Raw genomic sequence first — 57671 nt, 5'->3', positions numbered from 1 at the left:
TACTTTTTTTAATTTTTGGACCGTTTTTTGTAACCCGTTTAAAAAACATGAACTAAACCTAATTATTTACAATGATGAAAAAAGCATTTTATTACCTAACATTTTTTATAACTGTATGTTCTTTTGCCCAAACCAAAGTTGGTACAGTTCGTTTTAATGATGTGGACAATTTCGGAGAAACAGAATTAATGTTAAATGGTGCCGGCTTAAGAGATAAATTATATGCTCTTGCTCTATATCTAGATTTTGAAGTTGATGGTGTTGAAGATGGCGTAATGGTAGCAGAAAAAGATGATACTATGGCGATTACCATAAAAGTCACTTCTTCTCTCGGATCAGATGATTTAAAGGATCTTATCAGAAACGGTCTTGAAGTAGCTACAAATGGTAATAGCTATAAACTAGAAAAGGAAATACGCGAATTTATAGCCCTACTTCCTGCCGATATAAAAAAATGGGATATCTTCAGAATTTTACATACCAAAGGCGGACAACTTTCAGTATACAAGAACAAAACACTTCTTGGTACCATGAAAAGCCAGGAATTTAAAACTGCTTTGTTTAAAATTTGGCTCGGTGAAAATCCAGTGGATTATGATTTAAAAGAAAACTTACTTGCGTCATACGAGGCGAATCCAGTCTTAGGAAAGTGGAAGATGATCGACAAGAAAACAGGAGTTGCACTTAGTGTAATGCAGTTATATATGATCGATAACAAGATTTTTGGTGCTATCGAAAGAATGCTTAGAGATTCTGAAAGAGACGACGTTTGCTATGATTGTACAGGTGAAGATAAGAATAAGAAGATCGAAGGAATGGTCGTGATAAAAGGATTACGATTAGTTGGAGACAAATATGCAGGAGGAACTTATACAAACATTAGAGACGGAAAAGTTTCAGAATGCCAAATCTGGACAGATGCAGAAAAACGCGATGTACTTTTCGTAAAATATAAGGGAAGTGGAGGAGTTCACGAATGGAGAAGAGTAAAAGAAAGTAAAAAATAAATACTATTTTTTTGATATAACAAAAACCCTTGATAAAATGTCAAGGGTTTTTTGTTATTATCTATAAACATTCTGCATTATCTCTTACTTTTGCAAAAGTTATGAGTGAAAAGAAAAAGGATATAAGAGCATTAACAAAAGATCAATTAAGATCTTTCTTCGAAGAGATCGGGGATAAACCTTTTAGAGGAAATCAGGTTTACGAGTGGTTATGGAGTAAAGGAGCCCATCACTTTGAGGATATGACAAATATATCTAAGGCTACCAGGAAAATACTCGAAGAGAATTTTGTTATCAATCACATTCATGTTGATCAAATGCAGCGTAGTACCGATGGTACCATCAAAAATGCGGTTAGATTGCATGACGGGCTAGTCGTAGAATCGGTTTTAATTCCAACACCTACCAGAACTACAGCATGTGTGTCTTCTCAGGTTGGTTGTAGTTTGGATTGTAAATTTTGTGCAACAGCAAGATTAAAGAGGATGCGCAATCTAAATCCGGATGAGATTTATGACCAGGTAGTAGCAATAGATAAAGAAAGTAGGTTATATCATAATAGGCCCCTATCTAATATTGTTTTTATGGGAATGGGGGAACCATTAATGAACTATAATAATGTTCTTAAGGCTATTGATAAGATTATTTCTTCTGAAGGTTTAGGGATGTCTCCCAAACGAATTACACTCTCAACATCAGGAGTTCCAAAGATGATAAAGAAAATGGCAGATGATGAGGTGAAATTCAAACTTGCTGTTTCATTACATTCTGCTATAGACGAAGTTCGAACCTCTATAATGCCTTTTAACGAAACATTTCCCTTGTCAGATCTTAGAGAAGCATTAGAATATTGGTATGCCAAGACTAAAAGCAGAATAACCTATGAGTATGTAGTTTGGGACAAGATCAATGATCGAAAAGAAGATATTGATGCACTTATTAGGTTTTGCTCCTATGTGCCTTGTAAGGTTAATTTAATAGAATATAACCCAATAGATGATGGCGAGTTTCAGCAAGCTTCCAATCGAGCAATTGATAATTATATAACGGCATTAGAATCCAAAGGAATTGTAGTAAACGTTCGTAGAAGTAGGGGGAAAGATATTGATGCAGCATGCGGCCAATTGGCAAATAAAACATGATTTTTCTTTATTAACACGAATACCTGTTTACAACAAACAATTTATACTATCTTCGTACCAAGTTAGAAATCAGAATTATTGTCTCGTATTGAAAGTTGTTGAGCAAATAAAACTGCCTATTATTGATGAAATGGAACTTTTTGAACAAAAGTTTTCACAGTCAATGTCTTCAAAGGTGGCATTACTAAACAGAATTACGCACTATATCGTTAACCGGAAAGGGAAGCAAATGCGTCCCATGTTTGTTTTTTTGGTTGCCAAAATGGTTTCAGGAGGAGAAACCAACGAAAGAACTTATCGTGGAGCCTCAGTAATAGAACTTATTCATACCGCCACACTTGTTCATGATGATGTTGTAGATGACTCCAATCGCAGACGTGGTTTCTTTTCTATAAATGCATTATGGAAAAATAAAATAGCTGTACTTGTAGGAGATTATTTGCTTTCCAAAGGACTGTTATTATCTATTGATCATGGAGATTTTGATCTTTTAAAGATCATTTCGGTTGCAGTTCGGGAAATGAGCGAAGGAGAGCTGTTACAAATTGAGAAAGCCAGAAACTTAGATATTACTGAAAAGGTGTATTATGAAATAATACGGCAGAAGACGGCCACATTAATTGCAGCCTGTTGTAGTTTGGGAGCCTGTTCTGTCTCGCCAGATTCTGAAGATGTCCAAAAAATGCGAAAATTTGGAGAATTGATAGGCATGGCATTTCAAATAAAAGATGATCTTTTTGATTATGGCGATACGGCTATAGGAAAACCTACGGGAATCGATATTAAAGAGCAAAAAATGACGCTCCCCTTGATTTATACACTCAATACTTGTGCAAAAGAGAAGAAAAAATGGCTTATCAACTCTGTAAAAAATCATAACAAAGATAAAAAAAGAGTCAAAGAGGTAATTGCTTTTGTAAAGGAATCGGGTGGTTTGGAATATGCTATCAAAGTAATGCACCGATTTAAAGATAACGCCCTTTCTATCCTCTCAGAATATCCCGAATCTGATTATAAATCCTCTTTGGAATTAATGGTTGATTATGTAATTGATCGAAAAAAATAAATTTTTCTGGACAAAAAGTAACAATTTAACCTTCTGTAAAACAGTTTCTTATGTTAATTTTGTAACTACGGATCGAAATTTGATAAATAAAATTTTGAACCCTGGGCAACCATTTTGATTTTTATCACGTCTATGTTAATAGAAGGTCGAAACAATTAATTTTTAGTATTGAAAATTATTCAATTTTATAAAAACGAAACTCAGCTTATTAAGAAAGCGGCAAATCAGCATCGAGATGCGCAACATCAGTTGTATAACCAATATGCTCCAAAAATGCTTAGCGTTTGTCGACAGTATATAAGAGATATACATTTTGCCGAGGAAGTGATGTTAGGAGGTTTTCTAAAGGTATTTCAGAATTTAAGCAATTTCAAGTTTGAAGGTAGTTTTGAAGGATGGATACGCAGAATTATGGTAAACGAATCCATTTCATTTTTAAGAAAGGAAAAACAAATTTTCTTTACCGAGGAAATAACAGGTTATACCGAGGAATCCTGGAATAATATTAATACAGAACTTGAGGTAGAACAAATACAAGAATTAATTGACAGTCTACCCGAAGGATATAGAATGGTGTTTGTATTATATGCTGTAGAAGGATACAAACATAGCGAAATAGCTAAAACATTGGGAATTTCAGAAAGTACATCAAAATCACAATTGTTTAAGGCTAGAAAATTGCTACAGCAAAAATTAAACCAACAAAATAAGATAAGTAATGGCGCCATTGAAATTTGAAGAGAAGATAAAAGAAAAGCTTGAGCAACGCGCTATAGAACCTTCTATGGGATCTTGGGAGAAACTTTCAGGACAGTTGGATCAGGTTCAGAATCAAAAAAAAGGGAATAAAATGATTTGGTGGTATAGTTTGGCTGCCGTATTTGTAGGAGTCTTAATACTTACATCATTGTTCTATAACCCGGTTTCTGAAGATGTAAATCCGCAATTTGTTGATCGAACTAAAGAAAATACAGAGCAAAAAGATACCGAAATCGTACAGGAAAATAAAGAAGAACCACCGCAGATCATCGAAAAAGAAAATGTGGTGATCGATATTCAAAAATCTAAAGATGAGGTTGTTGATGTCTCAGAAAGTAACACCAAATTGATCAAGAAAGGGAATGAAGGTTTTTCAAAAGTTACGCCCGATAGCGCTCCTTCAAAAGATATAGATGAACAGCCAAAAGAAGTAACAGAAATCGCACAGACCAATGAAGAAACTGTTGATCTAATAGAACAAAAACAAAAACAAGAGATATCAATAAATAGAGAAATAATTGATAATAAAGTGGCAGATATTGTAGCGAAAGTAGAAGAGCTTCAAAAAAATAATACCGAAGTTACCGATGAGGAAATCAACGCATTGCTACGAAAAGCACAAAGAGATATTACAACTCAAAAAATATTAAAATCTAATACGGTAAGCGCATCGGCACTTCTTCAAGACGTTGAAGAAGAAATCGATGAAACTTTTAAGCAACGAGTTTTTGAAGCGCTTAAAGCTGGTTTCCAAAAAGTGAAAACTGCCGTAGCAGAAAGGGAAAATTAAATTTATTCATCAATCAATCTTTTGGTTTCCCTCCTTTTGGGGGGAAGCCTTACAGAATCAAAATTCAAAAAATAATGAAGACGTTACTTACAATTGCCACATTGTTGGCCATGGCTCTTTTTGTCCAATTTGTAAATGCTCAAGAAGACCTTAATAATGACAAAATCGAAAAGCTTAAGGCACAAAAAGAAGTACTAATTACAGCAGAAAAGGAGGCGCTGAAAAAAGAAGTTGAAGCGATAAACCAAAGACTGGATAATAACGAAATTACTATCGAAGAAGCTCAGAAACTTAAAGAAGAGGCGGCAAAGGTTCATGCGCTTAATATCGAAAACGGAATGGCCATTTTGGACAACAGAATAGCGCTTTTAGAACGTAATGGGACCGAGCTTCTTGGAACCGATACTAATAAAGTTACCATAGGTTTGGGAGCAAAAGATTATGACGATGGGGATGTTTTGTTTGGAATTAATATAAAGAGAGCAAATGATGATGACGAGGTAAAATACGATCGTAGAACATCTTCTAATCTAGTGTTGGCATTTGGACTAAATAATACTATTGTAGATGGGCAGTCGCTAGATGACTCAGATTACAAGATATTAGGTAGTAGATTTTTTGAGATAGGGTGGGTATGGAATACCAGGGTCTTTAAAAATTCTAATTTTTTGAGATTGAAATATGGAATCTCATATACTTCAAATGGTCTGAAACCTACAGATAACAGGTACTTTGTTGATAATGGTGACCAAACCGACCTTGAAGAGTTTCCATTTAATCTAAGTAAATCAAAATTTAGAATGGATAATATTGTTGTGCCAGTTCATTTCGAGTTTGGCCCTTCAAAAGTCGTAAAAACAGATAAAAGTATTCGGTATTATACAGCACGTAAGTTTAGAATGGGGCTAGGAGGATATTTGGGAGCCAATATAAGTACACGACAAAAATTGAAATATAGAGAAAATGGAAATCGTATTAAAGATAAAATCAAAAGAGATTACAATACCAGTGATTTGATTTATGGTTTGAGTACCTATATTGGTTTCGGAGACATGTCCTTGTATCTAAAATACGATTTGTCACCTGTGTTTAAAGATGCAGAGATTGAACAAAATAATGTGTCATTAGGATTACGTTTTGACCTTTAATCGATGATTTTGTTTCACTAACAACCTTTATTCGTGTTAATTATTTGGTTGACCAATAGATAGGACAGCTATTAGTATAGTTAAAGAAGTGTTAATTGATTAGCTTGCGAAAGGAGTGGTATCCAGATACCACTCCTTTCTTACTTTTTGAAAATACTTGGTTTAACTAAAGAGTTTGAACCTTGCTATAACTGCTACCCTATCAAATCAATGTAGTAATGACCATGTACTCAACATGTTAAATATTTCACCAAAAAAATCTATTTGTTAAATATATAAATCAGGATTAAATCCTTTGTTTTGTTACGGTTTTGGCGTAACGATTTGATTGTAAGTATTTTATGACATGTTATTTTTTTGTTTCTTTATTAAATAGTATATATTTAACAAACATTGTTAAACCTGTTCTTTCCTAAAAAAAAACTTAAAATATGCTCATACTTTTTAATCACAATTATTGTGATCTCTATACTAATTATGTTTAAATAAACAATTAACCAAATTTCACACAAATGAAAACAAAACTCTTTTATGTAACACTTTTTATGTTTTGTAGTTTTGGTCTTTTTGCTCAAAAAGGACCGATGAAAGCCAGCTCATGGAGCCAGGCTGTTTATGTTAGAAATGTTCCGGCATTATCAGAAATGACAAATATTATTTCTGCCGAAGGAATGGTCAAACACGGCCAGGAGAAGCGCAGAGGTAAAAACACATTTGTCCCTGGTAAAGGATTTCCTCTTGCAGGACAAAAGGATCCGTTAATGTCGGTTCAGCAAAAAGCTGCAAAAATGGCCATCTCTACCGAAATTGCTTCTTTTACAGCACACCAGGGTTTTAGTACTCCTACCGATCCCACAGGAGCAATAGGACCCAATCATTATGTATATGCATTCAATTCTGGTTTTGGTATTCGGGACCGAAATGGTAATGTATTATTGGCAGAAGCTTCTTTGGCTACTATTTTCCCGGGAGAAAGTCTTGGAGACCCAATAGTGGTGTATGATAATTTTGCCGAGCGTTTTATCATTATGCAGTTTAGTAATACCCCTAATGGGTTCTTAATTGCAGTAGGACAAGGGCCAGATCCGGTTAACGACGGATGGTTCACGTATAGATTTAATACGGGGTCCTTCCCAGATTATGAAAAACTTTCTATCTGGAGTGACGGGTACTATATTACAGCAAACAAAGATCAGAATAACCCAAGTGGTAATGATGTTGTATTTGCTGTTGAAAGAGACAAAATGTTGGTAGGTGATGCTACTGCAGGATTAATTGGATTCCCATTACCAGGAGCAGAAACCAATGGGTTCTACAGCCCTGGTGGATCTAATGCTACGGGAGCAACATTACCACCTGTTGGAGTAGGACATTCTATATTGTACCTACAGGATGATAGCTGGAGCGGAATTTCTCAGGACCATATTAAAGTATGGACAACCGATGTAAATTGGGCAAACCCAGGAAGCTCTACTATTTCGCAACCGCAAGAAATCATTACGGCGCCTTTTGATAGCGTATTTGATGGTGGATCATTCTCGAACTTACCGCAACCTTCGGGGCCAGACATCGATGCGTTACAAGCAACGATGATGTACATGACCAATTATAGACGTTTTGGTACGCATAACTCTATGGTACTTAATTTTGCAGTAGACTTAGATGGTAACGATAACCTTTCGGGTATTCGTTGGTATGAGCTTAGACAAACTGCAGATGGGCAACCTTGGACAATTTTCCAGGAAGGAACCTATGCACAACCTGATGGATTAAGCGCATTTTGTGGTAGTATGGCTATGGATGCACAAGGTAACATCGGACTTGGATACAGTGTGGTAAGCACATCGGTATTTCCTTCACTACGATATACGGGTAGACTTGCAAGTGACCCACTTGGTACCATGACTCTTGCAGAGCAAGTGAGTATTACCGGAACACAGTCAAACCCTTCTTTACGATATGGGGATTATGCGCATATGACTATTGATCCAACAGATGATGCTACTTTTTGGCACATTGGAGAATTTTTTGACGCTGGTTTTAGAAAAAACCACGTAGTAGCTTTCAGGTTACAGCCTGACACTCCAGATACCGAGGCGCCTACGGCACCTACAAATTTGGCATCTTCGGCAGTTGCTGAGTCTTCACTAACACTTAGCTGGGACCCTTCTACAGATAATATTGGAGTAACAGGATATGATGTATACCAGGATGGTGCCGTAATAGGAACCGTAGCGGGTACTACCATCGATGTAACTGGATTAACAGCTAGTACAACCTATGATTTCTTTGTTATTGCCAAAGATGCGGCAGGCAATGAATCTGCAGCCAGTGCAACTTTATCGGTGACTACATCGGCTCCAGATACTCAAGCGCCTTCAGTTCCAGCCAATTTGGTATCATCAAATGTCGCTGCAAATCAAGTAACGCTAAGCTGGGATGCTTCTACAGATAATGTAGGAGTAACCGAATATGATGTTCTTCAGGATGGCGTTGTTGTAGATACTGTAAGTGATACTACAGCTACAGTTACGGGGCTGTCTGCAGAAACGACTTACGAATTCACTGTAATTGCAAAAGATGCAGCAGGCAATGCTTCTGCAGCCAGTGCACCACTTAGTGTAACCACACCGGCAGCCACAGGATGTTTGGGTGGTATTGCAGCTCCTTATAGTGAGAGTTTTGAATCGAACCTAGGGGGTTGGACACAAAATTCTGGAGATGATCTTGACTGGACACGTGATGCCAATGGAACACCTTCTAGAAATACAGGACCATCAAGTGCAGATGACGGATCATTCTATATTTATGTAGAAGCATCTGGAAACGGAACTGGATATCCTAATAAACAAGCGATCCTTACGTCTCCTTGTTTTGATCTGGGAGCAGCAACTTCGGCTACTTTCTCTTTCAGATATCATATGTTTGGAGCAAATGACTTTGGATCGTTGGATGTAGAAGCTAGTAATGATGAGGGCGCTACCTGGACAAGCATTTGGAACAGAAGCGGAAACCAAGGAAACTCTTGGCAAACAGCAACTATCGATCTTGCCGCTTACCTGGGAACAGGTGTGCAATTACGATTTAACCGTGTTACCGGTGGAACCTGGAGAGCCGATGCCGCGATTGATGCAGTATCACTTACTACAGATTCTGGTCCTGGAGGAGACTGTGCCGATGCAGATTTAACGTTGAGTATCACTTTTGATAACTACCCTCAAGAAACATCTTGGACACTAGAAGATGCCGGAGGTAATATAGTAGCTTCTGAAAGTTATTCTACTGCAAATCCAGATGGATCAACAGTAACCGAAAGCATTACAGGCCTGGCATCTGGTACCTATACCTTCACAATGTTTGATTCTTTTGGTGATGGTATCTGTTGTGGGTTTGGTAACGGTTCGTATACCTTATCAAGTAGTGCAGGAACTATCGTTTCTGGAGGTGAGTTTACAAGTTCTGATGCTACAACTTTCTGTGTAGAAAGTGCTGCGCGTAGCTTGGATACTTATCCTTTAACAGATCTTAATGATAAAGTGAACCTGTTCAAATTATATCCTGTACCTGCAAAGAATATCTTAAACATTTCTGTGGATAAAGAAGCTATCCAAAATGTAGAAATCTTCTCGATGTATGGACAACGTATTTATCAAGGAACCGAGTCGCAAATTAATGTGAGTGCTTTCCAGGCCGGAACGTATTTTGTACGAATCTCTGGAAAAGGAGAAAGTCTTGTAACTCGAGAGTTTGTTAAATTGTAAAAAGTAAGATTTTACAGAGAGAATAGTTACTATTCTTTTTAAAGATACAAGCCTGGTAGGAAAACAACCTACCAGGCTTTTTTTTGTTTGGTTGAAATTGTAACGTTACAAATTAGGTGCACTCTGTACTAATGGAAGCAGAAGATTAAGCGTATCCTGCCGTTTCTATATTTGTATGTTGACGATAGAAGCCAAACTGAAACCCCACAGCTTTTATATATACAAAACTTTGTAGTGCACTATCATATTCTATAGGTGCACCAAGATCTCGCATGATATTAATAGCTCTGTATAATTTGGTTTTTGAGATATGTAAACGATCAGACAGCTCCAAAGGTGTCCCGGTAGCTTTTAATCTTACCAGTTGATCGATACGTTTTATAAGTTCTATTTGTTTAATAACATTCATTTGACTCGCCTTTCAGTTTTTTTGTTTTCGGGTTTACTTTTTATTTCTGTGTATAGTGTTGCTGTATAGCTAGTTAACACTAATTGACATTGAGTAATGTGTTGTAGACGCCCGTAAATAAAGAAACATGAGAAGGTGAAGAATAGCTAGTTGTATTCATAAGATAGTGAGTAGGTGTATTAGTAATTCAATTTTTCCATGTCAAACCTACTATTAAAATGTATATGAATCAATAGGGGTAAGGGGGGAAAAATCCCCTTTAACATCTTTTTTTTGTTGTGTGGTTGTTATTTTGGGATAAACAACACAAAATATATAGGAATTAAATGAAATAATTTGATTGTAAAATCTCAATGTTGGTTAACCATAGTAAGTTTTTTTATCTTTCACTTAGCCATGTAGGTCTTAAAAATTAAAGTATAAAAAAACAGCTACATTACTGTAGCTGCTTACTTATATGTTTAGTTAATTCACTTTCATCATTTCTATTTTAGAATCCATAACATCACTTATTGCATACCCCGATCGGGTCATTTTCCAGTTTGATGCCTTATGGGCTTGCCCCGAGGTAGTTTCCTATTGGATCAGAAGAATCTTTTATGATAGATCAAAATCATCATTCAATGCTTGATTCACTTCTTTTTTATCGTTGAGTCTGCGCTCTACCGATAGATTATATTGCTCGGTAAGCGCATTAAGATTACCAATGTAGGTTTTAAATGGCCCGAATCCTTTTGTTTTGGCATGAATAAAGATCCAATCTAATACTTCTCTTAAAGACATGGTGGTTTGTTTTCGTAACTCGGTAATACTTAAATCAGATTGGTTTTGTTGTTGTTCTTTTATACGATCTTTAAAAATAGTATCAAATTTTTGATGTGCGGTTTTCATTTCATTAAAATGCTTACGCTGATTCAAATTGTCTATAGCATCACGTAACGGTGTATTTGTTTCTATTTCTTCGATAATTTCATCGAAGACACCCCCTTGTTGATTATAAGCCATATCATAGATGTCTTTGCCGTGTTTTGTAAATACTTTATAGACCAAAGTAGCTTGATTGCGATCATGATCATCACCAGAAAAATCTGCGATAAGTTTAATACTGCGTTGTAGAAGTTTGATACCATTATCCCGAAGCCCATCTAATTGTGCAAGTTCTGGAGTAAGGATACTTCCTCTGTTCTTTTTGTAAATCGTTTTAAAAGCTTCATAATCTGTCATAAGTTGGTCTACATAAGTTCGAAGCTCCATGGCATCGAGATCTTGTTCTTGGCTAAGTTCTATGAAAGTACGGGTGTACTTTGAAAATTCTCCGTTCTTAAAACTTTTTAATTGTGGAATGACTAATACATTGTTCATAAGTTATATTTATTTAAATTATTTAGAATGATTCTACACCTGGGAAAAACGCCCCGGAAAACCCGGGATCATTTTCCTGCTCTGGAAAAACGTGCCGGGTTTTCCGGCAACATATTCCTTGCTCGGAAAGTTGTGCCGGAATTTCCGGCAACACATTCTGATGGGATAATAAGCTGCCGGAGTTTCAAGCTTGTTTTTCCTTAAAAATTATCCAATGATAGGTGCTGCGAGTTTCATTTTTCGATACTGGGAAGAAAAAAGTAAATTTTTTAAGCTTTTTTTAGGACGAGACACCTAAACGCTAAAAAGAAAGACAAAGAACTTGCCTTGTATTTTGAAAGAAAATTGAAAGAAGGAAAGAATAAAATGTTAATCCTAAACAATATCAGAAATAAACTTTTAAATCGAGTATTTGCCGTAATAAAAAGGCAGCAACCCTATGTAGATACACATAAATTTGCTGCCTGATTTTACTAAAATTTATTTGTCTTTATCCATAGAATGCGCTAGCGGGGGCGGATTACAAATCCGAGCTATCAGAGTGCTTAATTCCCTAAATCAAACATCTTCTTGGATCTTTCGTACTCTAAAAGCTTTAAAGCTTCTTTGGTTTTTGGATACATTTTGGAACTAAATAAAACTAGAATTTTATCAATTTCGACATTTATAAAATGACAAAGTTCTTCAAAAGATTCAACCTTAGTCAAATCTCTATTTTTATCGTCTTGTATAAGTGTCTTTACGAGTAATAGATCGAATTTTTCTTTTTCATCATCGCATCGATTTATATCTAAATGAAAGAAAGATTTGTCACCTTTAAATGTAAGCTCTATCTCTTTATCACTGTAACTTATTTGAAAATTGCCAAAATTTTCAGATAATTCTTTTTTACCTATAGAGAAGCCTTTTTTATTCAAGGAATCTGCTAAAATTAAATAAGTGTATATCATAATTATTGTTTTCTAAGCCATTTACCGTCTTTACTAACCTTGTATCCATTTTTGAATAAATGTCTTACTTCTTTTTCAAGATAACTTCCAGGTTTTACTTTATTTAACGGTGTAGCTAACCTAACATCATCCCCCGCTGGCGCAAGTTTGCAACTTGTGCGCAACACAAAACTAGACCAAAATACAACAAGCCAGTTTCATTTTTTGAAACCGGCTTGTTATTCTCTTTCTTACTCTTGCCGCCACTAGTCATAGCCTTAAATCCGTATGTCTGGTTAAATTTAGATTTACTTATATTGATTTAATAGAAAAAGAGCTAAGGTTTTTAAGTTTCTAGATATGATCCTTAGATTTTTCTTCAAATCGTTATTCTCTATTTGTTTTTTGAGGAAAAGGGATATATGATTTAGCCCCAACTTTGTTGGGGTTTGTTTTTTGAATAAATCATTTGGGGCTGTTACTATGGTTATCTATGTTTTAAAATGAATATTTCCATATATCTTCAACTTATACTGCCTAGATGTTTTGATCCATTTAGCAGGTATATTAATAAATCTAAATATGAATTTTTTGATCCTAAAATTAGCTTTAAGACTCTTAAACTGCTTAGAGAATAACGTAATGATATAATGATATAGATTGCTACACATTGCCGTAAAAATCATGAATACCGTGTTCTGTTCTAACTTAGAAAAAGGTAGATGATTCCAGCCAAAGTCATTTTTTATAACATCAAACTCTTTTTCTATTGTTCCTCGTTGGTTGTAAAAAAACACAATCTCATCCATGTTCTTATCCCAATCATTTGTTAGAATAGCAGAATAAAGGTAGGCCTCATTTGTAAAAAGATTAACCTGCTTATCCTTTCTTTCTATTTTAGATACCACCAGACGATAAGTTTGAAGAAGTTTTGGGGCTATTGTATCTCTATTGGCTCTAATAAAGGGTTTAAATTGTGTTTCGCCACGATATATAACCTCTGTTGAGCTTTCGATTCTTTGCCAATTATCAATAGCATTTATCGCCCTACTTAGCGCAGCACTCATCCGAGTTTTTATATAAAAATGTTTAGCCTTTCTACTAGCTAAATTTACGACTTCGTATAAATAAGAACCACTATCAGCCCTAAAAGCATCAATCTTTATATTATGTTGATCCAATAAATTGAACATTCTAGTAACTGTTTGATCTTGTAAGGTTCTTGGGTTGCTATTACCGTTTCTATTTTCAACATAAACAATATGATTTCCTATCATGCCTACTCCAGGAGCATATCCATATTCTTTTTTATAGGTATTAGCACTATCCGCTTTGTTGGTAAAAATTATAGTATTATCATAATCTAAGGTTAATTCTTTATTAGAAAGTACTTTTAATGATGTTAGCATCTTTAAATTTAACGCATTGATCTTCTTATTAATACTAAATTGATGTAAGCTTTGTCCTCTAGGAGTTTTCAAAATCATCTTAGGCAAAGACAATTCTTTAAACCTATCGAGAACCCTATCGGGACTGGGCACATTTAAAAAGCGATTATCCTTTAGATGATCATGGAAATTACCTGCTAAGTCTTCAATGCAATCGCCACCACAGAAATAAATAGACCAAAAAGAATATAATAAGTCTTTCCATGAGTATTTACATTGAGCGGGTAATTTGGGTAAGTATTCCCGCAATAGTTTTCCTATTTGTTTGTTCTCAAACTCCTGTAAAACAAAATTTAAGCCACCAAATGAACTTATATGTGAAGAATTAACTATTTTCATATCAGTGTTTTGTCGCAACACCAAGTTAGGTGAAAACACACAAAACCGCAAACCTTTGTAAACAAATAGTTTGCGGTTGTTTTTTATAATAGACATACCGATTTAAGGCATAGACTAGCGGGAGCGGGGTTAATCAACAACTTGTTCTTTTGCAATCAGTTTTTTAAAATCATCACTGACTTCATCTGACTTCTTAACAAAAACCCCTCCTATACTCGCATTAGTACCTGTGATAGACGATTCAAAATAATAATTACTTCCTTCTACATTAATGATCTTCGTTATGGCTTTTTTGGTCATATCAGGTTCGGGAAGATTTCCCAATTTAAGTACCTTATAATAACTAAGTTCATATTTACAATCGTCTATCATTCTTATTTTATTTAGATAAACAATCCCATACGTATCACTTTTTTCTAATTGCCAATTACCCATTCTTTCTATCATAACTGTACCATATTCATATTTCATCTCAAAGGTGCCTTGTAAAAAACCTTCACAATTTTGAGCATTAATTGGAGGATAGTAAAATAGTAATGTTAATAATATGTATTTCATAATAATCTATCAATATTTAAAACTCTTTCATAATTAAACCTAACCCAATAATAATAAGGCCTATTCCGGCAACCCTGAGTTTAAAGGAGAGGGCTCCCTTAGATTCTTTTTTCATGTAATACTCATAATAAATTATAACGAGTATCCCCAATACTATTAGTAGGCATCCAATAATTATATTTATAATATTCATTTTAACAATTTAATCAACCCTATTCTTGTTCTATTTTTTCTTCAATTGCAGGAATAACTACGTTTTCATAAAAAATGATATGTGCATCTATTGCTTGCTCTATTGTTTCATCAGCTCCTGGAGCATTTTTAACAGCTGTACTTACACCACCACTCACTGCTTCTGTTATAACTCTTTTTGTTGCACTTTTGTAATTACCTTCTGCTACATCCATAATTATATTTGTTGTAGTACCAATAGTAGATAAGGTAGCTCCTGTACCCGCAACAACTGGTGCTGCTGGACCTGTTAATGGAGCTGCTATAACTAGAGCATCTCCTGTAATTTCCGCTCCATCAGCTCCATCTCTTACAACTTCTTTAGCAGTATTAGAAGCTTCTTCTCCGATTTTATCAACTGATTCGGATATAGTCATTGCATCCTGAACTTGATTAATATTATGATTAGCAACTTTTACATTATTTTTTTCTTTACCTGTTTTTAAAACTTCAACTCTATTTTCAACGGCCCCTCCTAACTTACTTCTTGCTTGAGAAACATTATTCTCAAATTCTGCTGCTTTTTGAGCAATATATACAGCAATATCTAAACCGAGTAATTCTGCCCCTTCAAGTTCAACACCCATCCCCATTTTATTCTCTTGAAAAGCATACGTAGAGTTATAGGTATAATCTTCTGCTAATGGATCTATCTGCCAGAACCTACCCGTTGCAGGATCACTTACACGATATCTCCACTCGTGTGTATTTAATCCAAAATCTTCAGTAAATTCTTGTCCTTGGTATGTTTTAAGATTATTCTTAGCTCCGCTTATGGTATTGTTATACCCTTTGTGTTGTAGCCCAAAAGGATAGTAGTTTTGCTCTCTGCGGATTTCTGATGTTGTAATACTACCATCTTTATTAGCATCTGAATACGTAACTCTAGTATTTCCCCAGATATCTTTTAACTGATAGATGTACTTATATCCGTCTGCCTCTTTCTCTATATAACCCTCGGTATGCTGTATCGAGTGAATTTCTCCATTCTTGTATACATAATTACCGGCATACTCGGTGATTAAAGAACTTCCCTCTGTTACGATCTTTGATAGCTTCGCTCCAGTGGCGTCGTAAATATAAGAAATTGTTCCTGTACCCTCGCTATTACTTATCGAAACTGTGTTGGGTAAATTAAGGTGGTTGTATGTAATACTTGAGATACCTTTGTTACGGTCTATAATCATGTTACCGTTGGCATCGTAGTCGTAGTCATCGTTGGTTTTGTTTACATCATTAAATCCTTGAGCAGCAGTGGTGCCATCGGTTACCGATAGTAACTTGTTGCTAGTGGCTGCATAGTCATAGGTGAGCATATCCATAGTTCCAAAAGAAGAGGCTCCCAAATGACCTACTCTATCCAGCGATAGGATGTTCCCCATTTTATCATAGGTGATATTGGATACATCAAAATTACCGCTATGGCTATTGGCTGTGGTTAATCGGTTTAAAGCATCGTATTGATAATCATACCAGCGATGGTAGTTGTCATTGGCTGTTTTCCATTCAGTTCTACTTATGTTTCCGTTATACAAGGGATTGGTTCCTTGATTGTAGCCAATGGCAAACCCAAAAACATCGTTCCCCAATGCATTTACATCGTTAATCCCTTTGAGCCATCCACGAATGTTGTAACGATAATCTACATTCTGCAAGCCGCCTCCTACTTTTTTAGAGAGGAGTTGTCCTAAGGCATCATAACTATTTTCTACAATTATCTCGGCATTGGTGTCACTTGTAGCACCTCCTAATGCTTTGGCATTAAATGTTATTCCCGGTGCCGCAACAAAACTAAACCCGGGTAATAGGGTAATAGTGGATTCCTCGATTGTACTACTGCTGATAACCGCTTCATTTAATGTAACTGCTGTTCCCACATCATCATTACAAATTTCTAATGTATGGTCTCCTACACATTGTTTTTGAGATACCAAACGATTTACATGATCATACTCAAAAGTATCAATGGTTACAATAGCTGCATGGCTACCTTTGGTATGGGTGGTTTTGGTTTGTAGTACCTTGCCTGCAAAATCAAGCTTAGTTTCTATGATATCTGTAGTATCCAGGTATTCATTATGACTGGCTACATAGATCGGTCTTCCTTTTTGGTCATAATAGGTAACCGTGGTGATCCAATAGGAAGTATTTAATACTTTTACTTTACCACCTGTTGACAGGGATTTGGTACGGTCGCTGGTGCCTACCCCATAGACCGTACCTGGATTATCCATCCCTGCTATATCAAAATTGTAATCGTCATAGTAGTTGATTGTTAATACCTCTCCATTTTGTACATTAGGATATCCACCATTGGTATACTGCATGGTCACACCCCCAATCATTACGGCATTGCCACGTTCTACCCAAAGGTCATTAGAATATGCATTGACTTCACCTTGTATAATGTTTCGTTCTCTGTTGTCGGAGATCTTTCCTGTATAGGCGACTCTACCCAACGCATCATACTTGGTAAACAGCCAGGCAGATTCTGCCTTTAAAAGCGTATCCTGCGTCATGATGGGTTGATCCAGCTTATTGTAGACAATGTATTCCCATCCTTTACCGGGGATCTTTTTTTCGATCAGTCGGTTACGATAATCGTATTTGTATTGGTAGCACAGCTCGTTAAGCTCGATAGCAGAAACCCCATCGGTTACATCTACTTTGGGAGGGATCACAAACGTTTTGTTCCCAAAATCATCATAGACATAATAGGTGTCATGAGAGCCATCGTCACTTGTTCCGCCGCTTCCTCCGGTAGCTGCTGCGCTAGTTTGTGCATAAGCTCTTTTCAGGATCACACGTCCTTGTTTGTCTTTGTATTCTTTGGTAGTATGGTTGTTCCCATCGGCCTCGGTCCAGTTTTCATCCTTGGTAACGGTTACATACAAATCATTGGCAAGATGTGTACCGTCTTGAACAAGGGTAGGCATTTCGGTATTGTTATCGGTAAAAGTGACCTCAAAATATACCACTTCCTCCGCTTGATTGGTTTGCCAATCAAATTTGATGGTATGATCGGCATTGCTATTGGGATCGGCTTTCCAATCTTTTCCCGGTGCGCCTTGCTCTAGGACACGGTTCAATGGGGAGGCTTCAAATACACGCTCGCTATAAGCATTAACCTGTGTTGGATCGTTGATCCCTTCAAAGTCGGCTGCATACTTGTTTAGATAATAGCTGTTAATATCATTAGTGACATTTACGGTTTTATAAGCTCCATTCCCTTCATTGATAAAAGGCAAGTATTGTTTGGCTTGTCGTCCCAGGGCGTCATACTCGATATGGGTGATGATATCTTCTATTTCTTTTTTGGGAGCCTCGATAAGCTCGGAAATTGAATTTTCGGTTCCATCTAATTTCTGTAGCCCTGGATTCCAAAAGAATTGGTTGGTATTGATATCGGTACTATAATACAAATAGCTTCTGAATGCTGATGTAACTACATCATCGTTCCACTTAAACTCATTACCATCTATTACACGATTACCATTCAGATCATAAACGCCACTAATACCCAGATCGCTTCCAGTATAGTTGTAAGGGTGTATTATTCCAACAATTAGGTACCAGGTATCTAACTGGGGTAAATCACCATGCCAGAAGTATGGATTATTGTGCCTTGATCCTATAAGAGTACTTACGTTACGCGTTCCATGATACGTAGATCCATTTTGTGATCCTGTACGTTTTACCCAGACGGTATAACGATACCCGACATTTTTATCGACCTCAAAATAATCAGTATTCCAACCCCCGTCTGCATCATGATCAATATCGTTACCGCATTGCCATAGTAATGAGAATTCTCCTCCGGGATCAAGCCCTATTACTCTGTTGTTTTCTGATGTCTTTCCATTTTGGTTAAAAAAAGGTGTACTTCCCGAACCTGGGATCCAATCTGAAGGGAAAATATTTTTAATCGAACCAAGGGCGCCACCTTTAATAGCTACCTGTTGTTTGGGTCTTCCCAGTCCGTCGTAATAGGCTACGCTTTCAATGACATCTTTGTTGAATTTTACCTGATCAGGATCGGTTACTGCAGTTTGATAGGCCTTGGTATAGACATAGTTTTCGTTGCTTAAAGTCACTGGCTGATAAGGGCGATAGCGACATCCGTTATACGGTCCGGCTTCATTAGGGCATAGATCTTGGGCATTGGTAACATAGCCACTGGGCATTTCACTATAGTATACACTTTGGTTCGGATCTCCAAAGTTATCTCCATCGGCATCGTTGTAAAACGTTTGAGGTGCTATATTGGTGATCAAATGGGTAGAATCGTTATAATCGTCATCATTGCGAACATAATCAGTAGGTTGTTCACATTGTATTTTGGTGATGTTTTTATTCCCCCATCCGTCTCCATCATCATCATGATACCACACTGTATTGGGATGTAAAGTAGCATCATTATCATTACAATCCCCTAATGGTTTTACTACTAGGCTATATCCCGATCCAGGATTGCTACATTGCTTTTTGGTGGTACTAGCAAACCCATCGCTATCACTGTTTTTATACCAGATGGTATTGGGATGTATCGCGGCATTACCATCATTACAATCTCCCAAAGGTTTTGCTACTCGGCTATATCCTGATCCAGGATAACTACACTGTTTTTTGGTGGTACTTGCAAAACCGTCCCCATCACTATCTTTATACCAGATCGTATTGGGGTTAACGTTAGCATTAAGATCATCACAGTCTCCTAAAGGTTTTATCGTAAGGGTATATCCTGGCCCTGGTTTGTTACATTGTGTTTTGGTGAGACTGGCAAACCCATCCCCATCACCGTCCTTATACCAAACGGTGCCCGGGTGAAGCGCAGCATTGTTATCATTACAGTCTCCTAATGGAGTTAAGGTTCTGGTATATCCTGATCCGGGACTGGTACATTGTGTTTTAGTAGAGATTGCAGAACGATCCCCGTCGGCATCTTTAAACCAGACTGTATTGGGGTTAATGGCTGAATTACCATCATTACAGTCACTACTGTTGGTTACATACCCGCCAGGTCGATGACTGCGATATACCTTGTTGTTTGGGTTTCCAAAGGTATCATTATCGGCATCTCTATAAAAATTGCGAGGAGCGATGTTGGTGATCAAATTGGTACTATCATCATAGTCACCTGCTCTTTTTACATAACCTGATACATAGTAACAACTTACTCTTTTTACATTTGCATTTCCCCAGCTATCGCCATCAGCATCACGGTACCAGGTAATAGGATTTATGATGGTAGGATCATTGTCGTTACAATCTCCCCCTTGGGTGATATACCCTGGAGGTCGAGAATTGCGGCAAACGACGGAACTATTATTTCCGTATCCATCCCCATCCCCATCAAGATAATAGGCTCTACCGGCATCATCGTTACCGCAGGGATCAAAAACGAGTTGGCTGTAACTTAAGCTTGGAAGGCACAGTAGCCATCCCAGTATAATGTATATATATGTATGTTTCATCTTTGTAGTGGTGGATTAGTTTTTGTAGTGATATTTATTTTCAGAAACCAGGTGACCTTGAGCATCTTTAACATGGTGCAAGCGACCCAAATCGTCATAGGTATAATACATAGTATACCCTCTTGGATCAGTCATACTGGTTACTCCTACCTGTGGATCGTAGGTGTAGGTGGTGATTGTAGCATCGGGATAGGAGTCTCTTAAAGCGTTTAAAGCCGTTCGAAGTGTATTTTCACTACTTTCAGAGTTATCACTATCAGATAGTGTTTTTAAGTTTGAAATTTCCGTAGAAGAAAGTGCTGCATAGGTTAGGTTTTCTAGCTTTGCTATTGGGTATTGATTCTTATACCCCCAGATATAGCTTATTGGTGTACCATCCTTGGCTTGCACTTCTACGGGATTACCGTGATCATATTCTGTATAGATAATGCGGTCTTCCAAATTGCCTGCAGCTTTTGCGGTCTGGATTTTTTCAGGAAAAATATTGCCTGCCCATTTGGTGTTATTAAAAACTGTCTTTCGTTTAGAAAGTTGTTTTTCCGGATCTCCATTTTTTAGAAAAAAATCTGTAATCTCAATCGGAGTCGCTATTCGATTTTCTATGATCAGAGCTTCTTCAGCTGCGGTTGGGTTTTGCAGATCCAATGGATACAACGTCCTTGTAATTCTGGTATTATTTTGACCTACCGAAGTTTTTGTCTCTATAGGCATATTATGGTTGGTTCCATAGCTATAGGTAACTTTTTGTACGACAGAGTCCACCTGGTTGGCATTATAAAAATAGTCCTTATTTAGGCTCTCGTTCAACCTGGTTTTAAACTTATAGAAACGGATGTTATTGTCACTATTTCCTTGTACCGTTCTCCAACCCGAGATGACAAGATTATCTCCTGTGGATGCACACTCTCTACCAAAGCCATGAGTAGAAGTCATATAGGTGAGTTGTTTTAAACTTGGGTTATGATACCCTGGGACAGCCACTGTACAGATATCCACCCATGTGGTTCCTCCATAAAAACTAGTTCCTGTAGTTACTACCGATTTTTCAAAATCATACAGGTTTTGGCTTTGCGTTACTATTTTTCCGGTAGTATCGTAGACGGTCTTCTTTTTTAATTGACCAATAAGGGGGTTGGTTGCTACATAAGGTTCTCCAAGCTTTGGGTAGTACAAATTGGAAATTCCCGGATATACCGAATTACTAACGAAGAATTCCTGGTCGTAATATTCGTAAAGAGTAGATCCTAGGGGATTACCTGCAGTGTCTTCTAATACCTCCAGTACTTTGGGAAACGTAATTTCATTAGGTGTTTTGCCATATATGTTACTAGTTTGTCGTTCAAGGGTGTCATAATACCCCTCATAAGGAGATTTGTAGCATTCTGCACCAATATTTCCAGCAGTTCTTTTGATGGTGTGCAATTGCGTATATTGTTGAACACTAAAATCCTGATAATCGAATGTTCTTATATGTTGTTGACCTTCATTGGTTTTGTCGACAATTTTATTTAATAAAGGACTGTTGTTCCAAAGCGTTCTTTCTACTTTTTTGAAATATCTTCGGGACATACTTACCGTTTTTCCTAAATAACTATTGGCAATAAACACCTTATAACTGCCTGGAGGAAGAAACCAATTTCCTTGACTAGAGAATACGATTTGTGTAGAACCTGTGGTGGGGATTCCATGCGTGTAATACACAATATCACTACTACCGCTATCGATCATTGCCTTAATTTCGCAATAGGTTTTACTATTATCTGGGGTTGAGTTGTTTACATAGTTATCATAACATACTGTAAAACCTGAAGGCTCGGTACCCCCGTTAAATGGAACATCTTTGCATTCTCCCGGGCATAAAGTAAGTGTAATATCAAAACCATGTACCTCGATACATCCGTTTTCCAACATAGTGTAATTAGGAGAGGGACCTGCTGTTGCAGGGGTACTCTTATAAATTGCCATAAAAAACATGCGCCCATCCTGAGCATAATTCCCTTCTGAAGTAGCACTATAAAAATACCCGGTATTTTCGGTCATGATTTCATCATTATCAACCGTAAAATCTACAGTACTGGTTTTTGGGAACTCCCAGAAACCATCATCGCAATTATAGTCTGATTCTTGAGCCGTTGGATCAGAACCGCTGCCAACACTACCAAGAGATTGCGAAAAAGTCTCTATTTCTTGTATGGTACCTAACTCATACCTGTTTTCATTTAACTCAAAACTGGTAGAACCGCCGGTTGGATAATAAATTTCCTGTAACATTCCTTTAATCTTAGCACTAAAGAGCGGTTCACGATTGGCTCCTAAGTATACTTTTCCTGTTGCATCTATGTATTTTGGGATCAAACTGGTGTTTCCTTCGCCATTACTTCCATTGTAATACCCTTGGTTATCAATAGCCAAAGACTTGCGACTAGGTAGGATGTTACCTCCTCTATACTCAAATCTATACGATTGCTTTTGGGTAGGGTTTGTAGATACGATCCCAGATCCACTTGTGTTATTTCCTTCTATGGAGATAGAGTCCAGTTTTAACCTATAGTCTTCTTCTGTTTTGTGTGAAGAGTTGCTGGTAAAATAGGAGTGATGAAGATAAAAGGTCTTTAAACGCTTCGCTCCATATGTAACGGCTATTTGATCTAGCTTTTTTCTTCCTGAAAGGTCCTGACGATTTGTATTGTGATAGAACACTATGCGGTCAATATTATTAAGGGAAATGCTGGATAGAATAGGTTGTTTTATCCTAAAATCCGTCATATTGGATGTAGTGATCGATGTATGTTGCGTAGGGTCGTAAGTAAGTGTTCTTCCACAGTTTGAAAGAGGGTTTCTGGCTGCCTGCTGATTATAATAAATCTGAGGTTGATCCCAATATTTGGCTGGCGAATAGTTAAATTCAAAAACATCTTTACCGTTGGTAGATACTATTTTTGATAAATACCAGGAAGAGTTATACACTCTGGTTCCTTCGTTAGCTTCTGAAGAGAAAGTAGTGGTGGTTTCTTCGGGAATTGTGAAATGATAAACTGTACCCAGAGTATTAGTAATTACCCAACTTTGGATACTACCTAGGTTATTGGTGGTATAGGTCGCTTTAATGTCGGAGTCTTTAAGGCTAATAGCATCCCCGGTATTATAATCGATGACAATCGAACCGGATAAACCAGGAGCCGAAAAATTAAAGATATCAGGCATCAGGTCTACTTCACCTATACCGTGATCATCTCTTATATTACGATACTTATTAATTTGAGACAACTCGTGTTCGTAATTCTCAAAATTAAGATAAGCATCATTTTCAGGAGATCTGAGTGTACTCAAGTAGTTATTGAATGAAATAATATCGGGATCGCTAATCTTGTTCGCTGGTGCTCCTGATAGGGCATCGTCGGGCAAATCATGTACCTGCCTGCTTACGACACCTCCTGCCTGTAGGTTCCACCCGGCTCCAACACTGGTAGAGATACTTTGTACCTTAATGGCAGAGGCATCATAAGATACTGATATGGGTACAGAAAATTCCCTTCCCTGAATGGTATGTATCGGCACCGAAACATTCGGTTTGCCTGTGTAATACGATATAGGTATGTTACCATATCTTGTAAACGCTTCGGCTTCAGGTGAGTTGGGTACTTGAACCAAAGCATTGGCATCAAATTGATCTTGTGATGTTCCTGTTCCGGAAGTTTGTGCTGAGCCTATAATACTGGTCATCAGCATCACATATCCCAATAGTTGTTTCATAAAATAATTATTTTGTTACGATTGACTTTTTAATTTTGCCGGTGATGAACCGATCCCTTTTTTTGTTCGGGTGCAATATTAACTCATCCCAGTTTCATTTTTTGAGACTGAGAATTTTTTTTTTTTCGTTTTTTTACAATGTGACAAGAGCTTTTTTATTGGCTCCTGGAACATTCCTGTAAATCGCCTTTCAAAAGGAGGCTTGTTAGTTCCTTTCCTTAGAAAGAAGGGCTGGGGATTGCAAATCCGAGATCGGGATAGTTTTATAAGAATCAATCAAAAAATACATAGACCTCTATATCCAAGATTATGTTATTTTTGCGTAAGGGATAGAGGTGGCATCCTTTTTTGTATGTTATGATCTCTTTATTCATTGTAGTAAAGTTTTTGTATAAAAAAGATATAACCGAAAGCCCGGTCACCCTGTTGGTAAACAGGTGATACGCCAAATAAAAATAAATCAACTTAGTTAGGGTAACTGCACTTTTATTATGATCCATAAGTCCACTATAGATGCCGTATTTGATGCCGCTCGCCTCGAAGAAGTGATTGGGGATTTTGTGCAGTTAAAAAAGGCAGGAAGTAATTTTAAGGGATTGAGTCCTTTTAGTGATGAAAAGACGCCTTCTTTTATGGTTTCGCCCGTAAAACAGATCTGGAAAGATTTTTCGAGCGGAAAGGGAGGGAACGTGGTAGCGTTTTTGATGGAGCATGAGCATTTTACCTATCCCGAAGCAATAAAATATTTGGCCAAGAAATATAATATTGAAGTCGAGGAGACCGAGCAAACCAACGAACAAAAGCAACAGGCAGACGAACGGGAGAGTATGTACCTGGTAAGTGAGTTTGCCAATACTTTTTTTCAAAATACACTGCACAAAACTGAGCAAGGTAAGGCTATAGGATTGACCTATTTTAAAGAACGCGGTTTTACTGAAGAAACGATAAAAAAGTTTGGATTGGGGTATTCTCCAGATTCTTGGGATGCCTTTACCACAGAAGCCATAAAGAAGGGCTATAAGTTGGAATACCTCGAAAAGACCGGGCTTACTATTGTGAAAGAAGAAAAACAATTTGACCGTTTTAAAGGAAGGGTGATGTTTCCTATCCAATCTATGTCTGGTAGGGTATTGGGTTTTGGAGGAAGGATCCTGACCAATGAGAAAAAGGCTGCCAAATACCTTAATTCTCCCGAGAGCGACATTTATCACAAGAGTAAAGTTTTATACGGGATCTATCATGCAAAACAATCTATTGCCAAAGAAGATAATTGTTTCCTGGTAGAAGGATATACCGATGTTATTCAATTTAATCAAACCGGTGTAAAAAATGTGGTATCGTCATCGGGAACTGCATTAACAACAGATCAAATACGTTTGGTAAGCAGGCTTACCAAAAATATTACGGTACTGTTTGATAGTGATGCAGCAGGAATGCGAGCTTCTATAAGAGGAATAGATCTTATTCTTGAGCAGGGCATGAATGTAAAAGTTTGTAGTTTCCCCGAAGGGGAAGATCCCGATAGTTTTGCAAAGCAGAATACACTAGAAGAGCTTACGGTCTATCTTGAGGAAAATGTTCAGGATTTTATAAGTTTCAAAGCTTCGCTATTACAGCAAGAATCAAAGGATGATCCTATAAAAAAGGCCGAGCTTATTAGGGATATGGTGACCAGTATCTCCAAGATTCCCGATGTGATTAAGCGTGAAATTTATGTGCGTGAGTGTTCGCGTATTATGGATATTTCTGAAGATGTGCTGTTTGATACCTTGGCGCAAATACGTAATGAGGATGCCAGGGACCAGCGCAAGCAACAAAAGACCGAGCGCAAGAAATCGTTCGAGGTAGTAAAGACTGAAACGCAACAGGCTCCAAAGGTAAATCGACAATATGAATTAGAGCGTAAGATTATTGAGATATTGTTGCTGTATGGTAAAAAAGAAGAGGAGTTTGAAGATTTAATCCTTAAAGAAAATGATGAAGGAGAACTTGTGCATGAACTAGAGCGATATACGGCTAAGGTTTTTGAAAAGATATATCTTGATTTGCAAGAGGACGAAATAGAATTCACCAATAATGACTTTAAAGCATTATATACACTTCTTATCGAACAGCTTAATCAAGAGGAGGATTTTAAATTAGAAAATTTTATCAATCATATTGATCCCGAGGTTGCTTCAGAGATCACCTCGATTTTGATGACCGAAGATAAGCATTCTTTAAGTAGATGGCACGATAAAGAGATACATGTTAAATTGAAAGAAAATAATGTATCGACATATGTGCATGATGTAATTCTAAACTTAAGGGGCGTGTTGGTTGCTCAAAAAATAGAAGAGCTTAAACAAGCTATAACATCCTCAGAGAATAACGAAGGTAACCACGAAATCCTTCAGGATATTGGTGATTACCTTCTTTTAAGAAAAATATTGTCTGAAAAACTAAATCGAGTAGTTTAGCTAATATGTAACAGCCTTGATTGATGGATCAAATCAGCAAGGTTGTCGACTTTTAATTTTTTTAGCAGTCTTGTTTTGTAAGTACTTACAGTTTTTTCGTTAATGGATAAAGTGGTTGCAATATCTTTATTTCTTTTACCCGAAGATAAAAGATTTAGAACCTCAATTTCTCGTGAAGATAATTTCTTATACTTCACTACCATGTTATTTTCACTTGCGTTCCCGTTTGCCAATTGTTGTGTAAGATTGTCATTAAGATAAATACCCCCTCTTGCTACACGCTCAATTGCTTTCTTGAGTATTTTGGTGGGAACGGTTTTAGATAAATAGGCTGAGGCTCCGGCTTTTATTGCACTTAGCGCATACATTTCTTCAGGATGTGAACTAAAGATAATCACTTTTATTCCGGTAAATTCTTTTTTGATGGTTCTCAAAGCCATAATCCCATTAATTTGTGGAAGATCCAACTCCATAATAAGTACATCAGGGGTTGTGGCTTTCAAAACATCATACATTTCGTTTCCGTTACTTACTTTACCAATGATCTCAAAATCTTCTGAGTGGCGAAATAAAGAAACGATCCCTTTCCTAGTAATTGGATGATGATCAGCGATTAATACGGTTGTCATTCTTGTTTACGATTGTTAATGTTAGTTTAATTTTAAAGTTTTAACATCTGTTTAGGCTAGGGGTAACTTTTATCTTGCTGCAAAATTACTAAGAACTAGTCCTCGTAAACTTTTTTTTATCGATTTATCGACAAAGTGTTGATTATAATAGATTAACGGGTATTTTACATACCGGAATTGGGTTCATTTTATGTTGGTTTACGGTATTTAGCCTGGTGTAAATTCTAAAAACTTCTTGTTCTCTTCCTGTAAAATCATCAATTTTTTGGCCATTATCTTGCATTTTCATGGCCCATTCTAGCTCGTCATAACTGGCCCCTATTTGATCCTCGTCACTTCGACTATCACCAAATAATCCATCGGTAGGAGCGGCTATTTGTATAGAGTTAGGTACTTTAAGTGCTTTTCCGATAGCATATACTTCACTTTTGAGTAAATCGGCTATCGGACTCAAATCAACACCGCCGTCTCCATATTTTGTAAAAAAACCAACGCCAAAGTCTTCTACTTTATTTCCGGTTCCTGCTACCAGATATTTGTGTAGCCCTGCAAAATAGTAGAGTGTAGTCATTCTTAAACGTGCTCTGGTATTGGCAAGAGAAAGGTCTAATTGTGCACTTGGTTCTACAGCTGGAACGGCAGATTTCATTTCTTCAAATACCGGGGTGAGATCAACGCTTATATCAGATACATTTGGAAATCGCTCTTTTAATTGTGCAATGTGTTCCTGGGCTCTGTTAACCTGGCTTTGTGCCTGGTGAATAGGCATTTCAACACAAAGTGTTTTTAAACCTGTGTTTGCACATAACGAAGAAGTAACCGCACTATCAATTCCTCCACTAACTCCAACAACAAAACCTTCTATATTTGCGTTTGTTGCATACTCTTTTAGCCAATTTGTGATATGGTTAATTACTTTTTCTACTTGCATTTTTTAGTGTATATTATTTGATTTATAATAGATGTCCATGTATAAATAATGTTATGTTTACATTCTCAATTCGTAAACCGATACATTATCTTTGTGATCATAAAATTAATAAAAAAAGATGGCGTTCTATAGGAATAGAAATTATTTGATGGGATCTTATAAAATGGGGATGAAAACTGCGATATTTTTAAAATTTATATTCATCGTTTGTTTTTTGGTTTCTTGCAATAAAGAAAGTAAAGTCGAAAAAGAAGTTGCCAAAATTCCGGTAGAAATCAATATTGAGCGTTTTGACCGATCATTTGCAGGTTTGACTGAAGAGAATTTGCCGAAGTTAAAGGTAGAATATCCTTTTTTATTTTCAGAAAAATATGCAGATAGTACATGGATTAAAAAGGCCAAGGATACCATTCAACTTGAACTTAATGAGGAGGTCGAAAAAGCATATTCCGATCTTTCTAAAGAGAAGGAGCAGTTGCATGGCCTTTTTCAACATATTAAATTTTACTTTCCCGAAATAAAAGAGCCAAGAGTAGTTACCATCACATCAGATGTAGATTATCGTAATAAAGTAGTTATTGCAAAAGATCTGTTGATTATTTCTCTAGATACTTATTTGGGGAAGGATCATCATTTTTATGAAAGTATTCAAAAGTATCTAAGGCAAAATTTTGAAAGAGATCAAATAGTACCAGACGTTGCATCGATGTATGCCAAGAATTTAGTAGGGCCAATACGAGACAGAACCTTTTTGGGAAATATGGTTTCTTTTGGGAAAGAACTGTATCTGAAAGATCTTTTTCTTCCAGATTTTGATGATGCAGATAAAATGGGATATACTCAGGAACAATATGATTGGGTTAATGCAAATGAAGAAGAGATTTGGCGATACTTTATTGATAAGCAATTATTATATAGTACAGATAGCGATCTTATGCCACGATTTTTGTATCCAGGACCATTTTCAAAATTTTATCTCGAAGAAATTGATAAAGAAGCTCCAGATAGAGTAGGTCAATTTATAGGTTGGCGTATCGTTGCTTCTTATATGAAAAATAACAATGTATCTTTGCGGCAATTATTACTGGCAGATGCCGAAACAATTTTTAATAGATCAAAATATAAACCTGCACGATAATGGCAATTGAGCATAAATCAGAGATTAAAATAGACATAGCACTAGACGAAAACAGAGTTCCTGAAGAACTTAAATGGACCGCAAAAGATGGCGGCGTAGAGAACGAAGAGACAAAAGCGATGTTGCTTTCTGTTTGGGATAGTAAAAATAAAGAGAGCTTGCGTATCGATTTATGGACCAAAGATATGCCTGTAGACGAAATGAAGATATTCTTTCACCAAACTTTAATGGCAATGAGTGACACATTCTATAGGGCTACACAGGATGAAAAAATGTCTGCAACGATGAAAGACTTTTGTGATTACTTTGCAGAAAAATTAGAGCTAAAAAGAGAATAATCTGACAGGTTTTTGAATTTCTTTGGACTAAGTAGGTAAAACAAAAATTTTTGAAAAAACTGGTATTTGTTTATAATGCAACCTCTGACTTTGTGAGTAAATCTTTGGACTTGGCTCATAAAATTATAAGGCCTTCAACATATTCGTGCGACCTCTGTAGTCTTACTCATGGTAATTTTTCTGAGAAAAAAGTTTGGAAGGATTTTAGAGAAAACATAAAAGCAGAGTTGGTTTTTATGTATAAAGACGAGTTTCTCAAGTCTTATCCAGACGTTAAGGGTTATGATTTTCCGGTAATTTTTCAAGAAAAGGATTATGAGCTGGATTTGGTTTTAGATTCAAAAGAAATGGCAGGTATTCAATCTATAAAAGAGCTTATTGCCAGCCTAAAGAAAAAGAGTGGTTTAGGAGTTTTTTAGTTGCTTGTTAATCTCTTCTATATAATTAAGAACATCATCTTTTCCTAATCCCGACGATGAGGAAGTAATAAAATAATTTGGCATTTCTTCCCAATACTTCAACATCTCTTGGGTATAATTATTAATATGAACTGGTAATTTGTTTTTTGAGAGTTTATCTGCTTTTGTAAAGATAATAGAAAAAGGAATTTGGTTTTCACCAAGCCATTGCATGAACTCAAGATCAATTTTTTGTGGTTCATGTCTGCAATCTACCAATACAAAAGCATTTACTAATTGTGTTCTTTTTGAAAAATATGCGGTAATAAATTTTTGAAATACTTTCTTGGCAGATTTAGATACTCGAGCGTATCCATATCCTGGCAAATCAACCAAAAACCAGTTTTTATTAATGATAAAATGATTGATTAATTGTGTTTTCCCAGGTCTTCCAGAGGTTTTTGCTAGGCTCTTTCGTCCCGTTAACATGTTAATTAACGAGGATTTCCCAACATTAGACCTTCCGATAAAGGCATATTCGGGTAATTTGTCCTTAGGACATTTCCCAACATCGCTGTTACTAATCACAAACTCAGCGCTGCTTATTTTCATGGCGAATAATTGTAGTTAGATATTTCTTTCTTTTAACCAATCATGAAGTAGCTCATTGAACTCGTCAGGGTGTTCCATCATAGCTGCATGTCCACATTTGTCGATCCAATAGAGGTTAGAATCTGGTAGTAGTTTATCAAAGTCGTCTGCAACTTCTGGTGGTGTAACATTGTCGTTTTTGCCCCAAATAATACATGTGGGCGTGTCCATTTTGGGTAAGTCTTTTGCCATATTGTGTCGAATTGCACTTTTGGCAATAGCTAGTGTCCTAATTAATTTATTGCGATCATTAACGGTAGCATATACTTCATCTACGATTTCTTTTGTTGCAATTGCAGGATCATAAAATACGTTTTCAGCTTTGGCTTTAATGTAATCGTAATCACCTCGTTTGGGGTAGCTTTCTCCCATAGCACTTTCATAAAGTCCAGAGCTACCTGTAATTACAAGTGCTTTCACTTTTTCAGGATACATTTTTGTGCACAATAATGCAATATGACCACCAAGGGAGTTGCCTAAGAGAATGACTTCTTTATTTCCGTATCCTAAATGATCGATAAAATCCTTAAGATATTTGGCATAGGTGCTAACCTTGGTTTTTATAAGTGGTAGCGTATAAACCGGAAGTTCTGGTATTAATACTTTGTATCCTTGTTCAGGGAAGTATGAGCTTACACCTTCAAAATTACTTAACCCACCCATCAAACCGTGTAAAATGATGATTGGTGTACCTTCTCCTATATCTAGATAACTAAACTTTCCGTCTTTTTTTAATTCGTGCTTCATTAATACTTCTTACAAGAATTAAAAGCAAATATAGCATTTTCATAATTAGTTTTAAGATTTTTTATTAATACTACAGAATGATTTTTTATAATTCTTTTTTCTTCAAATTTTTCTGGCTACTAATTATTATCAACATGGGTTTTACGGGCTCTTTCTTAGAGTGTTGATAAACAATTTTTTAAAGATTTTAATCCTGCAGAATATGTTTTTTGAATCATAACTTATTAACAATGTGGTAAATTGTGGTAAAAAGTGGTAAATTTTTCAATATATTTGGCTAATTAAACGTTTAGGGAAACGAAGTGGTAAATCTAATCGGCACATATGAATGTAAGGCAGACGCAAAGGGACGTCTCATGATGCCTGTAGCTTTTAAGAAGCAACTTTCGCCTGTGCTGCAAGATGGTTTTGTGTTAAAAAGGTCTGTTTTTCAGCAATGTTTGGAATTGTATCCCATGGAAGAATGGAATCTTTTAATGCAGAAAATTAATAAGCTTAACCGCTTCAAGAAAAAGAATAATGATTTTATAAGAAGGTTTACCGCCGGGGTAAAAGTAGTAGAGATAGATAGTGCGGGCCGTCTTTTGATTCCTAAGGATCTAATTGGTTTTGCTGGGATCACAAAGGAGCTGGTGTTATCGTCGGCTGTTAATATTATCGAGATCTGGGATAAAGAATTGTATGAAAAAGCAATCGATGATGTTGCTGTTGATTTTGCAGATTTGGCTGAAGAAGTTATGGGGTTTGATGATGACCCTGGACCTGATTCTTAAATTTTCTTACGTGCTCTTAAACTTGTTTGATAGAAGGAATAAAACTAGTAGATGGAACAGACTGAGTATCATAATCCAGTTTTACTGAAGGAAACCGTAGATGGTCTTGCGATCAAACCGGATGGGATATATGTTGATGTGACTTTTGGTGGAGGAGGACACTCTCGGGAGATTTTAAAAAGGCTGGGGGCCAATGGTAAGTTGTATGCTTTTGACCAGGATGAAGATGCCTTGAGTAATGCTATAGATGATGAAAGATTTACCCTTATTAATGAAAATTTCAGATTTATTAAGCGTTTTCTTCGATTTCACGGATTAAAAAAGGTAGACGGTATTCTTGGTGATTTTGGAGTTTCGTCACATCAATTTGATGTGGCAGAAAGAGGGTTTTCTACAAGATTTGAGGCTGATTTGGATATGAGAATGAATCAAAGCGGAAAACTTTCTGCTTTTGAAGTAATAAATGAATATGATGAATCCGATTTGCGGAAAATGTTCTTAGAGTATGGTGAATTAAGAAATGCACCAAAGCTTGCAAGAGCAATAGTAGGAGCAAGAAAGTTTAAGTCTATTAAAACTAGTGTAGAGTTAAAAGAAGTGTTGACTCCATTTTTGCCAAGGCACAAGGAACATAAAATATTGGCTCAGATATATCAGGCCATAAGAATTGAAGTGAATCAGGAGATTGATGCTCTAAAAGAGTTTTTAGAACAAACTGTCCAACTTTTGGATAAAGGAGGTAGGATAAGTTTGATTTCTTACCACTCTCTAGAAGATAGATTGGTAAAACGATTTATTCGTAATGGAATGTTCGAAGGAGAGCCCGAGAAAGATTTGTATGGTAATGTATCTGTTCCATTTAAAAAGGTTGGAGGATTGATTGTTCCAACTCAAGAAGAGATCAAAGAAAATAATAGAGCACGAAGCGCTAAGCTTAGAATAGCCGAAAGGATATGAAACAAACAATGTATGATATACTTAAGGGAAAGTTTTTGATTGCAGACGATGCAATGAAAAACTGGAGAATGTTATTGTTTCTTTCTTTTTTGGCAATAATCATGATTGCAAGTTCACATAATGCTGAAAGTAAAGTGCATCAGATTGCACGGTTGAATAATGAGGTGAGGGAGTTAAGAACACAATTTGTAGATGGTAAAACAGAATTAATGAGACTTAAAATGGAGTCTTCAATAATTAGAAAGATGACGCAAGAAGGGTTAAAAAGGCCTACAACACCTCCTCAAAAAATAATTGTAAAAAACTAAACTGTTGGCGATAAAAGAAAAAAACATATTAAACCGGTTGTATTTCATAGCAGCATGTATGTTCGTTTTTGCCGTTGCGGTATTGATAAAATTAGTGAATATACAGTTTGTAGAAGGGGATATGTATCGCAAGAAAGCTCAGGAACGAGTTTTTAAGACTTTTGATATTCCTGCAAACCGAGGAAACCTATACGATAGTAAAGGAAACCTATTGGCGACTTCTGTTCCTAAATATAATATCCGGTTTGATGCACTCACCGTTACAGATAAGGACTTCAGAGAATATGTGAAGCCCTTATGCGAAGCATTATCCAAGGAATTCGGAAAACCGGCTACCTATTATGATAAAATCATAAGAACAGCTCGGGCAAATAAAAATAGGTATTTGTTGATAAGAAGAAATTTAGGGTATTCGCAGTACATGAGGGTCAAAGAATTTCCGCTGTTCGAATTCGGTGCCAATCGCGGAGGGTTAATCGTAGAGCAAAGTACAGTAAGAGAGCATCCTATTGGCAAAATTGCCGAAAGAACTGTGGGGTATGAAAGAAGAGATGAGAACGGATATTACACTAGAGTAGGGCTGGAAGGGGCTTATGGCCCTTTTTTAAGAGGAAAAGAAGGAAAGCGTAAAAAACAGAAAATCGCTAAAAACCAATGGAAACCAATTGGAGATGCAAATGAGGTTGAGCCACAAGATGGATATGACGTAGTTTCTACTATTGATGTTAATATTCAGGATATAGCACACCATGCTTTATTAGGGCAACTAGAAAGATTTGAAGCAGAACATGGTACTGTGGTTGTTATGGAAACCAGAACAGGAGAAATAAAGGCAATTTCTAACCTTGGACGCACCAAAGCAGGTAAGTACTACGAAAAATTGAATTATGCTGTAGGAGAATCTCATGAACCAGGGTCTACCTTTAAATTGATGACCGTAGTAGCGGCACTTGAGGATAGAATGATCGACTCTAGCTATGTCGTGGATACCGAAAATGGACGCGTTAAATTTTATGATCGAGTAGTAAAGGATTCTCGTTGGGGAGGATATGGTAAGATTTCAGTAGCCAAGGCTTTCGAGGTTTCCTCAAATACAGCTTTTGCCAAAATAATTAATGATCACTATAAAGATAATCCAAGAAAGTTTGTAGATCGCCTTATAAATATGGGACTTGGAGAAACCCTTGGGTTGGCTATTAAAGGAGAAGGTGTTCCCAAAATACCATATCCAGGTGATAGGGACTGGTACGGTACTACTTTACCATGGATGGCTCATGGGTATGGTGTGGCAATTACACCATTACAAACGCTGGCTTTTTATAACGCGATCGCCAACGATGGAGAAATGGTGAAACCCAGGTTTATCAAAGAAGTGAAAACATGGGATAAAACCCGCGAACGATTTGATAAAGAAATTCTTAATCCCACAATTTGTTCAAAGAAAACTGCAAAAATTGCCCAGGAGATGATGAAAAATGTAGTAAAGAGAGGCACCGCAGATAACATACATACTGATAACTTTCAAATTGCCGGAAAAACGGGTACCTGTTGGGGAAATTACGGAAAAGATAAAGAACGTGAATATATATCTTCTTTTGCAGGGTATTTTCCAGCAGAGAAGCCGATCTATTCGTGCATTGTTGTAATACATAAACCAAATAAAGAAAAAGGATATTATGGTAGTGAAGTAGCGGCTCCGGTATTTAAAACCATTGCTACAAAAATATATAATGATATTCCTATCATAGATGAGGTCTCCTACGAGGTGGTAGAAAATAAATCGATAGATAATAGTTATGAAAAGTATTACCAAAATGCGCAAAAGTACAAAACTATTATGCCTAATGTAAAAGGTATGCCGGCTATGGATGTCATTTCCCTGCTAGAAAACATGGGGCTTAAGGTAGAATTAAGAGGATCCGGTAGAGTGAACAAACAGTCTATAGAACCTGGGACAAAAGTAAAAGAAAATCAAATAGTGAGATTAGAATTGTCGTGACAGAACTAAAAGAAATATTGTACAAAGTATCTATTAATGCTGTTGTTGGTAACACCAATAATGGTGTTAATAAGATTGAGTTTGACTCAAGAAGGATTGAGGCAGATGATGTATTTGTCGCTATTCGAGGTACCGTATCTGACGGTCATGACTTTATAGAAAAAGCAGTTGATAAAGGCGCTGTAGCTGTGGTTTGTGAACAAATGCCCGATGTCAAAGTAAATGGTATAACCTATGTAGAAGTCGAGGATACACAATCGGCCCTGGCCATGATGGCAGCAAATTATTATGGGTCACCTTCAGAGAACCTAAAATTAGTGGGAGTAACGGGTACCAATGGTAAAACGACCATTGCAACTTTATTATATCAGCTTTTTAAGAAAGCAGGTTTCAAAGTAGGTTTGCTTTCTACAGTAAAAATACTTGTAGATGCCAAAGAATTCAAAGCAACGCATACAACACCTGATTCTTTGACAATTAATTATTATCTCAAAGAAATGAGTGAAGCAGGAGTCGAATATTGCTTTATGGAGGTTAGTTCGCACGGAATTCATCAAAAACGTACCGAAGGATTAGAGTTCACAGGAGGAATATTTACCAATTTATCTCATGACCACCTTGATTATCATAATACGTTTAAAGAATATCGTGATGTAAAAAAAGCTTTCTTTGACGGCTTGTCGAATAGTGCGTTTGTTCTAATAAATAGTGATGATAAAAATGGGGCTTTCATGGTTCAAAACACGAAAGCCAAACAATATACCTACGCTTTAAGGTCCTATGCAGATTACAGGGGGCAGATTCTAGAAAACAATCTCGAAGGATTATTGCTTAAGCTTAATGATCATGAAGTATGGACCAAGCTTATAGGAAGTTTTAATGCCTATAATTTACTGGCCATATTTGGCACGGCAGAATTACTAGGGCTTGAAACTCTAGAGATACTTCAGTTAATAAGCGATTTACAAAGTGTTAGTGGTAGGTTTCAGTATCTCATTTCAGACGAAAAAATAACAGCTATTGTGGATTATGCGCATACTCCCGATGCATTAAAAAATGTTCTGGAAACAATTAATGATATCCGCACCAATAACGAAACCTTGATTACAGTTGTGGGTTGTGGAGGGGATAGAGATAAAATGAAACGCCCGGTTATGGGTAACATAGCTGCGAGGCTAAGTAATAAAGCAATTTTTACTAGCGATAATCCAAGAACCGAAAATCCAGATCAAATCATTGAAGATATCGAAAAAGGAGTAGAACCCCAGGATTATAAAAAGACCCTGTCGATAACCGATAGAAAACAAGCAATAAAAACAGCTTGCCAATTGGCAGACAAGGATGATATCATCCTAATTGCAGGAAAAGGACATGAAACATATCAGGAGATTAATGGCGAACGAATAGATTTTGATGATTTTAAAATTGTAAAAGAAGAACTAAAGAAACTAAACAAATAAACCCTTTTAATACGCTTGGTATAAAAGGTATTAACCTATGCTATATTATTTATTTGAATATTTGGAAAGCGAATACCAGTTCCCCGGGGCAACGCTTTTTCAGTTCATCACTTTTCGAGCGGCAATTGCTATTATTTTGTCATTGCTCATTTCTACTATTTATGGTAAGCGTATCATAAGATTACTTCGTAGAAATCAAATGGGAGAAAGTATTAGAGAACTTGGTCTTGAGGGGCAAGCAGAAAAAGCAGGTACTCCAACAATGGGAGGTATTATTATCATCTTGGCAACACTTATTCCGGTGTTATTGGTAGCTCGACTAGACAATATTTATGTAATTCTTCTGATCATTACCACATTGTGGATGGGGGTAATTGGGTTTACAGATGATTTTTTGAAAATTAAAAAGAAAGATAAAGAAGGGCTCGCTGGGAAATTTAAAGTAATTGGTCAGGTTGGTTTAGGGCTTATCGTGGGATGCACTATGTATTTTCATGACGATATTACCATTAGACAAGAGAAAGTACAGTTGGAAACTGAGCAAGTGGTAAATGAAGGTGAAGAGAAATCGGATTTTAATCCGGCCATAAAGTCGACAAAGACGACAATCCCATTTTTCAAGAATAATGAGTTTGATTATGCGGATTTAATTTCATGGATTAGTCCGGATATCGCAAAATATGCCTGGTTAATTTTTATACCTATTGTGATTTTTATTGTTACAGCTGTGTCAAATGGCGCAAATCTAACAGATGGAATAGATGGGTTAGCGGCAGGTTCTTCGGCAATTATTGTGCTTACTCTGGCGCTGTTCGCTTGGGTGTCGGGTAATATCATTTTTTCAGATTATCTCAATGTAATGTATATCCCAAACTCTGGTGAGATGACCATTTTTATTACAGCATTTGCAGGAGCTTTGGTTGGATTTTTATGGTACAATACCTATCCGGCTCAAGTTTTTATGGGTGATACGGGAAGTTTAACCATAGGAGGTATTATAGCAGTAATTGCAATTGCTATACGCAAAGAATTTTTGATACCTATTTTATGTGGAATATTTTTTATAGAAACCTTGTCGGTAATGATGCAGGTAAGCTGGTTTAAATATACGCGTAAGAAATATGGAGAGGGAAGAAGAATATTTTTGATGTCTCCCTTGCATCACCATTACCAGAAGAAAGGGATTCATGAAAGTAAGATTGTAGCGCGGTTTTGGATTGTTGGGATTTTTCTGGCAATTATAGCAGTGATCACATTAAAAGTGAGATAAAGTGAAAAGGTTAGTGGTTTTGGGAGCAGGAGAAAGTGGCGTAGGGACTGCTATTTTGGGTAAAAAAGAAGGATACGAAGTGTTTGTTTCAGATAAAGGAACAATTACAGATCATTATAAAGAAGTTCTTAGAAATTTTGAAATCGAATGGGAAGAAAAACAGCATACAGAGGTTAAGATTCTCAATGCCGACGTCGTAATGAAAAGTCCGGGTATTCCCGATAAAGTTGACTTGGTTCAAAAGCTTAATGCCAAAGAAGTTTCAGTAGTTTCTGAAATTGAGTTTGCTTCAAAATATACCAAAGCAACCATAGTAGGGATAACCGGAAGTAATGGAAAAACGACCACAACCATGCTTACCCACCATGTGCTGAAACATGGAGGGTTAGATGTAAATATGGCAGGTAATATTGGAGATAGCTTTGCGAAACAAGTTGCAGAAAAGGACGCTCCCTTTTACGTGTTAGAGCTTAGTAGTTTTCAGTTAGATGGTGTTAAGGATTTTGCTCCGCATATTGCAGTGTTAACCAATATCACACCAGATCACTTGGATAGATATGAGTATAAGTTTGAAAATTACATCGCTTCAAAATTCAGAATTACAATGAATCAAAACGAAGATGATTATTTCATTTATGATGCAGATGATGAGGTGATAACAACATATTTACAAAAGCATCCCATTCGCTCAAGATTATTACCATTTTCATTAAAAAGAAAATTGGAAAACGGAGCTTATTTAGAAGAAGGAAATATTAAAATAACAATAGATAACAACAAATTCATCATGCCAACAACAGATTTATCATTAAAGGGGAATCACAACGTGAAAAATGCAATGGCTGCGGCCACGGTATCACAATTATTAAAAATACGCAAGACCACTATTAGGGAATGTCTTGAGAACTTCCACGGGGTAGAACATAGATTGGAAAACGTTTTAAAAATCAATAATGTACAGTACATCAATGATTCTAAAGCTACCAATGTAAATGCTACTTTTTATGCACTTGATGCTATGAAGTCGGCGACGGTTTGGATTGTTGGTGGAGTTGATAAGGGTAATGATTATTCAGAGTTATACTCATTGGTAAATGAAAAAGTGAAGGCTATTATTTGCCTGGGGGTAGATAACGCCAAAATAATTAATGCATTTGGCAACTGTGTAGATGATATCGTAGAAACACAATCTATGAAAGATGCAGTAAATATAGCATACAAAATGGCAGAACGAAATGATAATGTGCTTTTGTCCCCGGCATGTGCAAGTTTTGATCTGTTTAAGAACTATGAAGAAAGAGGTAGGCTTTTTAAAGAAGCGGTAAGAGAGCTGTAATTGAATAAGAAATAAATATAATGACCAAAATACTAAGAAATATAAAAGGTGATAAAGTGATCTGGGCTGTTGCAGCCTTGTTGGCATTATTTTCTTTTCTACCTGTTTATAGTGCGAGTAGTAATTTGGCATATTTATATGGTGACGGAGATACGTTTAGCTTTCTGGTAAAGCACTTTGCTCATTTGGTATTAGGTTTTTTGATTATGTATGGAGTACATAAAATCCCATACCATTATTTCAAAGGACTCTCTATAATTATGATACCTGTTGTGCTCGTTCTGTTGCTGGTTACTATGGCTCAAAATAACACGATCGAAGGAGCCAATGCCAGTCGCTGGATTCGTGTTCCATTTGTTGGAGTGACATTTCAAACCTCGACATTGGCAGCGGTGGTCTTAATGGCTTATGTAGCAAGGTATCTCTCAAAAATTAAAGATCGAACCATTTCTTTCAAAGAATCACTATTGCCACTCTGGATGCCCGTTTTTTTAGTGCTCATGTTGATATTGCCTGCAAATTTTTCTACGGCAGCAATTATATTTTCTATGGTGATCATGTTGGTGTTTTTGGGAGGGTACCCCTTAAAATACATATCGGTAATTCTTGGTACTGGTTTTTTGGTACTGGTGTTCTTTATTCTGTTTGCAAAAGCTTTTCCCGGTATGTTTCCCAATAGGGTCGATACATGGGTGAGTAGAATAGAAAACTTCACCGATAATAAAGATACTCAAGAAGATTACCAGATAGAAAGAGCAAAAATTGCGATTGCTCGCGGTGGAGTTATTGGTACGGGACCAGGAAAAAGTGTGCAAAGAAACTTTTTGCCTCAATCGTCTTCAGATTTTATTTATGCTATAATTATAGAAGAATGGGGCTTCCTTGGAGGTGTATTTTTAATGTTGCTATACATGTTTTTACTGTTTCGACTTGTTGTTGTAGCCCATAAAAGCATAGATGTATTTGGAAAATTGCTGGTGATTGGGGTAGGTCTTCCCATTGTATTTCAGGCATTAATTAATATGGCAGTGGCCGTTGAATTATTTCCGGTTACAGGACAAACGCTTCCATTAATAAGTAGTGGTGGGACCTCAATTTGGATGACATGCCTTGCTATCGGAATTGTGCTAAGTGTAAGTAGCAAGAGAGAAGCAATTATTGAAAAAGAACTTGATAAAGAAAAAGAAGAAAACCCATTAGAGGTGTTAAGAGAAGCGGTATGAGTAAAGGGTTAAAATTCATATTATCTGGTGGAGGAACAGGAGGGCATATCTATCCTGCAATAGCTATTGCAAATGAGTTAAGCAATAGGTATCCTGATGCTTCCTTTTTGTTTGTGGGGGCTAAAGATCGTATGGAAATGCAAAAAGTTCCTCAGGCAGGGTATGAGATCATCGGTTTATGGATTAGTGGAATACAAAGGAAATTAACACTTAGCAACCTGTTGTTTCCATTAAAGTTAATAAGTAGTCTGTGGAAATCCAGAAAAGTGATCAAAAATTTCAACCCAGACGTGGTTATAGGAACAGGAGGGTTTGCCAGTGGGCCTTTACTGAAGGCGGCAGGTTCCAAAAAAATACCGACAGTACTTCAGGAACAAAACTCATTTCCTGGGATAACCAATAAATGGTTGGCCAAGAAAGCAAGTAAAATATGTGTAGCCTATGATGGGATGGATCGTTTTTTTCCGAAAGAAAAAATTGTAAAGACAGGTAATCCTGTACGTCAGGATTTGTTAACCATTAAAGGAAAGAGAGGAGAAGGATTAGAGAAATATAATCTTGATAATAGTAAAAAAACCATACTGGTTTTAGGAGGAAGCTTAGGCGCTCGCAGAGTAAATCAATTAATAGAAAAGGAACTTCATTTTTTTAGGAAACAAGATGTGCAAGTGGTCTGGCAGTGTGGTAGGTTGTATTATTCAGAATACAAAAAATATGATAACCAGGATGGAGTGCAAGTTCATGAATTTTTGGATACGATGGATCTTGCCTATGCAGCAGCAGATATGATCATTTCCAGAGCGGGAGCTAGTTCGGTTTCAGAATTGTGCATAGTGGCAAAACCAGTTTTGTTTATCCCTTCACCTAATGTGGCCGAAGATCATCAAACCAAAAATGCAAAAGCAATTGTAGATAAGGGTGGGGCCAGAATGTTGAAAGAGACAGAACTTGAATCGTCCTTCGAAAATGTGTTTTCAGAAATATTGAGATCTGAAAAAATACAGGAAGAACTTTCAGCGAATATAGAAAGATTAGCCCTTCCAAATGCAACATCAGATATTGTAAACGAGATTGAAAAATTAATAAAGAGTAATTGAGGCGCAAAGAAGTTAAATGAATAAAGGATTAGAGAACATAAAGAACATTTATTTTATCGGTATCGGTGGTATTGGTATGAGTGCACTTGCTCGATATTTTAAATTTTTAGGTAAAAATATTGCAGGGTATGATAAAACACCAAGCCAGATCACTTCTGATTTGAGTGACCTTGGAATTGATATTCATTTTGAAGATAATGTTGATGCTATCCCAAGAATATTTTTAGATAAAGAAGAAACGCTTGTCATATATACCCCTGCAATCCCAAACGATCATAAAGAGTTGATGTATGTTCAGAAACAGGGGTTTGACTTAAAGAAAAGAGCCGAAGTTCTTGGGATGATTACTAAAAACGTATATACCCTTGCCGTAGCAGGAACGCATGGTAAAACCACAACGACTGCAATTTTGGGACATTTGCTTAAAGAAAGTGGTGCCGAGGTTACTGCTTTTTTGGGCGGGATAAGCGAGAATTACAACTCCAATTTAATTTTAGAAGGAAATAAAGTTGTGGTTGTAGAAGCTGACGAGTTTGATAGGTCTTTTTTACAATTATATCCCGATATCATAGCAATAACTTCGATGGATGCAGATCATTTGGATATCTATGAAAAAGCCAACGCACTAGAGGAATCATTTGTAGAGTTTTCGTCTAGAGCAAAAGATCATCTTTTGGTATGTAGTGGACTCCCAATTTCGGGAATTACATTTGGGATAGATGATGAATCAGACTATTGTGCACAAAATATAAAAATAGATAACGGAACATACATTTTTGATTTAAAAACACCTCACAAGCTCATAAGGGATTTGCATTTAAACCTGCCAGGTAGACATAACTTGTTAAATGCTATAACAGCCTTTGCTATCGCGATGTTATATGGCTCCCCGACCGCGTTGCTGGCAAAGGCTTTATCAACTTTTAAAGGTGTGCAGCGCAGATTTAGTTATCAAATCAAAACTGATAATTTGGTGTATGTAGATGATTATGCGCATCACCCAACCGAAATAAATGCATTGCATCAAGCGGTGAGAGAAATGCATCCAGGAAAAAAAGTATTAGCAATTTTTCAACCTCATTTGTATAGTAGAACAAGAGATTTTGCAACAGATTTTGCAACAAGTTTAAGTCAGTTTGATCAATTGTTGTTATTAGATATATATCCTGCCAGAGAATTACCAATAGAAGGGGTGACTTCCAAGTGGTTGTTAGAGATGATTAATAGTAAAAATAAAAAACTAGTGTCAAAAGATAATTTGATAAATGAAATTATCAAGAGCAAACCAGAGGTAATAGTAACTATAGGAGCTGGAGATATAGGAGAAGAAGTGAATGGTATTAAAGAAGCATTATCGGTATGAAAAAGAGAGTTTTTACATATTTGAGATTTAGTGGGCTTGTGCTATTGGTGGTGTTGCTTTTTGCTTTTACGGGTAAGCGAAATAAAGAAAGAAAGATACGTGAAGTGCAGATAGAATTCATCGAGCAGCAGGATCCTTATGTAAATGAAGCGACGGTTAATAAATTGTTAATACAAAATGAAGGTAAGGTGACGAGCGTGGGTAAAGAAATTTTAGTTTTGAATACTGTAGAGCAAAAGCTGGATTCACACAAAATGATCGAGCATTCTGATGTGTATCTTACTGTAAATGGGGAGCTTAGGGCTAGAATTAAACAACGCACCCCAATTGCAAGAGTGAACGCAGTTACTCCTTTTTATGTAGACATTACGGGAAACACGATGCCTCTATCGGATAGTTATTCGGCACATGTGCCTTTAATTCATAACGTATCCGAAAGAGAAATTCCCGAAATTTTTCCATTGTTGAAGAAAATTCAGGAAGATGAATTTTTAAAGAAACATGTGGTTGGTGTTTATACAAATGTGAAAGGAAAATACGAACTCGAACTAAGAGTATATACTTTTAGAGTAGTAATTGGGGAGGTAGAAGACCTCGACAGTAAGGTCAAAAATTTTAAAGCATTTTATCAAAAGGCACTTAGAGATAAGAGCCTAAACAAGTATAAGAAAGTCAGTCTACAATTTAGTAATCAAGTGGTGTGCACATTAAAATGATACCATTATGGAAAGAGAAATAAATGAAATAGCGGTAGGATTAGACATAGGAACAACAAAGATTGTTGCTATGGTCGGAAAGTATAATGAATACGGAAAGATGGAAGTCCTAGGAGTTGGTAAATCCAAAAGTTTGGGTGTGCACCGTGGTGTGGTAAATAATATCACACAAACCATTCAGTCAATACAGCAAGCTGTTCAAGAAGCTGAAAGTGTTTCGGGAATGAAAATTACCGATGTTACCGTGGGAATTGCTGGTCAACACATACGTAGTTTGCAACATAGCGATTATATCACAAGGCCCAATGCAGATGCGGTAATCGATGAAGATGATATCGAAAAATTGTGCAATCAGGTGCATAAATTGGTGATGCTACCCGGGGAGGAAATTTTGCATGTCCTTCCTCAAGAATATAAGGTAGACGGTCAAGCCGAAATAAAAGAGCCAGTAGGGATGTATGGCGGTAGATTGGAAGCCAATTTTCATGTAGTAGTAGGACAAGTCACCTCGATTCGTAATATAGGAAGATGTGTAAAAAGTTCTGGTTTAGCACTTTCTGATGTTACTCTAGAACCACTTGCTTCGGCCAACGCTGTATTAAGCCAGGAAGAAAAAGAAGCAGGTGTTGCACTTATCGATATAGGGGGTGGTACCACAGATTTGGCAATCTTTAAAGATGGAATCATTCGTCATACGGCTGTAATTCCTTTTGGAGGAAATGTGATCACCGAAGACATAAAAGAAGGATGTTCTATTATCGAAAAACAGGCCGAGTTGCTGAAAATAAAATTTGGATCTGCATGGCCTGGCGAAAATAAGGATAACGAAATTGTTTCAATTCCGGGGCTAAGAGGTAGAGAACCCAAAGAGATTACATTAAAGAACCTGTCTAAAATTATTCATGCACGTGTGGTGGAGATTATAGAGCAAGTATTTTTGGAAATAAAGAACTATGGCCACGAATCTCCAAAGAAAAAATTGATTGCAGGAATTGTTCTAACGGGTGGAGGTTCGCAGCTTAAACATCTGAAACAATTAGTAGAATATATTACTGGTATGGATACCAGAATAGGATATCCAAATGAACATTTGGCTGGTAATAGTGACGCAGAAACAACGAGTCCAATGTATGCGACAGCTGTTGGGTTGGTTATGGATAGTTTGGTACACATTAAAAAACAGAAGAAAACTATCAAAAGAGAAGAGCTAGCCAAAGCAGAGACGGTAGAAAGTGAAGCAGAAACATCGGTAGATCACACTGTGGAAGAAGAAAATCCCAGAGTAGATATGAGACCCAGAAAGAATATCCTTGAAAAATGGACAGAAAAATTCAAAGAATTCTTGGATAATGCAGAATAGTCAAGAAGGAAAATGTTCAGGTTTTTGAACAGTAAGAAAATATAAAAGAGTAGGAGAACCAGAAAATTAGCAATTATGAGTAATAACGAAGAATTCGAGAACATTTCGTTTGATTTACCTAAAAATCAATCAAATGTTATTAAAGTGATCGGAGTAGGAGGAGGAGGTAGTAATGCCATCAACCACATGTTCCAACAAGGAATTAAAGGTGTTGATTTTGTGATCTGTAATACAGATGCTCAAGCATTAGAGAATAGCCCTATACCCAATAAAATTCAGTTAGGGGTTTCACTAACTGAAGGATTAGGTGCTGGCGCGAACCCTGAAGTTGGAGAACAATCGGCTGTAGAAAGCTACGAAGAGATAAAAACCATGTTGGATACCAATACCAAAATGATTTTTATCACAGCTGGTATGGGCGGTGGTACCGGTACAGGGGCGGCTCCAATCATTGCGAAAATGGCAAAAGAGCTGGATATCCTTACTGTAGGTATTGTTACTATTCCTTTCCAGTTTGAAGGGCGTATGCGTAACGAGCAAGCACAATTAGGTGTTGAACGTCTTCGTGCACATGTGGATTCGTTAATTGTGATCAATAATAATAAACTTAGAGAAGTTTATGGTAACCTTGGGTTTAAAGCTGGTTTCTCCAAAGCAGACGAGGTTCTTGCTACAGCTTCACGAGGAATAGCCGAGGTTATTACGCATCACTATACGCAAAATATTGACTTGCGCGATGCTAAAACGGTGCTTAGCAATAGCGGTACGGCAATTATGGGGTCTGCTAATGCCTCAGGTAACAAACGTGCTCATGATGCAATTGTAAAGGCATTGGATTCTCCGTTATTAAATGATAACAAAATTACTGGAGCCAAAAATGTACTATTATTAATTGTTTCTGGTAGAGAAGAAATCACCATAGATGAGATTGGTGAAATCAATGATCATATCCAGCAAGAAGCAGGACATGGAGCCAACATCATTATGGGGGTTGGTGAAGATGAATCTCTGGAAGATGCAATTTCTGTTACGGTTATAGCAACTGGATTTGATGTAGAGCAGCAGGACGAAATCGTAAATACCGAGACCAAAAAGATTATTCATACTTTGGAAGATGAGCAACGTGCCACTACCCAGGATTTGACACCAAAGTCTACAGGTAAGACAACACCAATATTGTCTCCTCTACCCAAAAAAGAAGAAATCGAAGAGCCTTCTATTATAAAACACGAACTGGTTGAGGATGAAGAAGAGGCAGACAATCCTTTGATTCCAACTACCGATTTTATAAAAAACATCAATGTTGATTATGAAATAGTAGATACGTTTTCTGCAGAAAATGATTTTGTAATCATTAATGCACAAGATATCATTAAAGAAATAGAGGTTAATGATGCCAAAGAAGTGGAAGCAGCGGCAGAAGAGGAAAAAGCAGATCAGTTTTCTTTGGCTTTTGATATGCCTGTTGACGGAAATACAGACGAGAAGCTTAATGAAGTTTCTGGCTCAGAAAAGATCATAGAAGAAGAACAACCTATTGTTTTTGATCTTAGCGATGATATCCTGGATATGGAGGTGAATGAGCCTATAGAGGTGGTACCTACTAGCGAAACGGTATCAGGAGGTGTACGCAAATATAGTCTTGAAGATTATATGGAAGAAGAAAAACGCCTTACCGAAGCGCAGCCAGAAGTAATGGAAGAGGACGAAGAAGTAATTTTTGAGAAGAAAACTGTGGCTCCCACTCCAGAAAGTGAACCGGTAGAAGATGCAGACCCTGTAAATCAACCAATTTCTGAAACATTAAAAGCCAGAGCGGCAGAACGTCGCGAGAAAATGAAAGAGTTTAATTATAAGTTTAGAAACAGTTCTAATAAGATTGATGATATCGAAAAAGAACCGGCTTATAAGCGTGCTGGGATTGACGTAGATGCAAAACCAGAGGACGAAGGATTGTCAAGAACATCATTAGGAACCGATGGTAATGACGATATACAATTAAGAAAAAATAATTCTTTCTTGCACGATAATGTGGATTAAGAATTATAAGTAATAAAATTCCAGATAACCGATAATCTAACCTTAGATTATCGGTTTATTTTTTATCTTCGCAATCCAATAGATTAAAATCAATAATAATGGGTTTACAACAGGAAGTAATGACGGCCATGAAAGAGGCTATGAAGGCAAAAGATACCAATGCGTTAACCTCATTACGAGCAATTAAATCGGCTATTTTGTTGGCTCAAACTAAGAGTGGTGCAAAAGAAGAACTAACAGAGGACCAAGAACTAAAATTGCTACAAAAATTGGTAAAACAACGTAAAGATAGTGCTGCTATTTTTACAGAGCAAGGAAGAGATGATTTGGCACAACCTGAATTGGATCAAGCCAAAGTAATCGAGCAGTTTTTGCCAGAACAAATGAGCGAAGAAGAAATAGAAAAAATAGTTATGGATATTATTTCCAAAACTGGAGCAGAAGGAATGAAAGATATGGGTAAGGTAATGGGTATGGCATCATCACAATTGGCTGGTAAAGCAGATGGTAAAACCATTTCTACGATTGTAAAAAGTAAATTATCATAAATATAAGTAATGGCCCAGTAGTTCAACTGGATAGAATATCAGATTTCGGCTCTGAGGGTTGGGGGTTCGAATCCTCCCTGGGTCACATCAAACAGAAAACCACGCCATTGGCGTGGTTCTTTGTTTTTCGGAAAAACTCGAAGCCAAAGCTTCTAGGTTTTGTAGAAAAATAAAGAACTAGAGCGATAGCTCGTGATTTCCTATTTGCAGTAGAGGGTTTATTGAGAATCAACACTGGTTAATCCTCCTTGGGGTCACATCAAGCACAAAAACTGTAAAGTGGTAGCTTTGCTAGTTTTGTATTTGCGGCAGTGAGTTTGTTGAGGATCATAAAATAATTCCCCTGGGTCACTTTTAAAACAAAATAAAGCGAGACAATATTGTCTCGCTTTATTTTGTTGGATATGTTATTTTAACATTTAAGTAATATTCCAATCTTAGCGTTAACAGTGAAATCTAAGTGTAGAAAATATTTCGCTTTGAAAATTTGTTATTTGTTTTTTAGATTGTATCCGAATTCGTTAAATCTGTTTACCTTAAGTTTTTTTTAATGCTTAATCTGACACTAAAAGGTACAAAAAACGGTAATGATATCTTGAAAAATGTTTACCAACTAAAACTATTTTGATAGCTTTATGGCTCTGCCTCATTTCATTTATTTGGGGTTTTCTGCAAAAAAATCCAGAGTAGATTATAAATCAACGAAGACATAAGGGCTGTCTTTATGGGATATGAGTGACAACCCTTATGCTTCTTACAAAATCCTATTACAAAAACAAATGCTGCAATAGATGTTAAAGAATTGAGATATTGTTTACCAAGCTGGTACGCATAAGAATGCCTCACAAACTGAATTGATAGGGCATTCTACATGCGACCTACAATCTCCGGCGGTATCTCCAATACCAGCTTTGATGTATGATTGTTCTTTTTTACTTATAGGTTGAATGCCTTTTATGATGGAAAATGTATGTAACATGATGTTTGGTTTTTAAGATAAGTTTTAAGAAATTTAGTTTTGGAGTCAATAGTTAATCTACTTGCTCGCAATCAGAAAGGTCAAGGCAGGTTATGATATGTTCACACTCAGGAGGGCCTATTACATTCCCATCGCAGTCACAATCACAAAATGGACTACCATTAACTCTTATACATCCTTTAATATTTTTTTGATTTTCTCTGGATAGCAATATGACTCCTTTTCGGTTTAAAACATTTAATTTCATATCTGTAAGATTTTTGATTAAAAAAGTTTTAAAAGAATTATGGTTAAATGTAGTGCCTCTTAGTGTTTTATTTATCTATAAAAACTACCAATTTATAAAATAGTAGTTTTCTACTATTTCGTTCGACGGGATCTTAGGTTTACACCTAGGTAGCATAGCTTTTAATTAGATGATACCTTTTTGTATAGCATATTTTACTAATCCTGCCGTGTTCTTAAGGCTGAGTTTTAATAAAATATTTTGGCGATGCGATTCTACGGTCTTTGGGCTTATGTGTAACCTTTTGGCGATTTCTGATGTGGTCAATTGATCTGCTATCAACTTGATGATTTCCTTTTCCCTCTTGGAGATCTGGGACTTTTGGTTTTTATTTTTTAAACTTTCCATTACTATCTTACTAATCTCAGGAGTGTAGTACATCCCTTCTTTGTATAGTGTAAGTATAGCCTTTACCAATTCCTTCCTCCCCATATCTTTCTGTATATATCCCGAAGCTCCTGACATGAATATCCTTTTAATAAATTCTGATGATTTGTGCATGGTAAGCGCTAGTACTTTGGTGGGTATTTTTTCATTTTTTATCCATTTTAAAGTATCAAATCCATCCTGTAGGGGCATTTCTATATCCAACAATAATATATCCGGAGTTCTTAGACCTAACCGTTTTATTACTTCTTTTCCGTTAGACACTACATCAATAACCTGAATATCTTTTTCACTATCCAACATTACTGAAAGTCCTTCTCTAAACATTTGGTGATCGTCTGCTATCATTATTGAAATCATATCCATCCTTGTTTAATTGTGTTTTCACACGTTTACATTTACCTCTTATTTTTAAAAGCGTTGATTCTTAGCGCAATTATTCCATCACAAGTCCTTTCATTAGCGAAAGAAAGTAAAGAGATACTTATAAAGGGACCTCAATGTTAACTGTTGTCCCTGTGTTTTCATTAGAATCTATGTGTACTTTACCTTTTAAATATTTTATCCGCGTTTGTATATTGGTAAGCCCCATTCCCCATAAGATTTTGGTAGTATCGAATCCAACTCCATCATCCTCTACAATAACACTTAGATACTTGTGGTGTTTGTTTATATACATGATCAGTTGTTTTGCTTTTGCATGTTTCAATACATTCTGTATAATTTCTTGTACAATCCTGTATAGGTGTAATTCTTTGGTATTTTCAATTCTATTGCTCATGTTGTAAACATATAGATATGTTTCTAAAGGACGTCGATGCAACTTGTCAAGTATCACCTGTACGGCAGGTACAAACCCAAACTTTAGTAATTCTTCTGGCATCATATTATGAGCTATCTCCCTTAGCTCATAAGTTGATTGATCTAAAATTTTTAGGGAATCAGAAATAATACCCTTAGTGTTTTTGTCGGTTGTTAAGCTTTTATCTAGCAATTTGATTTTCAATAAAGCCAACGAGCTGCCAACACTATCATGCAAATCTTTTGCTATTCTGTTTCTTTCATCTATTTGTGTTTCTGAGATAACATCAAATAGTTCTTTTTGTTTTTTATTTTTTGATTGTTGTCTTACAATTATGAAAAGCATTGCAAACATTATCAGTAGTGTTATCAACCCGCTTACAAGAAACTTAATCGTAGTTGAATTGGCTTTTAGGGCCATTTTATTTTTAGCATCATTATAAGATAGCTCTAAAATTTTGTTCTCTTTTCTTTGTGTTTTGTACTTTATTTCGAGTTCACTAATTGCATCTAAGTGATTTTTATTGAGAATAAGATCTTTTTGTTCTTCAAAAAGTTTTCTATAAACCAATGTCTTTTTTAGGTCTCCAAGAGATTCATATATCTCTGATAACCTGAGGTACTTAGATTGTAAAGCAAGGTAATCATTGATATCAATACTGTTTTGTAAGCTTTTTTTAATGTATACCGCTGCTTCGTTTAATTTATTTTGTTTGATTAAAAGCTCAGAAATGGCAAAATAGTCTTGAGACAATCCTGCTTTATTATTATATTTTTTATCAATCTCTAGATTGTTTTTGTGGTATAACATGGCTTTATCGTAGGCACCGGTTTCAGCGTGTAATTTTCCAAGATTATTATTAATGGTATGTAAAACGATAGGAGTTTTTTGTTCAATAGCGTTTTTTCTTGCCTGCTCCAAAATATCTCTTGCCTTGTTGTATTCTTGTTTTCCCAAATACATTTTACCAAGGTATAAATACGATGAATTTATATCTTTTTGGTTGTTATGCTTATTAGCAATTTGGATAGCGTTGTCAATATATTTTTCGGCTTTTTTCCAATCTTTTTTCTTGATATAAATATTCCCGAGAGATTGCAAGGCATTAATTTTTCTTAGCTCTAGATTGTTTTCATCACATATTATTAGTTGCTCATTAAACACTGAAATAGCATTTTGGTATTTTTCTAAACTAAAATATGCGATTCCTAAACGATCATACATACGCAAAAGCATTGTTTTAGGGATCTTTTTTTTATACACCAATGCACTATCCATATATGATATGGCATTCTTGTAATTTGTCATAATAAAATGCCCGTCAGATATTTTACTATAGGCATCAAAAATTAAGGAATCGTTGCAGATTTCTTTTGCCAATTGTTTTCCTTGGTGTGCGTGATACAAAGCTTTTTCTGGATTTTGATGGAGATAATAATGTGACAATTTTAAATGTATGGGAGTTCTTAATTCTTTATTATCGGCTTTTTGTAGAATATTCTGTAAGCTATCAATCCTTTTGTTTTGGGCAATTGATATCCAAGTGATGAAAAACAATAAAAATATGTATTTATATGTTTGATTCATTTGTAATAAAGTAAAAAGGGGGAGAGACTTTGAAAAGTTCGCTATACAGCGCATCTTATCAAAAAGAGGGACATAATCTTTTCAAATGTACAATAGAAATCTGAATATTTCGAAATTCAATTCTTAAAAAAGTATTTTTATCATTAAGGTATAGATTGTAAACCTTAGAGCATAAAAATCAGAAATTGCAAAAATTATATGTAAATCCTAAAATCGTAGAATCTCACCGTCAGAACATCCTAAACTACAGTATTACAAATTCATCGTTGCAAATCATAAATAGTAGAAAACTACCAATTTTTTAAATAGTAGTTTACCCTAAGAGTAATGCAAATGAATAGTGATATCTTGTTGTGTGAATCAAAAAAGTCTCAGATGGTTTTTTTAAAGTCTTCTTTACCTCTAAATCCTTGAAATTAAGGTGAAGTTATCCCTATTAAAGTACCCAGAACATTATTAATTTTTGTTTAAGAATCAATTAATTATTAATATTTTAAAATGTTTAAAAAGAGTTACAACAAATCAGGATTCATGAAAGATAGTTTTCAATTCTCTATAGCAATACATCTATTTATAATAGTTGGATCGTTATCTGCAAACTTGTATTCACAAAACTTAGATTTTACAGGGACTTTCAAAACACAAAATAATGCGATTACATTACAATTAAAGCGAGTTGGAAACGAATTGCATGGCACATTACAAACTAAAGAGGCGCTATTTGCGGTAAAAGCTACTAATAAAAATCAAGATTTACAGGGCATAGTATATTCTGACTACGGGAATTACAGTTTTAAGGCAACTTTAGTAGAAAAAAAACTTCTTGTTTCTTTTCAGGGTAATACCTATCACTATCATCGAGTATCTGAAGAACATCAACTTGAGGGGGTAGACCTGACATCATATTTTAAAGGCGGTGATCAGGGCGAACAGCAATCTTCTTATAACAATAGTGTGTACGCCGAACATATTTCTGGAGGCCAATTGGTCGTTTACGAACGCACTTCTATCTTGATTAGTGATGATGTTAGAGCAAGTTCTATTACCTATGTCAATTTTTGTCCTTATGGTAAATTTACTATTAGTTCTGATAGCGGATTTACTGTACATGGTGATCGTGGTGGAAATGCAAGCGGTGCGAGTTATGGGTCAAACTTTGGTACCTGGAAAGTAATCAACAATCATAATGGAGCGGCAGTACAATTAAACTTTGCTAATGGTAGACAAGGTGTATATCCGTTTAACCCGCAATACTTGTATGCAGGACGCTGGAGAAAAGGTAATACACAATATGCATTTGCTAAGGGTAAAGCTTCATGTAATTGACGTTCCATAATTAGTTTTCCTTCTGTTTTTTATCTTGAAAATACGCGAGTCTGAGGAATAAACAGAAAGATGAAAACGAGTAGAATCAATTTTCTTGGATTCATAAAATTCGATTGTTAACTATTATATTGGATAATGATTATTAATGTTTCATTGGCAATTTTACCTCGGCGATTACGCCATCATTAACTGATAACAATTCAAATGAAGCTTGATGATCGTACGTGTTTTTAAGTCTTGAAATTGTATTAGTCAGCCCAATCCCGAAACTGTCTTGTTCAGTTTTTAAAACGTTCGGGCCTTCATTATACACCCATAACTTCAAACTATTTGTTTCACATTCCATGCCTATTTCAATCAAGTTTGCGGTCTTTTTTTTCGAAATCCCATGTTTAATTGCGTTCTCAACGATGGGCTGCAATAGAAAGCTTGGCACAAGAAACTGTAAACAACCCTCGTTCTTATGTATTTCGATCTGTAACTCTTGATTTCTAAATTTTTCAATTTCAAGATATTGATTGATGTAAAATAGCTCTTTTTCTAAAGGAATTAATTTGTGTTTTGTGTCTTCTAGAATAGAGCGTAAAAACTCACCTAATTTTATTAACATTCCAATGGCTTCTTGATGTTTTTTTTGTTCAATTGTACCTATTACGTTATTAATCGTATTAAACAGGAAATGAGGAGATAATTGAGCTTTGAGAGTATTGAGCTCACTTAATAAGAGTTGCTTTTCTAATGCTAGGGACTCTTGTCGTTTATGCTCTAGTTCTTGGTAATATTGTTGGGCATGTGCAATACCAATAATGGCCATATAGATAAAAAAATGCCAATGAAAAAGGTTAAGAAAAAAAATCTTAAAGTAGATTAAGAAATTTTTCCAATAAAAAGGTTCATCATCAACAAGATTCCAAATCCCGGAATACACTGATAGATAGAGTAGTACAATTATTGTGGCAAATAACAGATGTATTAAAATGCCTGCGTAGTACGTTTGTTTGTCAATGCGAAAACGCTTACCAAGTCTAAATATAATGGGACTAAGCAAGCCCCAAACTGACCAGACCGCCAATTGCACTAAAAATAATTTCAACCAGCTCTCAGAGTCACCAGCCTCTCTTGTTTTTAAATATAGGAAAGTACTTGTAAACAAGGCTGCTACAACCCAAATAAAGGAAGCGACAATCTTATTTATAGTGGTTTGTTTTTGAGAAGACATTAAAGAAATATACAAAATTCAGCGCTATTTTGGCACTTCTAATTTGAATGGAAGATGTTTTCTGAATCTTGAATGATGGTTAAAATCATCTTCTACAGAATAGGCAAGAATGAGCCAGTATGATTCATTCAAACGATGTTCGAAATCAAAAGTATCTCCTGATTTTAGTGGAATTGAGAACACAACTCTCGTAACCCCTCTTTTTTCAATGCTGTTGAGTAACGTAATCGTATTGGCTCCACCTAAATCACTATCTTTTCGTGGATTTCCAATTCCTTTTACATATAAATCTGTAGAAGATGCTTCTCCATTGATTATATTAAACAACAGTAAATCACTATTGACGATACTATTTTTGTCGTTAAATCCTACACCTATCCATCCATTGGTCTTAGCTTCAAGAGTGCACTCTAAATTATCCCCTTGAATAGTGTATGTAAATGAGATGCCACTGGTAGTAATGGTTTTTTGCGCCTCTACATTCTTCCATGTAAAAGAAAGTATTAGGATTAAAATCCAAAATTTTAGATTTATCATTTTTTAAATTCCATTTATCTCGGTTGATACTCCAATGATTTTCCACTTGTCATTGTTTGATATTCCTAATGATATTTGATAGAGAAAATCATACTCAGAACTGACGGCGTTGAGTACTACTACCGCAAGATTTTTACTTAAAAACTCTGCATGTTTAAAAGTTATTTTTCTGGGTTTACCGCCGAGTTTTTTTTCTTCTACCATAGTAATGTATTGGTTAGCAGTAAATATATTGAACTTGCCTCCCATAAGCACATATTGGATTGAGTTAGGCTCTAATACTTTTTGTAACAAAGTAGCATCCTGAATATCTGCTCCTTTCACAAACTGTGCTGCAATTTCTTTGATTTTAGCCTTAGATTCTTGTGCGTTGAAAGTTGTAAATGCTAATGCAAATACTAAAATAGTTATAAATGTTTTCTTGAATTTCATATTGTTATGGTTTAAAATTTCTGCAATCTAAGTTATGAATGAATAGATAAAAAAGCTTAATGTGGCGAGAGCGGGAACCTATGTTGCGAAATTGGGAAAGGATGTTGTGAAGGAAAAAGCTATATTCTATCTAGAAGCACCTATTGACTTATTAAGTTTAGACTTTCTATTGTTGGAAATCTTTATTCTTTTTCCGTTCTTCAGAATAACATTACTTAGATGTTTATCTACATTTTCTATAGCTTCAATATGATCTAAATTGACAATATAGGTACGATGTGTTCTGAAAAATGAGCTGGGATCTAAAGTTTGTTCTAACTTATCCATTGATTCTCTAACAACAAAAGTTTTTGCTTCAGTGAAAACAGTAACATATTGATTCGCCGCTTCTACATATATTACTTTGTTTACATCAATGAATACTGTATTTCTTAGAGATTTTGCAGCAATTCTTTTAATATATGCAGGCTTAGGGGTTGGTATAATATTCTCAGAAAGGAACCGATGGTAATTCTTTGTATTTTGTGCTAATTGATCTCTTTGAATCATTGAAATGGCACGATTCAGGGCTTGTTTTATACGCTCTTTAGAATAGGGTTTCAAGATATAATCGATAGCATGTTGCTCAAATGCCTCTATTGCATAATGACTATAAGCGGTAACAAAAATGAAGTATGGAAAAACGTGCTTTATATTTCGCAAGACCTCTATACCATTCATTTCAGGCATTTCTATATCGATAAGTACGATATCAGGTCTGTTTTTAACAATACTCTTTAGGGCTTCTTTTCCATTACTACACTGACCAATAATTTCCAATTCATCAAAATCATTCAGATGAAATATGAGTCTGTTTAGCGCCTCTTGTTCATCATCAATTATTAGTGTTCGATATTTCATTTTTAATTACGGCCAACAATGTTATAAAGAATATATGTCCCTTATTTCCTGAATATAAAAGTAATAATATCTTACAAAAACCAGACAATTGATAAACTGAAAACAGTAATTTATCTTATTTTTAATAGTTAAGAGCAAAGAGAATTCAAACTTTTTAAAGTGTCTGAATTCATATTATATAAACATAGAAACTCCATCAATTTACGATTTTTAAGAATAGTTTGTTATTGCACTAATTAATTCTCAATCTATAGACAATCCTGGTCTCCGATTTTTTGATCAGAATTTTAATAACGCGAATATTTAAAAACTATATTTTAACCCAAATTGGGCCCTCCATCTAGAATTAAATAAATCTGTGACATAAGGCTCGGTACCTTCAGGAATATTAAATTGAAATAGAGGTTCGTTGTTTTCGATTCCTCTAAAGTTTAAAAGACTAAAACTAGAGTTTACCACATTAGGTACGAATACCAAACGCCCCCAATCTCTATTAATAAAGTTGAATACATTAAGCATATCAAAAGATAAGGAAATGCCATTTCCGTTTTTTAGTTTCAGACCATACTCCAATTTCATATCCAATTCATGGTTCCAGGGAGTACGTGCACCATTACGCTCGGCAATTTGTCCTCTTCTTTCCCTAAGGTAAGGGTCCGCTTCTATAAAAGCGTTAAGACGTTCCCATTGTTGCGAGGCACTGATAATAATATTTCCGCTGCTATCAGTGATATCGATCAAATTGATTTCTGAAGCATCTCTAGGTACATAAATAACATCATTTCTTGAAGAACCATCTCGATTTAAATCCCCTTGATAGACATAAGAAAAAGGAGTTCCTGCTCTTCCATTATATAAAAAAGAGACAAAACCTGTGCTTGTTTTTCCTATATTAAAACTATAAGAGTGACTACTCACGAACTTATGTCTCAGGTCAAAATTAGAAAAGGATAAAGATGGATCATTAGCTACTAGTGCTTGATTCCATTCAAAGTTGGCAGCCGGTGAGCTGCGCACCGTACTGGATATGTCTTTACTTCTTCCGTAGGTATATCCTAAATATCCATTATAATTTCCAATCTGTTTGCTCAAGCCCAAGGTAAGGTTATACCGAAATCCTTTGTCGGTATTGGTCAGTAAAAATACATTTGTAAAATTAGGATTTATTTTGATTGCATCTCCTGTTTCCAAAAAGTAAGGTCTGTTATCAGCACCACTAAAATTACCAATATTATCTCTCCTATTGATAGATTGAAATAGTAATCCATTCACTACTTCTGTATAGGTGCCTTCTACATC

Annotated in this window: 46 protein-coding genes, 1 tRNA gene and 1 pseudogene (1 of these 48 only partly in view); 28 read left to right on the top strand and 20 right to left on the bottom strand. The window is 36.0% G+C overall.

The window, feature by feature from the left end:
• Positions 1 to 74: 74 nt before the first annotated feature.
• From U6A24_RS00660 to U6A24_RS00630, 7 genes are all read left to right on the top strand, one after another.
• A complete protein-coding gene (locus U6A24_RS00660) occupies positions 75 to 1007 on the top strand; it encodes a chalcone isomerase family protein (protein ID WP_324178000.1) in 933 nt (310 codons plus the stop codon).
• A gap of 101 nt (positions 1008 to 1108) precedes the next feature.
• On the top strand, positions 1109 to 2149 hold the full coding sequence (gene rlmN, locus U6A24_RS00655) for a 23S rRNA (adenine(2503)-C(2))-methyltransferase RlmN (RefSeq protein ID WP_324177999.1): 1041 nt from the start codon (positions 1109 to 1111) through the stop codon (positions 2147 to 2149).
• 88 nt (positions 2150 to 2237) lie between these two features.
• A complete protein-coding gene (locus U6A24_RS00650; protein WP_324177998.1) occupies positions 2238 to 3215 on the top strand; it encodes a polyprenyl synthetase family protein in 978 nt (325 codons plus the stop codon).
• A gap of 168 nt (positions 3216 to 3383) precedes the next feature.
• On the top strand, positions 3384 to 3953 hold the full coding sequence (locus U6A24_RS00645; RefSeq protein WP_324177997.1) for an RNA polymerase sigma factor: 570 nt from the start codon (positions 3384 to 3386) through the stop codon (positions 3951 to 3953).
• Positions 3934 to 4764, top strand: coding sequence for a hypothetical protein (locus tag U6A24_RS00640; protein ID WP_324177996.1), 831 nt, complete (start codon positions 3934 to 3936; stop codon positions 4762 to 4764). The genes U6A24_RS00645 and U6A24_RS00640 overlap by 20 nt, the downstream gene beginning before the upstream one ends.
• Before the next feature lie 74 nt (positions 4765 to 4838).
• Complete coding sequence (locus U6A24_RS00635; RefSeq protein ID WP_324177995.1) at positions 4839 to 5912, top strand: coiled-coil domain-containing protein; 1074 nt, start codon at positions 4839 to 4841, stop codon at positions 5910 to 5912.
• A gap of 512 nt (positions 5913 to 6424) precedes the next feature.
• Positions 6425 to 9673, top strand: coding sequence for a fibronectin type III domain-containing protein (locus U6A24_RS00630; protein WP_324177994.1), 3249 nt, complete (start codon positions 6425 to 6427; stop codon positions 9671 to 9673).
• A gap of 145 nt (positions 9674 to 9818) precedes the next feature.
• Here U6A24_RS00630 and U6A24_RS00625 read toward each other — a convergent pair whose 3' ends face one another.
• The gene (locus U6A24_RS00625) at positions 9819 to 10082 is read right to left on the bottom strand and encodes an HTH domain-containing protein (RefSeq protein WP_324177993.1); all 264 of its coding nucleotides are present in this window, start codon (positions 10080 to 10082) and stop codon (positions 9819 to 9821) included.
• Positions 10083 to 10679: 597 nt separating this feature from the next.
• Positions 10680 to 11444 (bottom strand): DUF6261 family protein, encoded by a 765-nt coding sequence (locus U6A24_RS00620; RefSeq protein WP_324177992.1) that lies wholly within the window; start codon positions 11442 to 11444, stop codon positions 10680 to 10682.
• A gap of 312 nt (positions 11445 to 11756) precedes the next feature.
• On the opposite strand from U6A24_RS00620, the pseudogene U6A24_RS23240 reads away from it, so the two are divergent.
• Positions 11757 to 11912 (top strand): annotated as a pseudogene (locus tag U6A24_RS23240) (IS110 family transposase); the annotation flags it as partial.
• A 77-nt stretch (positions 11913 to 11989) separates the two neighbouring features.
• Here U6A24_RS23240 and U6A24_RS00615 read toward each other — a convergent pair.
• The 5 genes from U6A24_RS00615 to U6A24_RS00595 all read right to left on the bottom strand — a co-directional run bounded on the left by U6A24_RS00615 (position 11990) and on the right by U6A24_RS00595 (position 24176).
• The gene (locus tag U6A24_RS00615; protein WP_324177991.1) at positions 11990 to 12394 is read right to left on the bottom strand and encodes a hypothetical protein; all 405 of its coding nucleotides are present in this window, start codon (positions 12392 to 12394) and stop codon (positions 11990 to 11992) included.
• A 470-nt stretch (positions 12395 to 12864) separates the two neighbouring features.
• Positions 12865 to 14160: an IS1380 family transposase gene (locus tag U6A24_RS00610; protein ID WP_324177990.1), complete on the bottom strand. Its 1296-nt coding sequence runs from the start codon at positions 14158 to 14160 to the stop codon at positions 12865 to 12867.
• Between the two features lie 129 nt (positions 14161 to 14289).
• Complete coding sequence (locus tag U6A24_RS00605) at positions 14290 to 14718, bottom strand: hypothetical protein (RefSeq protein WP_324177989.1); 429 nt, start codon at positions 14716 to 14718, stop codon at positions 14290 to 14292.
• 212 nt (positions 14719 to 14930) lie between these two features.
• Entirely contained in the window at positions 14931 to 20423 is a 5493-nt protein-coding gene (locus U6A24_RS00600; RefSeq protein ID WP_324177988.1) for a DUF6443 domain-containing protein, read from the bottom strand.
• Positions 20424 to 20438: 15 nt separating this feature from the next.
• Positions 20439 to 24176, bottom strand: coding sequence for an RHS repeat domain-containing protein (locus U6A24_RS00595; protein WP_324177987.1), 3738 nt, complete (start codon positions 24174 to 24176; stop codon positions 20439 to 20441).
• Positions 24177 to 24667: 491 nt separating this feature from the next.
• Here U6A24_RS00595 and dnaG point away from each other — a divergent pair, with 491 nt between their 5' ends.
• Positions 24668 to 26635, top strand: coding sequence for a DNA primase (dnaG, locus tag U6A24_RS00590; RefSeq protein WP_324177986.1), 1968 nt, complete (start codon positions 24668 to 24670; stop codon positions 26633 to 26635).
• Here the strand turns inward: dnaG and U6A24_RS00585 are convergent.
• On the bottom strand, positions 26632 to 27264 hold the full coding sequence (locus tag U6A24_RS00585; protein WP_324177985.1) for a response regulator transcription factor: 633 nt from the start codon (positions 27262 to 27264) through the stop codon (positions 26632 to 26634). The two genes, dnaG and U6A24_RS00585, sit on opposite strands and share 4 nt — an antisense overlap.
• Before the next feature lie 142 nt (positions 27265 to 27406).
• On the bottom strand, positions 27407 to 28195 hold the full coding sequence (nadE, locus tag U6A24_RS00580; RefSeq protein ID WP_324177984.1) for an NAD(+) synthase: 789 nt from the start codon (positions 28193 to 28195) through the stop codon (positions 27407 to 27409).
• 169 nt (positions 28196 to 28364) lie between these two features.
• Here nadE and gldB point away from each other — a divergent pair, with 169 nt between their 5' ends.
• From gldB to U6A24_RS00565, 3 genes are read left to right on the top strand one after another with little or no spacing between them, the layout of a single operon-like run.
• Positions 28365 to 29333 carry a gliding motility lipoprotein GldB gene (gene gldB / locus U6A24_RS00575; RefSeq protein WP_324177983.1) on the top strand — a complete coding sequence of 323 codons (969 nt, stop codon included), beginning with the start codon at positions 28365 to 28367 and terminating at the stop codon, positions 29331 to 29333.
• Positions 29333 to 29671 carry a gliding motility protein GldC gene (gene gldC, locus U6A24_RS00570; protein ID WP_324177982.1) on the top strand — a complete coding sequence of 113 codons (339 nt, stop codon included), beginning with the start codon at positions 29333 to 29335 and terminating at the stop codon, positions 29669 to 29671. The genes gldB and gldC overlap by 1 nt, the downstream gene beginning before the upstream one ends.
• A 50-nt stretch (positions 29672 to 29721) precedes the next feature.
• The gene (locus U6A24_RS00565) at positions 29722 to 30090 is read left to right on the top strand and encodes a GTPase (protein ID WP_324177981.1); all 369 of its coding nucleotides are present in this window, start codon (positions 29722 to 29724) and stop codon (positions 30088 to 30090) included.
• On the opposite strand, the gene yihA is transcribed toward U6A24_RS00565, so the two are convergent.
• Together yihA and U6A24_RS00555 are read right to left on the bottom strand one after the other, a co-directional pair.
• Positions 30076 to 30681 carry a ribosome biogenesis GTP-binding protein YihA/YsxC gene (gene yihA / locus U6A24_RS00560; RefSeq protein ID WP_324177980.1) on the bottom strand — a complete coding sequence of 202 codons (606 nt, stop codon included), beginning with the start codon at positions 30679 to 30681 and terminating at the stop codon, positions 30076 to 30078. The two genes, U6A24_RS00565 and yihA, sit on opposite strands and share 15 nt — an antisense overlap.
• A 15-nt stretch (positions 30682 to 30696) precedes the next feature.
• On the bottom strand, positions 30697 to 31467 hold the full coding sequence (locus U6A24_RS00555) for an alpha/beta fold hydrolase (protein WP_324177979.1): 771 nt from the start codon (positions 31465 to 31467) through the stop codon (positions 30697 to 30699).
• Positions 31468 to 31769: 302 nt separating this feature from the next.
• Here U6A24_RS00555 and mraZ point away from each other — a divergent pair, with 302 nt between their 5' ends.
• The 15 genes from mraZ (at position 31770) to U6A24_RS00480 (ending at position 48002) form a co-directional block, all read left to right on the top strand.
• Positions 31770 to 32240: a division/cell wall cluster transcriptional repressor MraZ gene (mraZ, locus tag U6A24_RS00550; protein WP_324177978.1), complete on the top strand. Its 471-nt coding sequence runs from the start codon at positions 31770 to 31772 to the stop codon at positions 32238 to 32240.
• A 51-nt stretch (positions 32241 to 32291) separates the two neighbouring features.
• Positions 32292 to 33197: a 16S rRNA (cytosine(1402)-N(4))-methyltransferase RsmH gene (rsmH, locus tag U6A24_RS00545; RefSeq protein ID WP_324177977.1), complete on the top strand. Its 906-nt coding sequence runs from the start codon at positions 32292 to 32294 to the stop codon at positions 33195 to 33197.
• Complete coding sequence (locus U6A24_RS00540; protein WP_324177976.1) at positions 33194 to 33505, top strand: FtsL-like putative cell division protein; 312 nt, start codon at positions 33194 to 33196, stop codon at positions 33503 to 33505. Before rsmH ends, U6A24_RS00540 begins: the two co-directional genes overlap by 4 nt.
• A gap of 4 nt (positions 33506 to 33509) precedes the next feature.
• A complete protein-coding gene (locus tag U6A24_RS00535; RefSeq protein WP_324177975.1) occupies positions 33510 to 35504 on the top strand; it encodes a penicillin-binding protein in 1995 nt (664 codons plus the stop codon).
• Positions 35501 to 36964: a UDP-N-acetylmuramoyl-L-alanyl-D-glutamate--2,6-diaminopimelate ligase gene (locus U6A24_RS00530; protein ID WP_324177974.1), complete on the top strand. Its 1464-nt coding sequence runs from the start codon at positions 35501 to 35503 to the stop codon at positions 36962 to 36964. The genes U6A24_RS00535 and U6A24_RS00530 overlap by 4 nt, the downstream gene beginning before the upstream one ends.
• Positions 36965 to 37001: 37 nt before the next feature.
• Positions 37002 to 38234, top strand: a complete 1233-nt coding sequence (gene mraY, locus U6A24_RS00525) for a phospho-N-acetylmuramoyl-pentapeptide-transferase (RefSeq protein ID WP_324177973.1) — start codon at positions 37002 to 37004, stop codon at positions 38232 to 38234.
• Position 38235: 1 nt separating this feature from the next.
• The gene (gene murD, locus U6A24_RS00520; protein WP_324177972.1) at positions 38236 to 39570 is read left to right on the top strand and encodes a UDP-N-acetylmuramoyl-L-alanine--D-glutamate ligase; all 1335 of its coding nucleotides are present in this window, start codon (positions 38236 to 38238) and stop codon (positions 39568 to 39570) included.
• A gap of 20 nt (positions 39571 to 39590) precedes the next feature.
• Positions 39591 to 40793, top strand: a complete 1203-nt coding sequence (locus U6A24_RS00515; protein WP_324177971.1) for an FtsW/RodA/SpoVE family cell cycle protein — start codon at positions 39591 to 39593, stop codon at positions 40791 to 40793.
• Positions 40790 to 41890, top strand: coding sequence for an undecaprenyldiphospho-muramoylpentapeptide beta-N-acetylglucosaminyltransferase (gene murG / locus U6A24_RS00510; RefSeq protein ID WP_324177970.1), 1101 nt, complete (start codon positions 40790 to 40792; stop codon positions 41888 to 41890). Before U6A24_RS00515 ends, murG begins: the two co-directional genes overlap by 4 nt.
• 16 nt (positions 41891 to 41906) lie before the next feature.
• Positions 41907 to 43253, top strand: a complete 1347-nt coding sequence (gene murC, locus U6A24_RS00505) for a UDP-N-acetylmuramate--L-alanine ligase (RefSeq protein WP_324177969.1) — start codon at positions 41907 to 41909, stop codon at positions 43251 to 43253.
• A complete protein-coding gene (locus U6A24_RS00500) occupies positions 43250 to 43969 on the top strand; it encodes a cell division protein FtsQ/DivIB (protein ID WP_324177968.1) in 720 nt (239 codons plus the stop codon). Before murC ends, U6A24_RS00500 begins: the two co-directional genes overlap by 4 nt.
• Positions 43970 to 43976: 7 nt before the next feature.
• On the top strand, positions 43977 to 45329 hold the full coding sequence (ftsA, locus tag U6A24_RS00495; RefSeq protein ID WP_324177967.1) for a cell division protein FtsA: 1353 nt from the start codon (positions 43977 to 43979) through the stop codon (positions 45327 to 45329).
• 75 nt (positions 45330 to 45404) lie between these two features.
• Positions 45405 to 47369, top strand: coding sequence for a cell division protein FtsZ (gene ftsZ / locus U6A24_RS00490; protein WP_324177966.1), 1965 nt, complete (start codon positions 45405 to 45407; stop codon positions 47367 to 47369).
• A gap of 98 nt (positions 47370 to 47467) precedes the next feature.
• Positions 47468 to 47917 (top strand): GatB/YqeY domain-containing protein, encoded by a 450-nt coding sequence (locus U6A24_RS00485; RefSeq protein WP_324177965.1) that lies wholly within the window; start codon positions 47468 to 47470, stop codon positions 47915 to 47917.
• 11 nt (positions 47918 to 47928) lie between these two features.
• Positions 47929 to 48002, top strand: a tRNA-Arg gene (locus U6A24_RS00480).
• Positions 48003 to 48731: 729 nt separating this feature from the next.
• Here the strand turns inward: U6A24_RS00480 and U6A24_RS00475 are convergent.
• From U6A24_RS00475 to U6A24_RS00460, 4 genes are all read right to left on the bottom strand, one after another.
• Positions 48732 to 48896 carry a hypothetical protein gene (locus U6A24_RS00475; protein ID WP_324177964.1) on the bottom strand — a complete coding sequence of 55 codons (165 nt, stop codon included), beginning with the start codon at positions 48894 to 48896 and terminating at the stop codon, positions 48732 to 48734.
• Between the two features lie 52 nt (positions 48897 to 48948).
• Positions 48949 to 49143: a hypothetical protein gene (locus U6A24_RS00470; RefSeq protein WP_324177963.1), complete on the bottom strand. Its 195-nt coding sequence runs from the start codon at positions 49141 to 49143 to the stop codon at positions 48949 to 48951.
• A 165-nt stretch (positions 49144 to 49308) separates the two neighbouring features.
• Complete coding sequence (locus tag U6A24_RS00465; RefSeq protein ID WP_324177962.1) at positions 49309 to 49929, bottom strand: response regulator transcription factor; 621 nt, start codon at positions 49927 to 49929, stop codon at positions 49309 to 49311.
• A gap of 124 nt (positions 49930 to 50053) precedes the next feature.
• A complete protein-coding gene (locus U6A24_RS00460) occupies positions 50054 to 51958 on the bottom strand; it encodes a tetratricopeptide repeat-containing sensor histidine kinase (protein WP_324177961.1) in 1905 nt (634 codons plus the stop codon).
• A 531-nt stretch (positions 51959 to 52489) separates the two neighbouring features.
• Here U6A24_RS00460 and U6A24_RS00455 point away from each other — a divergent pair.
• Positions 52490 to 53284: a hypothetical protein gene (locus U6A24_RS00455; protein ID WP_324177960.1), complete on the top strand. Its 795-nt coding sequence runs from the start codon at positions 52490 to 52492 to the stop codon at positions 53282 to 53284.
• A 142-nt stretch (positions 53285 to 53426) separates the two neighbouring features.
• Here the strand turns inward: U6A24_RS00455 and U6A24_RS00450 are convergent, their stop codons facing one another.
• From U6A24_RS00450 to U6A24_RS00430, 5 genes are all read right to left on the bottom strand, one after another.
• Positions 53427 to 54503, bottom strand: coding sequence for a sensor histidine kinase (locus tag U6A24_RS00450; RefSeq protein WP_324177959.1), 1077 nt, complete (start codon positions 54501 to 54503; stop codon positions 53427 to 53429).
• Positions 54504 to 54527: 24 nt separating this feature from the next.
• A complete protein-coding gene (locus tag U6A24_RS00445; protein WP_324177958.1) occupies positions 54528 to 55040 on the bottom strand; it encodes a DOMON domain-containing protein in 513 nt (170 codons plus the stop codon).
• Positions 55041 to 55043: 3 nt separating this feature from the next.
• Entirely contained in the window at positions 55044 to 55472 is a 429-nt protein-coding gene (locus U6A24_RS00440) for a nuclear transport factor 2 family protein (RefSeq protein WP_324177957.1), read from the bottom strand.
• Between the two features lie 126 nt (positions 55473 to 55598).
• The gene (locus U6A24_RS00435) at positions 55599 to 56372 is read right to left on the bottom strand and encodes a LytR/AlgR family response regulator transcription factor (protein WP_324177956.1); all 774 of its coding nucleotides are present in this window, start codon (positions 56370 to 56372) and stop codon (positions 55599 to 55601) included.
• A gap of 303 nt (positions 56373 to 56675) precedes the next feature.
• Positions 56676 to 57671 carry the 3' portion of a TonB-dependent receptor gene (locus tag U6A24_RS00430; protein WP_324177955.1) on the bottom strand. 2139 nt of this gene lie beyond the right edge of the window, so 996 of the gene's 3135 nt are visible here — the last part of the coding sequence; its start codon lies beyond the right edge, outside the window; its stop codon occupies positions 56676 to 56678.

The sequence above is a fragment of the Aquimarina gracilis genome, from assembly GCF_035285365.1.
Lineage (GTDB): Bacteria > Bacteroidota > Bacteroidia > Flavobacteriales > Flavobacteriaceae > Aquimarina > Aquimarina gracilis.
Note: the sequence above shows the minus strand (reverse complement) of the source record. Positions and strands in the feature narration are given on the sequence as shown.

Coding starts and splice junctions, on each gene's coding strand:
- U6A24_RS00660 (WP_324178000.1), top strand. CDS start 75: ATGAAAAAAGCATTTTATTACCTAACATTTTTTATAACTGTATGTTCT.
- rlmN (WP_324177999.1), top strand. CDS start 1,109: ATGAGTGAAAAGAAAAAGGATATAAGAGCATTAACAAAAGATCAATTA.
- U6A24_RS00640 (WP_324177996.1), top strand. CDS start 3,934: ATGGCGCCATTGAAATTTGAAGAGAAGATAAAAGAAAAGCTTGAGCAA.
- U6A24_RS00635 (WP_324177995.1), top strand. CDS start 4,839: ATGAAGACGTTACTTACAATTGCCACATTGTTGGCCATGGCTCTTTTT.
- U6A24_RS00630 (WP_324177994.1), top strand. CDS start 6,425: ATGAAAACAAAACTCTTTTATGTAACACTTTTTATGTTTTGTAGTTTT.
- U6A24_RS00625 (WP_324177993.1), bottom strand. CDS start 10,082: ATGAATGTTATTAAACAAATAGAACTTATAAAACGTATCGATCAACTG.
- U6A24_RS00620 (WP_324177992.1), bottom strand. CDS start 11,444: ATGAACAATGTATTAGTCATTCCACAATTAAAAAGTTTTAAGAACGGA.
- U6A24_RS00615 (WP_324177991.1), bottom strand. CDS start 12,394: ATGATATACACTTATTTAATTTTAGCAGATTCCTTGAATAAAAAAGGC.
- U6A24_RS00610 (WP_324177990.1), bottom strand. CDS start 14,160: ATGAAAATAGTTAATTCTTCACATATAAGTTCATTTGGTGGCTTAAAT.
- U6A24_RS00605 (WP_324177989.1), bottom strand. CDS start 14,718: ATGAAATACATATTATTAACATTACTATTTTACTATCCTCCAATTAAT.
- U6A24_RS00600 (WP_324177988.1), bottom strand. CDS start 20,423: ATGAAACATACATATATATACATTATACTGGGATGGCTACTGTGCCTT.
- U6A24_RS00595 (WP_324177987.1), bottom strand. CDS start 24,176: ATGAAACAACTATTGGGATATGTGATGCTGATGACCAGTATTATAGGC.
- dnaG (WP_324177986.1), top strand. CDS start 24,668: ATGATCCATAAGTCCACTATAGATGCCGTATTTGATGCCGCTCGCCTC.
- U6A24_RS00585 (WP_324177985.1), bottom strand. CDS start 27,264: ATGACAACCGTATTAATCGCTGATCATCATCCAATTACTAGGAAAGGG.
- nadE (WP_324177984.1), bottom strand. CDS start 28,195: ATGCAAGTAGAAAAAGTAATTAACCATATCACAAATTGGCTAAAAGAG.
- gldB (WP_324177983.1), top strand. CDS start 28,365: ATGAAAACTGCGATATTTTTAAAATTTATATTCATCGTTTGTTTTTTG.
- gldC (WP_324177982.1), top strand. CDS start 29,333: ATGGCAATTGAGCATAAATCAGAGATTAAAATAGACATAGCACTAGAC.
- yihA (WP_324177980.1), bottom strand. CDS start 30,681: ATGAAAATAAGCAGCGCTGAGTTTGTGATTAGTAACAGCGATGTTGGG.
- U6A24_RS00555 (WP_324177979.1), bottom strand. CDS start 31,467: ATGAAGCACGAATTAAAAAAAGACGGAAAGTTTAGTTATCTAGATATA.
- rsmH (WP_324177977.1), top strand. CDS start 32,292: ATGGAACAGACTGAGTATCATAATCCAGTTTTACTGAAGGAAACCGTA.
- U6A24_RS00540 (WP_324177976.1), top strand. CDS start 33,194: ATGAAACAAACAATGTATGATATACTTAAGGGAAAGTTTTTGATTGCA.
- mraY (WP_324177973.1), top strand. CDS start 37,002: ATGCTATATTATTTATTTGAATATTTGGAAAGCGAATACCAGTTCCCC.
- U6A24_RS00515 (WP_324177971.1), top strand. CDS start 39,591: ATGACCAAAATACTAAGAAATATAAAAGGTGATAAAGTGATCTGGGCT.
- murG (WP_324177970.1), top strand. CDS start 40,790: ATGAGTAAAGGGTTAAAATTCATATTATCTGGTGGAGGAACAGGAGGG.
- murC (WP_324177969.1), top strand. CDS start 41,907: ATGAATAAAGGATTAGAGAACATAAAGAACATTTATTTTATCGGTATC.
- U6A24_RS00500 (WP_324177968.1), top strand. CDS start 43,250: ATGAAAAAGAGAGTTTTTACATATTTGAGATTTAGTGGGCTTGTGCTA.
- ftsA (WP_324177967.1), top strand. CDS start 43,977: ATGGAAAGAGAAATAAATGAAATAGCGGTAGGATTAGACATAGGAACA.
- ftsZ (WP_324177966.1), top strand. CDS start 45,405: ATGAGTAATAACGAAGAATTCGAGAACATTTCGTTTGATTTACCTAAA.
- U6A24_RS00485 (WP_324177965.1), top strand. CDS start 47,468: ATGGGTTTACAACAGGAAGTAATGACGGCCATGAAAGAGGCTATGAAG.
- U6A24_RS00475 (WP_324177964.1), bottom strand. CDS start 48,896: ATGTTACATACATTTTCCATCATAAAAGGCATTCAACCTATAAGTAAA.
- U6A24_RS00470 (WP_324177963.1), bottom strand. CDS start 49,143: ATGAAATTAAATGTTTTAAACCGAAAAGGAGTCATATTGCTATCCAGA.
- U6A24_RS00465 (WP_324177962.1), bottom strand. CDS start 49,929: ATGATTTCAATAATGATAGCAGACGATCACCAAATGTTTAGAGAAGGA.
- U6A24_RS00460 (WP_324177961.1), bottom strand. CDS start 51,958: ATGAATCAAACATATAAATACATATTTTTATTGTTTTTCATCACTTGG.
- U6A24_RS00455 (WP_324177960.1), top strand. CDS start 52,490: ATGAAAGATAGTTTTCAATTCTCTATAGCAATACATCTATTTATAATA.
- U6A24_RS00450 (WP_324177959.1), bottom strand. CDS start 54,503: ATGTCTTCTCAAAAACAAACCACTATAAATAAGATTGTCGCTTCCTTT.
- U6A24_RS00445 (WP_324177958.1), bottom strand. CDS start 55,040: ATGATAAATCTAAAATTTTGGATTTTAATCCTAATACTTTCTTTTACA.
- U6A24_RS00440 (WP_324177957.1), bottom strand. CDS start 55,472: ATGAAATTCAAGAAAACATTTATAACTATTTTAGTATTTGCATTAGCA.
- U6A24_RS00435 (WP_324177956.1), bottom strand. CDS start 56,372: ATGAAATATCGAACACTAATAATTGATGATGAACAAGAGGCGCTAAAC.